Below are 57,671 nucleotides of genomic sequence, written 5' to 3'. Positions count from 1 at the left end.
TTCGACGGGCACCCCGACGTGCCGCGCACCTGGCCTCTCGACGCCAAGGAGATCGCGATCTTCGGCGTCGGCAACGTCGCCCTCGACGTCGCCCGCGTGCTCGCGAAGCACCCCAAGGACATCGCCGTCACGGAGATCCCCGACAACGTCCTCGAGGGGCTGTCGAGCTCGCCCGTGACCGACGTTCACGTCTTCGGCCGCCGCGGCCCCGCCCAGGTGAAGTTCTCGCCGCTCGAGCTCCGCGAGCTCGGCCACGTCCCCGATGTCGACGTGATCGTCTACCCCGAGGACTACGAGTTCGACGAGGCCTCGATCGACGCCGCTGAGAACAACAAGCAGACCAAGCAGGTCGTCAAGACGCTCACCGACTGGACGCTCAAGGAGCCGTCCGGGGCGTCGCGCCGCATCCACCTCCACTTCCTCCAGAGCCCGCACGAGGTGCTCGGCGAGGACGGCAAGGTCGTGGCCGTGCGCATGGAGCGCACCGAGCTGCAGGGCGACGGCAACGTCAAGGGCACCGGGGAGTTCATCGACTACCCCGTCCAGGCCGTGTACCGCGCCGTGGGCTACTACGGCACCGAGATCGAGGGCATCCCCTTCGACCAGTCCAAGGGCACCATCGCCAACGAGGGCGGCCGCGTGGTCGACGGCGGCGACGTGGTCCCCGGCTACTACACCACCGGCTGGATCAAGCGCGGCCCCGTGGGCCTCATCGGGCACACCAAGTCGGACGCGCAGGAGACCATCGCCAACCTCGTCGAGGACGCGCCGCGTCTGTACGCCGAGACCAAGGCCGGCGCCGAGCAGCTGAGCCCCGACAACCTCCTGCACCTGCTCAAGGAGCGCGGCGTCCCGGTCGTGCAGTGGCACGACTGGGAGCTGCTCGACGCGCACGAGCGCGCGCTCGGCGAGGCCGACGGCCGCGAGCGCATCAAGGTCGTGCCCCGCGAGGAGATGACCGACATCGCGCTGGGGCGCCTCAAGCAGCAGGCGTGACGGCGACGAAGGCCGGCGTCGGGAGAGATCCCGCGCCGGCCTTCGTGCTGTCCGCGGGTGTGCGGTGACCCGACCGCCCCGATCCGCGCACGTCCCGACTGATGTGGCGACGGTGGATCCGTGCGGAACGCCCGAGCGCGCGCTCCGCACTGACGGGGCGCGCACAGGTGAGTTCCGGCGAGACGCGTCACCGGGAACCGGCATGCCCGTCCACCCGTTTCTCATGAGCAAGAATGTCTCCCGGAGGGTGAGTTGGGAAAGCGCTATTTCAACGGTCTGAAGACCGGTGGCCTGTTCGTCGTGCTGTGGGTGGTCCTGCTCGGGATCGGCTCCGTGGTCGGCGGAGGGCAGTACATCTGGATCTTCGCCGGGCTCGGCCTGATCGGCACTGCCTACGGCTACTGGAACTCGGACAAGCTGGCGATCAAGGCGATGCACGCGCGCCCCGTCACCGAGGTCGAGCAGCCCGCGATGTACCGGATCGTGCGCGAGCTCTCCGCCGAAGCCAACCAGCCGATGCCGCGCCTCTATGTGTCCCCCACGCAGGCACCCAACGCCTTCGCCACCGGTCGCAACCCCAACAACGCGGCCGTGTGCTGCACCGAAGGCATCCTGCACCTGCTCGACGAGCGCGAGCTGCGCGGCGTGCTCGGCCACGAGCTCATGCACGTCTACAACCGCGACATCCTCATCGGCTCGGTCGCGGCAGCATTCGCCGGCATGATCACCGCGATCGCGCAGATGCTGTTCTGGTTCGGTGGTGGCGGCAACAGCCGCGACAACCCGCTGGGCGTCTTCGGCATGCTCGCCATGGTGCTGCTCGCGCCCATCGCCGCGTCGCTCATCCGCATGGCGATCTCTCGCACCCGTGAGTACGACGCCGACGAGGACGGCGCGTCGCTCACCGGCGACCCCCTCGCGCTCGCAAGCGCCCTGCGCAAGCTCGAGCGCGGCACGCAGGCGCGGCCGCTTCCCCAGGACGCGCCGCTCGAGAACGTGTCCCACATGATGATCGCCAACCCGTTCTCCGGGGCCGGCATGGCGAAGCTCTTCTCCACCCACCCGCCCATGGACGACCGCGTGAAGCGCCTCGAGGACATGGCCCGCGCGAACGGCCAGCACTTCTAGGCGGTCCTGCTCGGCGGCGCTGCCAGGCGGCGTCCCTCGCGTCCCGCGCACGCCCCCCGGTCCCGTCGTGGAATGCCACGGCCCCACCGAGGCGTTGCCACGAGGGTGAGGCCTGCCGTCGGGTTCCTCGGCAGGCGAGCATCGCCTGAGAGGAGACTGCTGATGCGCACCCAGGAGGTCGAGCACCTGCAAGAGCTCGAGCGTGACGGCTGGGAGGCCCTTACCTCGGGCCATGCCCGAGAGTTCTACGAGGACGTCCTCGCGAGCGAGGCCGTGATGGTGTTCCCGTTCGGCGTGATGGACCGCGATGACGCGATCGACGGGATGGCGGAGTCTCGTCGGTGGAAGGACTACTCGCTGAGCGACATGACGGTCCACGACCTCGGCGCAGGCATCGCCGTGGTGGCGTACCACGTGCATGCGGAGCGCGACGAGGAGGGTCCCTTCGACGCGATGCTCGCGAGCACCTACGTGCGTTCGCGCGGTGGCTGGCGAATGATGCTTCACCAGCAGTCGCCCTGAACCAACCGCACCCTCGAGCTGCGATAAGTGAACCGTGATTCACAAACCGTGCTAGCGTCAGGGCATGGCGACCCTCAAGGCCGAGCGTCGACAGGAGCTCGACGCACTCGACACCAGCGCGCTGCGCGAAGGCGTGAACTGGTTCATCACGCTGGCCGGCACGGCCAACGTCATCTGGCAGCTGTCGCTGCCCCCAGTCGGACACGGCGTGAAGGACAGCACGAGTCCCGGGGCGCTGTTCCATGACCCGAAGCGCCGCATGCGCACCACGGTGGGCTACATCGCCGTCACCATGCTGGGCTCGGCCGAGGATCGCGCGGCCTATCGCGCGGCGACCAACCGCTCCCACGCCCCGGTCCAGTCGAAGCCTGGAGAGGCCCCCGCGTATCGCGCGATGGACCCTCAGCTCCAGCTGTGGGTGGCGGCGTGCCTCTACCGCGGCGCCGAGGACGCGTACGAGCGGGTCCACGGCCCCCTCTCCGGCGCGTTTCGCGAGGAGTTCTACCGCCAGGGCATGGTGTTCGGCACCACCCTCCAGATGCGCGCTGAGGACTGGCCGGCCACACGCGACGCCTTCGGCTCATGGTGGGACTCGGCGCAGTCCCGCCTGGAGATGGACGACTCGGTCCGCGAGTACCTGTGGCGCGTGCTGCGCCTCGAGTACCTGGGCAGGGACGTGCCCGCGCGCCTGCTGGCGTGGCGCATCCGCATGACAGCGGGCTACATGGGGCCGCGCTTCCGCGAGCTCATGCACCTCGAGTGGGACGACGAACAGCAGCGCCGATTCGACCGGTTCAACCGGCGCATGGCGACGTTCCAGCGCGTCGCGCCTCGCGGCGTGCGTGAGGTGCTGCTGCGCCGCGAGCTGCGCGACATCCGCAAGAGACTGGCGGCAGGTCGGCCGTTGTTCTGAGCTGAACCGCTCCTCGACAGCCGGGCGTGGTGCTCATGGGTGATGAGACGGCCGCCACCTCACCCGTCAGGTTCCTCGTCGTCCTTGCCCGCGGTGGGGTCCGCCTCCGCGACGTCGCCGGGCCCCGCGGTCGGGAACATCGGAGTGTGGTTCCTCCACGTTGCGAGGTAGTTCCGCCAGGTGTTGGCGAATGACACGAGCGGGACGCTGACGGCAGCGATCGCCCCCACCGCCACGGCTCCGCCATTCGAGAGCCCGGCGACAGCGGCGATGCCGCCTCCGAGCAGACCGACCACGATGCCGTTCACCAAAATGATGAGCACCGCTGACGAGGCGAGCATCTGTGCGGCACCGCTACGTGGGCGCAAAAACGAGTAGGTGTGGCTCATCCCTGCCTCGTCGTCGTGGGGCGAGGTCATGAGGTACGGCCGGATCGACGGGTCGAGCTCGACGTAGGCGCCTCGGAGGCGATTCATGGCGACCACGTACATGAGGTCCTCCTCGGCGACCGCTTCCACGCGCAACTGCGTCAGCACGCCCACCACCGCGAGGGCACCCAGGATCGACAGCGCAGCCGTGGCGAACCAGCCCGCGAACTGCGATGCCTGTCCGAGGAGCCCGATGGTGACCAAGCCCGCAGACACGAGGGTGAGGAAGATCGTGATGCGCGTGAGGACCTCGCTCTGCGCGGTCCCGCGAGCCGCGAGAAGCGCCCAGTGCTCGGTCGAGAGCATCTGGACGCGCCTGGCCAACGCCGCGTCGTCGGGCGTTGTCGCGTGGCCCTCGGGCTCAGCGCTCACACGACATATTCTGGCCCCGCGGCCCTCGCTTTGCCATGGGGGAGAGCGATCGCTTCCACGGCTGGCGAGCTGGGCCCGCGCCCCCTCAGCGAAAGTTGACGAACTGCAGGTCGACGTCGACGTCGGCGCCCTTGAGGAGCTGGATGGTCTTCTGCAGGTCGTCGCGCGACTTCGAGGACACGCGCAGCTCGTCGCCCTGGATCTGCGACTTGACGGTCTTGGGGCCCTCCTCGCGGATCAGCTTGCCCAGCTTCTTCGCGATCTCCTGGGTGATGCCCTCCTTGAGGTCCGCGACCAGTCGGAACTCCTTGCCCGAGGCGACGGGCTCGCCGTACTCGAGCGACTTCATCGAGATGCCGCGCTTGGCGAGCTTCGCGATGAGGACGTCGAGGATGGCCTTGACGCGCTCGGGGGAGTTGGCCTTCATGAGGATCGCCTCGCCCGAGAACTCGATCGACGCGCCCACGCCGCGGAAGTCGTAGCGCTGGTTGATCTCCTTGTGCGCCTGGTTGAGCGCGTTGTCGACCTCCTGGCGGTCGATCTTGCTCACGACGTCGAAGGTGCTGTCGCCTGCCATGGGATCCTCCTGGGTTCGGGGCGCACAGAGCGCCGATGCGGTCGCCGCCCACGCGTCCAGGTGCCAGTTCGCGTCGGGGCCAGTTCTGTTGCTATCCTTCCATGCGCGCCAGGTTCGGTTCGAGCCGGGCGCATGGCAGGTTGCCCGAGCGGCCAAAGGGAGCTGACTGTAAATCAGCCGTCACTGACTTCGGGGGTTCGAATCCCTCACCTGCCACGCCGGGCCCGTCGCGATGCGACGGGCCTTTCGCGTTCCTCAGGGCCGGTGCCCGAACCCGACGCCCCGCACCTTGTCGCCCAGGCGGTGGCTGAGCGTCGCTTTGCGAGGTGCGGCGTCACCTGATGGTGGCTGGGTGTCGATCGCCGCGCCGCGCGGCATGGGCCGTGGACCGCGACCGTGCGGTCGCCCGCACGGAGGTCTTCCCGGTCGAGATCAGCGCGGACGGCGACCTTCGGACGTAGGCACCCGCGCGCGGTGCGCCCCAGTGGTGCCTGAGCGTCGGTCTGCGAGGTGCGGCGTCACCTGATGGTGGCTCAGTGTCGAAGCGGGCGCGGGGCGTCAGCGAGCGGCGCCGGGGTCGATCTCCTCCGCGGCCGCGCCGGCGGTCGAGCGCACGAACTTGCCGCGCTTGACGGCCACGTCCGCGCTCATCTCCTCGAGCTCCATGCCCTTGGTCTCGGGCACACGGAAGAACACGAAGAAGAAGGACAGCAGCGCCATCGAGGCGTAGAAGCCATACGCGAACACGAGGCCGATGGAGGCCATCTCGGGGAACGACATGGTGATCGCCCAGTTGGCGAGCCACTGCGCGGCGGCGGCCACGGCGAGCGCCGAGGCACGGATGCGGTTGGGGAACATCTCGCCGAGCAGCACCCACACCACCGGTCCCCAGGTGGCGCCGAAGAAGACGACGAACGCGTTCGCGCCGATGAGCGCCGTGGTCGCCCATGCGCCCTCGAGGCTCGCATTGCCCTCGGCGTCGACCACGGCGGTCGAGAACGCCACCGCCATGAGGCCCAGCGACGCGGTCATGCCCAGGGATCCGATGAGCAGCAGCAGGCGACGTCCGATGCGGTCGACGAGCACGATCGCGATGATGGTGACCACGATGTTGGTGATCGACGTGATGGTCGACGTGAGGAACGCGTCGGACTCGTCGAAGCCCACGGACTGCCACAGCGTGGTCGAGTAGTAGAAGATCACGTTGATGCCCACGAACTGCTGGAACACCGACAGCAGGATGCCCGTCCAGACGATGGGCTTGAGGCCGAGCGCCCGCCCCTTGAGGTCGCCCAGCGAGCGCTTCTCGTCGTCGCCAAGCGACTGGTGGATCTCGTCCACCTTGTGGTCGACGTCCTTCTCGCCCGTGAAGGTGCGCAGCACGGCCGCCGCCTCCTCGAGCCGATGCTTGCCGACCAGGTAGCGAGGCGACTCCGGCAGGCTCATCGCGGCGACGCCGTAGATCACCGCGGGCACCGCGCAGACCAGGAACATCCAGCGCCATGCCTCGAGGCCCCACCACAGGTCGTTTGACGCGCCGCCGGCGGTCTCCGCGAGCAGCTGGTCGCTCAGCAGCGCGGCGAAGATGCCGAGCACGATCGCCATCTGCTGGAGGGAGCCGAGGCGTCCACGGAACTTCGACGGAGCGACCTCCGCGATGTACGCGGGCGCGATCACCGAGGCCGCACCGATCGCGAGCCCGCCGACCACGCGCCACAGCATGAGGTCCCAGACGTTGAACGCGAGCGCGGAGCCGATGGCCGAGATGAGGAACAGCGTCGCCGAGATGACCATGACGCGGATGCGCCCGTACTTGTTGGCCAGGGTGCCCGCGAACCACGCGCCGACGGCGCAGCCGAGCAGCGCGGACGCGACCGCGAAGCCCGTGAACGCGTCGGACAGCTCGAACTCGCCCTGGATGGAGTCGACCGCGCCGTTGATGACGGAGGAGTCGAAGCCGAAGAGGAAGCCGCCAAGCGCCGCGCCGATGCTGATGGCGATGACCTTGCGGTTGAGCTTGGCGTCCGCCGGTGAGGCCGAGGCTGGGGTCGAGGTGCTCATCGAGCGCTCCTTCACGACGGGGTCGGGCGCGACGTCGCGCGCGGCGGTGCAGATGGCTTCACAGTATCGCCGCGTCGGGCATCCCGCCTGGTGGAACGCCGCGCGTGGCGAGCAGGGCGGGCGCGAGGTCTCCCCGCGGCTGCACCTCGATCGCGTCGAGCCCCAGCCAGGACGCCATCGTCGCGAGCTCGTCCGCGGCTGCCGCGGCGATGCGCTCATCCGACAGCCGGCGCGCTCCACGCGCGGTACCGGGCTCGCGCCACGACGACAGCACGCGCAGCACCCCCGCCTTGCGGTCCGCCTTGAGGTCCAGGCGCGTGGGGATCTGGTCGCCCACCAGGAGCGGCAGGCAGTAGTAGCCGTAGACGCGCTTGGGCTCGGGCGTGTAGATCTCGATCCGGTAGTCCATCCCGAACATCCGCGACAGGCGCGGGCGGAACCAGCACACGGGGTCGAACGGGCTCAGCAGCGCCGCGCCCGTCGCGCGGCCGGGGTCCGCGGCGACGCGGCGCCACGGCGCCTCAGCATCGGCCTCGCCGACGGCGAGCAGCGCGGGGTCCTTCCAGCCCTCGACGGCGACCCACCGCGCGATCCCGCGCTCGACGGCCGACGCGGCCCAGGCCTTGCCACCCGCGACGTCAGGGGTGCGCGCGCCCGCCTGGAACGGCAGGCGGAAGTGGTCGCAGAGGTCCTTCGCGGTGCCGATCCCGCACGCGGACAGCGCGCGGTCGAACAGCGCCTGGTGGGCCTGGGCGGCCGGGACGCCCCACGGGTGGGCGTCTTCGCCCGGGCCGACGGGCGCATCGGCCGGCACCGCGCCCCACGCACGCGAGCACGCGTCGTAGGTACGTGCGAAGTGGCGGCCGCGGGACGCGGCGACCGCCCCGGTGATGAAGAGCAGCTCGAGCGCGTCCTTGGTTTGGTTGTCGTCCCACCACGGGCCGCGCGGGCCCTCCCGGGGCGCGAGGTGCTCGACGTCGGCGCCCACGAGCGGGCCGCTGGTCTCGACCATCGCTCGCACCTGGTCGACGAGGCCTGGCCGCTCCCGCTCGAGCGACGCCCGGCGCCGTGCCTTCCAGGTGGTCGACTCCTGCATGCGGTGGTGCATGTGCGGCAGGACGTCGAACGGCATCACCGATGCCTCGTGGCCCCAGTGCTCGAAGGCGTGCGGCGAGTGGCCCTGCGGGTCGCCCCAGAGGAACTGGTCGAGCGCACCGGTCGAGTACGCGCCGTAGCGCGAGAACACCGGCAGGTAGTGGGCGCGCGCGAGGATGTTCACCGTGTCGAGCTGGAGCACGCCCTGCAGCTCGAGATAGGCCGCGAAGTCGCGCTCCCGCACCCGCCGGGAGGGGCGCCGTCGCGCCAGCCCCTGGGCGTTCAGGAAGATGCGCCGGGCCTGCGCCGCGCTCAGCGTCTCCGAGGGCTGCGCTTCGTGATGAGGGCTCACGTCCCTCACCCTAGACGCGGGCCCTGACAGCGCCGCGAGGGGTGGCGTCGGCCCGATTTCACAACGAGCGCTCGCGCCGTGTACTCTTGTCCGGCTGGCCCCGATAGCTCAGTCGGCAGAGCGTTTCCATGGTAAGGAAAAGGTCCAGGGTTCGATTCCCTGTCGGGGCTCCAAGGATGGCTCGCCGCCGCACCTCTCGCGAGGACGGCGGCGGTCCCATTCTCGCGGCGGGGTAGCTCAGTTGGTTAGAGCACACGACTCATAATCGTGGGGTCGCGGGTTCAAGTCCCGCCCTCGCTACGCTCCAGGCGTTCCGCCTGGATCACGCGCTTCGCGCGTCACCACAAGGCTGGGAGCCGACATGGCCAAGAACGACGTTCGTCCGAAGATCACTCTGGCATGCACCGAGTGCAAGGACCGCAACTACATCACCCGCAAGAACCGTCGCAACAACCCCGACCGCGTCGAGCTCTCGAAGTTCTGCCGGAAGTGCGGCAAGCACACCGCGCACCGTGAGACGCGCTGATCTGATCTGATCGCGAAGGCCCGCCCCTCCTCGGAGGTGGCGGGCCTTCTGCTTTCCGCGGCGCGGGTGCGAGACTCTCGCCATGACAGTTCGGGGGGCCGATGCGCGCGCCGGGTCGCGCCTGGCCGTGGCCTTCGGCTGGGTGGCGGTGGTGCCGGCGGCGACGGCGGTCGCCGCCCGTGCGGCCGGGTTCGAGAGGGGACCGTTCGCGCTGCTGGTCGCGCTCAGCCCGTGGGCGCTCGTCGTGGGCGCCATCGCGCTGGCGCTCGCGGTCATCGGCAGGTCGGCGGCGCTCGGCCTGGTCGCGGTCGTGACGGCGGTCCCGGTCGTCCTGTGGAACGCCCCGCTCTGGACGTCCGTCGCAGCGCCTGAGGAGGACCCCGCGCTGACGGTCGCGAGCGTGTCCCTCACCTTTGGCCGGGCCGATGCGGACGAGGTCGTCGCGCTCGTACGCGAGCACCACGTGGACGTGCTGGCCGTGCAGGAGCTCACGCCGGAGGCCGCCGAAGCGCTCGTCGCGGCGGGCCTCGAGGCGGAACTGCCTCATGCCGCGGCCTTCCCCGAGCCGGGGTTCGTCGGCACGGGCCTGTGGTCGCGCTCGTCGCTGGCGGACATCGCATCGATCGACGGCTTCGTCTCCCGCACCGTGAGCGCGCAGGTCGACACGGCGAGCGGCCCGCTCACGGTGATCGCGCCGCACCCGGCGGCGCCGGGAGCGCTGTCGCACGAGGCGTGGACATCCGACACGGAGGCGCTGACCACCGTGCTGACCGGCGTCGAGGGGCCGGCGCTCGTGCTGGGCGATCTCAACCTGACCCGCGACCACGCCGCGTTCCGCGACCTCCTCGCGCTGGGCTACGCGGACGCTGCCGACCAGGCCGGCTCGGGCCTGACGCTGACCTTCCCGCAGGGCAGGGCGCCGTTCCCGCTCGTCGCGATCGACCACGCGCTCGTGCGCGAGGCCCCGCTGGTCGCGACGGCGGTCACCACCACAGCCGTCAGGGGCGCGGACCACCGCGCCCTCGTCGTCACCTACTCCCACGGCTGAGCGGGACCCAGCGAGCGCATCGGCGCTGCAGCCTTCGCTAGGCTGGCGTCGTGCCAGTGAACCCAGATGCAGCGGGCCGCAGCTACGGCCCCTTCGAGCCGTACGAGGTGACGCGGGTCAAGATCCGCGAGTTCGCCGACGCCGTCGACGCCTGGTCCGGCGCCCACCGGGATGTCGCGATCGCGCAGGCCGAGGGCTTCCAGGACCTCGTCGCCCCGACCACCTTCGCCGTGGTCATCGCCCAGCGCGCGGAGTTCCACGTGGTCACCGACCCCGAGGTGGGCGTCGACTTCTCGATGGTCGTGCACGGCGAGGAGCGCTTCACGCACGTCCGCCCGCTCGTGGCCGGCGACGTCATCACCACCACGGTCCACGTCGACGAGATCAAGCAGCGCGCCGGCATCTCGATGGTGACCACCCGCGCCGAGCTCGTCGACGCCGACGGCGCCCCCGTCTCCACGGTGACCAGCACGCTCGCGGTGAGGGAGGCGGCATGACCGAGTCGACCAGCCCCAGCTTCGCGGGGCTCGAGGTGGGCCAGGTGGTCGCCGAGCGCGAGATCGCGTTCACCCGCGACATGCTCGTGCGCTACGCGGGCGCCTCGGGCGACTTCAACCCCATCCACTACAACGACGTCATCGCGGAGGAGGTCGGGCTGCCCGGCGTCATCGCGCACGGCATGCTCACCATGGGCGTGGGCGCCTCCGTGGTCGAGGAGTGGGCCGGAGCCGGCAACGTCTCCGACTACCAGGTGCGCTTCACCCGCCCCATCCCCGTCCCCAACCCGGGCGAGGCGGTCGTGACGGTGAGCGCGCGCATCGGCGCGTTGGACGAGGAGCGCCGCACGGCGCGCGTCGACCTCACGGTCGCGCACGGCGAGACCAAGGTGCTGGGCAAGGCCCAGGCGCTCGTCGACTGCGAGTAGCCGCTCAGCGCTCCGGGTTCACGTGCGCGGTCGAGGTGCCCGCGCGGAACTCGAGCTCCATCCAGATCCGCGACGGCGTCTCGCCGCTCAGCAGCTCCTGGACCTCGCTCGCGAGCGCCTCGCCCTTCGCGACGCCGTCCTGGAACACGGTGGTGAGCTCGAGCGGCGAGATCCACGGCACGTCGATCCCGTCGAAGCCCGTGATCGACACGTCGTGCGGGACGGTGAGGTCCAGCTCGCGCGCCGCAAGGATCGCGCCGCCGGCGAGGATGTCGGACTGCGCGACGATCGCGGTGGGACGGGACTCGTGCGTCAGCGCGATGTGGCCGGCCGCGATGCCCTCGGCGACCATCGTCTCCCGCGCTTCGACCACGACGCACGGCTCGACGCCCGCGAGCCGGAACGCCTCGAGGCGGTTATGCATCGGGTGCCACGCGGACTCCGGCATGTAGTCGGCAGGCCGCAGGCCCGTCTCGACACCAGGGCCGTGGGGGAGGGTGATGGTGCCGATGCGCTCGTGCCCGAGCGACTGCAGGTGCTCGATGATCTGCACGGTCGCCGTGGTGTCGTCGATCGACACCTGGCCCGCGCCTGGGGGAGCGTCGCCGTCCATCACGACGAACGGCAGCGACCGCTTGCGCAGCTTCTCGACGGCAGGCTCGTCGTGGTCGCGCACGCGGAACACGACGGCGGCGTCCATCGGCGCGGTGTCCAGCAGCGACTTCTCGTCGGACTCCTCGCGCGGGTTGGGGATCAGGAGGACGCCCAGCCCCATGTCGCCGAGCTTCGAGATCAGCCCGTCCATGACGTTGAGGATGTAGGGGGAGCGGAACGCGAGGGTGAAGGTGTCGTGGATGACGACGCCGACCACGTGCGAGCGGCCCGAGCGCAGGGCCCGGGCCTGGGCGGACGGGCCGGCGTAGTCGAGCTCCTCGGCCGCGCGCTCGACGCGGGCCTTCATCTCGGGCGAGATGGGGCCGGCGCCCGAGTACGCGAGCGACACCGTCGACAGGGACACGCCCGCCTTCGCGGCGACGTCTGCCATCGTCGGCCTTCTCCTGGCGGCCACGGCGCCCCCTCTCTCGCGTTTTGACGCTGCCCTCAGCGTAGCCGCACAATGTGCGGGCGGGGACGCACGCTGCGGCATGCGCCCTGGTGCGCCCGGGTGGGGCGCCCGCCGCCGAGCCTTGGCGGCGCGCACGAGCGACGGGAAGTCATGCCCCTCATCTACGGCTACCGGCCGACGACCACGCCCTCGGCCGCGCGCGTGCGCTCAGCGCGCTGGGGCGTGCTCGGGCTGTTCGCGCTCATGGGCGCGATGCTGTCGACGTTCCTGTCGCGCATGCCCTCGGTGCGTGACCTCCTCGACGTCTCCGTGTCGGGCCTCGCGAACCTCATCGTGTTCGGCTCGGTGGGCGCCCTCGCCGGGCTGATGGTCACCGGCTGGGCCGCGGCTCGCTTCGGCACCCGCTCGCTGCTGCTGTGGTCGACGCTCGGGCACTTCGCCGCGTTCACCGTCGTCGCGCTGTCGACGGTCCTCGAGAGCCGGCCGCTGTTCGCGGCGGGCCACTTCTTCGTGAGCTTCTCGTTCGCGTTCACCAACGTCGCGATGAACGCCGAGGCCGCCAACGTGGAGCGGCGGATGGGCCGGGCGATCATGCCGCAGTTCCATGCGGCGTTCTCGGTGGGCATGGCCGGGGCGCTGGGCCTCGGAGCGCTGCTGTCGCACGCCGGCGTCCCGCCCGTCACGCACTTCATCGCGGCCGCCGCGGTGGCGACCGCGGCCCGCCTGGCGATCATCCCGGTCGCCGCGATGGACGGCATGCCGGACCCGGACTCCGCCGGCGCCTCCCTGGGTGGCCCGTTCGCGACCGCGCGCGCCGAGTACACCGAGCGGCGCGTGGTCCTCATCGGCCTGATCGTGTTCGCGGCCTCGATGACGGAGATGACCGCGGCGCAGTGGATGTCGATCGCGGTGGTGGACGAGTTCGGCCGCACCGAGTCGGTGGGCGACCTCATCTACTGGGTGTTCGTCGTGTCGATGGTGACCGTGCGGTGGTTCGGCGCCCCCATCATCGGCCGGCTCGGTCGCGTGGTGTCCCTGCGCGCGAGCGCCGTGTCCGTGGTGACGGGGCTGCTGCTGTTCGCCTTCGCTCCGGCGTTCTGGGTGGTGCCCCTCGCGGCCATGCTGTGGGGCGTCGGCGCTGCTCTGGGCGTGCCGATCTCCTTCTCGGCGGCGGCCGACGAGCCCAAGCGGGCCGCGGCGCGCGTCGCCGCCGTCGCCTCCTTCTCGACCGTCGCGGGACTCATGGTCCCGCCCCTCATCGGCAATCTGGGCGAGCTCGTGCCCATGAACGTCGCGCTGCTCGTCGTGTGCCTCGCGTCGATCACCTCGTTCGCCCTCGCCCGCGCGGTCCGCACGGACGGCCGCCTGCGGGGCAGCCGGCGCGCGGCCGAGCGCCAGGTCGGCTCCGCGCGCCTCGCCCTCGCCGACAAGGACGAGCCCGTCGTGGCGCTCGGCGCGGACGCGGCCTCGGGCGCCCCCGACGTCCCGGTGCGGGGCGAGTGACCGACAGTCACTAGCCTGAAGCCATGACCCGCCTGTCCGAGCTCACCACCCTGCGCGTGGGCGGTCCGGTGCGCACCCTCGTCGAGACCTCGGGGGAGCGCGACCTCATCGACGCCGTGCGTGACGCGGACGCCGCCGGCGTACCCCTGCTCGTGCTGGGCGGCGGCTCGAACCTGCTCGCGTCGGACGAGCCCTTCGACGGCGTCGTCGTGCGGGATCGTCGCGCGGACATCAGCGTGCAGGACGACGGGATGTGCGGCGGGGTGTCGGTGACCGTCACGGCCGGCGCGCGCTGGGACGACGTCGTGGCACGGGCGTGCGCGGAGGGCTGGGTGGGCATCGAGGCCCTCAGCGGCATCCCCGGGTCCGCGGGGGCGACGCCCGTGCAGAACGTGGGCGCCTACGGCGCCGAGGTCGCCGACGTCGTCGCGCTGGTGCGGGTGTGGGACCGGCTCGAGGGCCGGGTGCGCTCGTTGCCGCGCGTCGACTGCGGCTTCGCGTACCGAGATTCGCTCCTGAAGCGATCGATGCGCGGCGAGGCCCCCGATGCGGGGGTGTGGGCTCCCTCGCCGCGCTACGTGGTGCTGGACTTCACCGTGCAGATGCGCCAGGGCACCCTGTCGGCACCCATCCGGTACGCCCAGCTCGCGGGCGCGCTCGATGTGGCCGAGGGCGAGCGGGCACCCCTCGAGGACGTGCGCGCGGCCGTCCTCGACGTCCGCGGCCGCAAGGGCATGGTGCTCGACGACGCGGACCGCGACACGTGGAGCGCGGGGTCGTTCTTCACCAACCCGATCCTGTCCGCATCGGACGCCGCGGCTCTTCCCGAGGACGCGCCGCGCTTCGCCGCGGGCGACGGCCGGGTCAAGTCCTCCGCCGCGTGGCTCATCGAGCGCGCCGGCTTCTCGCGCGGCTTCGCCGTGAGCGCCGGCGCGCCCGCGTCCCTGTCGACCAAGCACACCCTGGCGCTGACGAACCGTGGGCAGGCGAGCGCCGAAGACCTGGTCGTGCTCGCCCGCACGGTGCGCGACGGCGTGCGCGAGCGGTTCGGCGTGACGCTCGTGCCCGAGCCGGTGCTCCTCGGCTTGACGCTCTAGGAGCCCTCGCCTCACCACGAGAGTGGGCCCACTTTCGTCGTCCTGGGGCGCGAGACGAGGAAAGTGGGCCCACTTTCGTGGTGAGAGGGGACGGGCGAGGAGGGGCCGATGCGCGCTCGGGTGAGCGCGCATCGGCCCCTCGGTCGGTGGGTCGGCGGGGCTACCCGTCGGTCGCGATGGCCTTGAGGATGTCGAGCCGCGACGCTCTCCACGCGGGCCACAGCGCCGCGAGCACGCCCGCGATGGCGGCGAGCACGGTGTAGACCCCGAGCCACAGCCACGGCACGGTGGCGCCGTCGAACCCGAAGTCCTCGAGCGCGAGCACGAGCGCCACGCCCAGGCCCACGCCCAGGATCATGCCGAGGATCGTGCCGAACACGGCCATGACCATCGATTCCACGGTGATCATGCGCCACACCGAGGACCGCTTGAGGCCCACGGCGCGCAGCAACCCGATCTCGCGGGTGCGCTCGGTCACCGACAGCAGCAGCGTGTTCGCCACGCCGAGGATGGCGATGACGAGCGCGCTCGCGAGCAGCGCCGAGATGACGCCCAGCAGCAGGTCGATGAACTGGTTGGCGAACTGCTCGAGCTGGCTGGGCTGCTGGAGCACCACGAGCGGGAAGTCCGCCGCCAGCGCGTCCTGGATCGCCGTCTGCGCTTCCTGGGTGTCGACGCCGTCCTCGAGGACGATGAGCGACTGGAAGACCTCGACGTCGCCGAGCAGCGACTCGCCCGTGGGCCAGTCGACCATGAGGTTCGCGTCGCCGTCGAGCAGGATCTCGCCGGTGACCTCGAGCGTCTCGGTGCCCTCGGGCCCCTCGAGCGTGAGCTCGTCGCCCACCTCGACGCCGGCCTCCTTGAGCGGGGGAGCGATGTAGACGCCGCCGTCGATCTCGGCGAGCGGCGGCTCGGCGTCGTAGTCGAACGCCTCGCCGATGGTGTCCGCCTCGACCACGCCCAGCGAGCGGGTGACGCCGTCCACCACGACGCTGCCGACGCCGATGCTGGTGACGAGCTCGACGCCCTCGACCTCCGACATGATGTCGATGGCCTCGGGCGGCATGGTGCCCTGCCCGGAGAAGGCGAAGAAGTCCGCGCTGGTCTGCGAGAACTGCGCCGTCACGACCGTCTTGAGCGACTCGGTGAAGGTCGCGACGAGCGCGAGCAGCATGACGCCGATCATGAGCGCCGCCGCCGTGTTCGCGCTGCGACGGGGCTCGCGACGGATGTTGTTCGCAGCCAGCTTGCCGTCGACCTTGAACATCCGCGTCAGCAGCGTGCGCAGGCCGTACGCCATGGGCACGAGCACCTGGGCGGCGAGCAGGGTCACGCCGATCACCAGCATCGCGGCGCCGGCACCCACCCAGATGTACGGCCGCTCGAAGTCGGCGTACAGCCCGATGCCCACGAGCAGCGCTCCCAGGAGCGCGAGCGCGCCGCCGACGATGTTGCGGGTCGTGAGCGGCTTCTTGCCGCTCGTCGCGGACTCGCGCAGGGCCTCCATCGGGGCGATCTGCGACGCATGGATCGCGGGAAGCAGGGCGGACACGAGCGTGACCAACGCGCCGAGCCCGTAGGCCCACAGGATCGCGTCGAGTGGCAGGGTCATCGACCCGAAGATGTCCCCGACGAAGATGCTCACGAGCCAGGACGCGGCGAGCGCCAGCAGGTAGCCGGCGATGATGCCGAGCGTCGAGGCGATGACCGCGACCACGAGCGCCTCGAGCAGGATCATCGATCGCACCTGGCGGCCGGTCACGCCGATCGCGCGCATGAGCCCGAACTCGCGGGTCCGCTGGGTGACGATGATGCGGAACGTATTGACGATGATGTACGCGCCCACGAAGAGCGAGATCAGCGCGAACGTGATCGCGAAGATGTCGACGTAGCCGAGGACGTCGTCGAGGGCCTCGGTCTGCTCCGCCACCTTGTCCTCGCCGGTGATGGCGCGCGTGCCCTCGGGGAGCACCTCCTGGATGTCCGCGGCGACGGCGGACGCATCGGCGCCCTCCTCGACGAGCACGTTGACGCCCTGGTAGTCGGGGCTGCCGGCGAGCTCGATCGCCTGGGACTCCGCCATGTAGCCGAGCGTGGCCCCCTGAAGGCTGTTGGACTCGCCGAACTGCACGGTGCCGACGAGCTCGAGCTCGGTGACGCCGGACTCCGTCGCGACGCGCACCATGTCGCCCAGCGCGTAGCCGAGCCGCTCGGGTGAGTCGATGTCGAGCACGATCTCGCCGTCGGCCTCGGGTCCGCGGCCGTCGACGAGCGTCGACTGGTCGATCTCGGGGATGCCGGCCCAGTTGAACAGCTGGCTCGGCGGACCGCCGGCGCCGCCGAACGGATCGGAGCTGTCCTCGTCGGTGGCGGGAGGCAGCACGGAGCCGGCGACCTGGATGCCGCCCACCGCCACGTCGACGCCGTCCACGGCCTCGATGGCCGCCACGTCGTCCGCGGTGAACAGCGCCTCGACGGCGGCGAACGGGTCGCCCTCGGCGTCGTCGCTGGCCTCGGGGTCCTCCTCGACGATGATGTCGGTGCCCGCGTAGATCTCCGAGAACAGCCCGGAGAAGCCGCTCGAGAGCGCGTTGGTGAAGGTGTGCGACGCGGCCACCAGCGAGACGCCGAGCGCCACCGCGATCGCGGTGAGGATCAGCCTCTTCGGGTTGTGCCTGACGGACTTGACTGCAAGCCGGAACATCGCGACTAGTGCCCCATCTGCTTCATGCGGTCGAGGACGCGGTCCGCGGTGGGCTCACGCATCTCGTCGACGATCTTCCCGTCCTCGAGGAACAGGATGCGGTCCGCGTAGGAGGCGGCCGTCGGGTCGTGGGTCACCATCACGATGGTCTGGCCGAACTCCTTGACGGCACGGCGCATGAACCCCAGCAGCTCGGCGCCGGAGCGCGAGTCGAGGTTGCCCGAGGGCTCGTCAGCGAAGATGATCTCCGGCCGCGACACGAGAGCGCGGGCGACGGCGACGCGCTGCTGCTGGCCGCCGGACAGCTCCGCGGGAAGGTGCGTGAGGCGGTCCTTGAGGCCGAGGATGCCGATGATCTCGTCGAACCAGGCCTGGTCGACGTCCGCTCCCGAGATGTCCAGCGGCAGCGTGATGTTCTCCTTCGCGGACAGCGAGGGGATCAGGTTGAAGGACTGGAACACGAAGCCGATGAACTTGCGGCGGACCTCGGTGATCTGCGCCTCGGACAGGCTCGTGATGGTCGTGTCCGCGATGGTCGAGGAGCCGGCGGTGAGGCGGTCGAGCCCGGCGAGCGTGTGGAGCAGCGTCGACTTGCCGGAGCCGGAGGGGCCCATGATCGCGGTGAACTCGCTGCGGGCGATGTCGACGTTGATGCCGTCGAGGGCGCGCACCGCGGCCTCGCCGTGCCCGTAGTCCTTGTATCCGTCTCGCATCGTCGCGGCGAGCGCGGGTGCTGCCGTGGTGGTCATGGCGGGGCCTTTCGTCAGTGGTCCGAACGGGGACCAGTCTGCCAAGGCCGGGCGAGCGCCGGGAATCCCTCCTCAGGACGGTTCGACGGCCTCGTCCTCAGGGATGACCCTGGGGTGGCGTGAGGTGCCGGCGGTCATCCGCGCGGCAGCACGATCCCCGAGTCGTAGGCCTCGACGACCGCCTGCACGCGGTCGCGCACGCCGAGCTTGGTGAGGATGTGGCTCACGTGCGTCTTGACCGTGGTCGACGACACCCACAGCTCCTGGGCGATCTCCTGGTTGGACATGCCCCGCGCCATGAGCTGGAGCACCTCGACCTCTCGCTCGGACAGGTCGCCGATCGCCTCGGGCGGCGGGACGTAGTCGGCCGCGTCCACCGGGGCGGCCTCGCCGGGCTCGGAGGGCCGATGCGCGGAGAAGCGCTCGATGACCCGCCGGGTGACCTCTGGGGCGAGCAGCGCCTCGCCGGCGGCGACGACGCGCACGGCGTTGACGAGGGTGTCGCCGTCCGCGCTCTTGAGCAGGAAGCCCGAGGCGCCGACGCGCAACGCCTCGTACACGTACTCGTCGTCGTCGAACGTCGTGAGGATGACCACGCGGGTCTCGGGGTGCGCGGCGAGCACCTGCTCGGTGGCCGCGAGCCCGTCGACGCCGGGCATGCGGATGTCCATGAGCACCACGTCGGGGGCGTTGTCACGCACGAGCGCCACGGCATCGGCCCCGTCGGCTGCCTCGCCCACGATCTCGATGTCCGCCTCGGCATCGAGGATCATCCTCAGACCCACCCTCACCATCGCCTGGTCGTCGACCAGCGCCACTCGGATCACGCGCTCGCTCCTTCCGTCGCCGGCGCGGGGCCGGCCACCTGATCGTCTCCTGAGGGCAGCACCGTGTGCACCTGGAACCCGCCGCCGCGGCGCGGGCCGTGCGACAGCGCGCCGCCGAGCGCCTGGACGCGCTCGGCCATGCCGGCGAGGCCGTGGCCGCCGGGCAGGCGGGTGCCCTCGGCGGCTCCGCGGCCATCGTCGACGACGGTGATGTGCACGGCGTCGACGGTGCGCTTGACCGTGACCTCGGCGCTCGCGCCGGGCCCCGCGTGCTTGAGCGCGTTCGTCAGCGCCTCCTGGACGATGCGGTACGCGCTCACCTCGACGCCGGCCGGCACGTGCGCGTTGCCCGAGATCTCGAGGGTGACGGGAAGCCCGGAGTCCTGGACGTGGCGCACCAGGCCTGGCAGCGCCGCGAGGGACGGCATCGGCGACAGCCCGTCGAGCCCCGAGGCGCGGGACGGGGCGTAGCCGGCCGCGAGGGCACGGTCCACGTCGGCGCGCTCGTTGGCCTCCTGTTCGGATGCGCGCAGCACGCCGATCATCCGCTGCATCTCCTCAAGCCCCTTGCGGCCGGACGAGGCGATGGTGCCGAGGGTCTCCTGCAGCTCCGGGTCGTCGCCCGCCAAGCGCCGGCGCGCGCCCTCCGCCTGCAGCGTCATCACCGTGATCTCGTGCGCGACCACGTCGTGCAGCTCGCGCGCGATGCGGGCACGCTCGGCGCGCACCGCGTCCGTCGCGGCCTCGAAGCCGGCCTGCTCGCGGCGCACGGTGGCGATCTCGAGCTCGGTCACGCGGGCGCGCCGACGCTTGTCGGTCACCCCGAGCGCGAACGGGATCAGGATGCCGATGGGGACGGCGACGAGAGCGGACCAGGGGATCGAGTCGTAGGTGGTCACCCCGACGGCCGTCCACGCCATCATGAGCCCCAGCAGCACCGCGCCGTGGCGGATCGCGGTCCAGCGCGGCGCGTAGGACGCGAGCCCGTAGATCGCGACGAAGATCGCGAGCATCGCCGGCCCCGCCTCGTAGCCCAGCCCAGCCGTCACGAACCACACCGCGCTCGTGATCCATAGGACCGCGCGGGGGAAGCGTTGCCTCCAGATGAGCGGGATCACCTGGCTGACGAGCAGCGTGTACCCCAGCGCGTCCATCTCGCGCGAAGCGGCGAGGATCTCCGCGGAGTCGAGTGAGGCGGCCCAGATGACGCCGAGCAGCAACAGCCCAGCTGCGATCAGCGCATCGTTCCACCGTGGGGGCCTGACGTCCATGGCCCCCCAGCGTAGGCCCGGCCGCCCACGCCCGCATCGGCCGGTCGGCCGATGCGCTCAGCCGACGAAGCGGTACCCGACCCCGCGCACGGTCTCGATGGCGTCGGGTCCGAGGTGAGCACGCAGGTAGCGGATGTAGACGTCCAGCACGTTGTCCTTCGCCGCGCCTCCCCAGACCTCCTCGAGCGCCTCGGCGCGCGCGATGACCTCGCCCGGGCGGGACATCAGCAGCTGCGCGAGTTGGAACTCGCGCGGGCTGAGCGGGATCTCGACGCCGTCGCACACGAGCGTGCGCTCGACGGGGTCGAGCTCGCATCGGCCCACCGTGAGGGTGCGCGAGTCGGTGGCGGCCACCTCGTCGGCGACCCGCGCGCGCAGGCGGATGCGCGCCACCAGCTCGTCGAACGAGAACGGCTTGGGCATGTAGTCGTCCGCGCCGCGCTCCAGTCCGCGCACGGTGTCCTCGGCGCTCGAGCGTGCCGTGAGGATGATGACGGGCAGGTCGGAGCCGGCCGCACGGAGCTTGCGCAGCACCGTGAAGCCCTCCTGGTCGGGCAGCCCGATGTCGAGGACCATGATGTCGAAGCCGTCCTCGAGGGCCATGCGCAGACCGTCGCGGCCGGTGCGTGCGCTCGCGACGTCGATGTCCGCGGTGCGCAGCCCCTTCGTGAGCGTCGCGATGAGGCGATCCTCGTCCTCGACGAGCAGCATGCGAATCACGGGGCCTCTCCCTTCCTTGGGATGATGAGCGCGAAGGCGGAGCCCTCGCCGAGCGTCGAGTCGACCGCGATTCTCCCACCATGCGCCGTCGCGATGGCGGAGGCGATCGGAAGCCCGAGCCCCGCGCCCTCGGCCTCGGGGTTGACCCGGCTGAAGCGCTCGAGGATGCGCGCCTGGTCCTCGGGCGCGATGCCGATCCCCTCGTCGCGCACCCACAGGTGCACCTCGCGACCCTCGACGGCGGTCCCGAGCGCCACCACGGACCCTGGCTCCGAGAACTTGACCGCGTTCGCCGCGAGCTGGAGCCAGGCCTGCGTGATGCGCTGCGCGTCGACGATGACCGGGCCACGCCCGACCGACTCGAGGCGCCAGTCGCGGTTGCCCAGCGCCTGAGCGCGCGTGAAGGTCTGCAGCGTCAGCTCACCCAGGTCAACCTGCTCGCGCATGACGAACTCGGGGCGGTCGGACTTCGCCAGCGTCACCAGGTCGTCGACGAGGCGCGACATCATGCCGACCTCCTCGAGCAGGTCGCGCTGCGTGCGTTGCACCTCGTCGGGATCGCGCGGCTCGATGAGCTCGAGGTTGGTGCGCATGATCGCGAGCGGGGTGCGCAGCTCGTGGGACGCGTCGTCGAGCAGCTGGCGCTGGTCCGCGAAGGCCCGCTCGAGCCGGTCGAGCATGCCGTTGACCGTGCGCGTCAGCAGCGCGAGGTCGTCGTGACCGGTGACGGGGATGCGCTCGGCGAGCCCGTGCTCGTTGATGTGCCGGGCCTTCTCCTGGAGCACGGTGATGGGTCGCAGCATGCGCCCCACGGTGGTCCACGCCACCACGCCGATCATCGCGAGCGCGAGGACCGCGACGAGCGCGTAGACGGTGAACGTCTCCTGGAGGCTCGACATCTGAGCCCCGCGGTCCGTCGCGATGGTGAAGACGCCCACGACCTCGCCGTCGGGCTCGACGATGGGCACCGCCGCGTATCGATAGTCGGCCATGTCCGTGCCGGCGGAGCGGACGCGCACCACCTCCGTCGCGTTCTCGGCGGCGATGGCCAGGAACTCGGCGTCGTCCTCGAGGCGCAGGCGGTTGGGGTTGGACGGGACGAAGCGCGCGATGGTTCCGGTGTGCGCGACGGCGCTCTCCGTGGGCGTCGCGACCACGCGGATCATCGCCTCGCGCATGAGGTCGTCCGAGGAGGCGTACGGCTCGCCCGTGGTCGGGTCCGGCTCCTGCGCGAGCTCGATGAAGGCCTGGGTGCGCAGGCTGATCCCCTCGGTGATCGAGGCGTCGATCCTGGTCCGCTCGATGACGTAGGCGGTGACGCCGGCGACGGTCAGCGCGAGCGCGGTGAGGCCCACCAGGTACGCGAGCACGCGCGCCCTGACCGACATCCCTCGGGCGGGGCGCGTGAGCGTGCGGAGCAGCTGCGCGATGGGACCCTCCTCGCCCGTCACGCTACCGCGCCGGCTCCCGCTGGAGCGTGAGGGCTCAGCGGCGGCGGTCGCCGGACTCCGCGCGGGTGCCGCGGTCGCCATCGCCCCAGCCATCGCGGTCGCGCCAGCGGTCGCGGTCGCCCGAGCGGTCGCCGTCACCGCGTCCGTCGCGGCTGCGCTCGACCGATCGGTCCCGCGACTCGTCGCGGTCCTTCGACCACCATCCACGCTCGTCGTCCGACGTGGCGCGCTCGGACGTGTCGGAGCGCGACCATTCGCCGCTCTCGCGGTCCTTGCGGCAGCTCTCGAAGTCCTTCCAGGCGGACTCGCCCAACAGCGCGCGCCACTCGGAGCGGTCGAGGTCGCAGGCCTCGGCGGCAGCCTTGACGTCGTCGAACCACGCGTGCAGCTGCGACTTCCAGCCCTCCCAGTCCCCGTCAGAGGGCTTCGTCGGGCGCTCGGGCAGGGTGCACTCGACCTCGGGCTCGGCTGCTGCGACCTTCGCGACGGGGGTGGCGGGCTCGTCCTTGGGGGCCTGCGCCGAGGTCTGCTCGGCGGGGGCCGCGGCCGCGGGCTTCGGGCCGCACGAGCCGTCGTCGGTGCACTCGATCGGCTCGAGGCCGACCTCGACGGGCTCCGCGGGGACGGCGGCGGCGACGTCGGCTGCGGGCGTCTCGACCGTCACGGCGTTGGCGATCGGCTCGTCGGGCGTGTCGACGGTCATGGCGGTCGCGGCTCCCGCGACGATCATGCTGACGCCGAGGAACCCGGCAGCCACCGCCACGGTACGGATGCTCGGTGCGCTCATGCGCCACAGTCTCCCGCGCTCGTGCTGAGCCTGCTCTCAGAAAGCCGCACGCGCATCGGCCCTACCGGTCCTCCGGTCGCTGCCACCGGAAGGTGCGCACGGCGACCACCAGGCCGATCACCGCCCAGACCACGAGGATCACGGCCGTGAGGCCGTGCTGCCAGCTGCCGGCAGCCTCCTGCGCCTCGAACGACTCAGGCAGGAACACGGACCGCATGCCCTGGGCGAGCCACTTGAGGGGGAACACGGACGCGACGTTCTGGAGCCACAGCGGCAGCTGCGTGAAGACGAAGAACACTCCCGACGTGAACTGCAGGAACAGCACGATGGGTGTGAGGATCGCGGAGGCCGCCTTGGCGTTGCGCAGCAGCGAGCTGGTCGCGATGCCAAGCGTGGTCGCGGCGGCCGTGCCGAGCGCGAACACCCACGCGAACGTGCCCCACTGAGCTGCGGACGGCAGCTGGACGTCGTACAGCAGCACGCCCATCGCGACGAGGATGGCGACCTGCACCGCGGACACGATGAGGATCTGCGCGATCTTGCCCGCGAAGAACGCCGTGGCCGGCAGCGGGGTCGCGTGGATGCGCTTGAGGACGTCCTCGTCGCGGTCGATCGCGATGGAGATCGCGAGGGACTGGAAGCCCGTGTTGAGGATGCCCGACGCGACCATGCCGGCCATGAGGTACTGCGAGAAGGTCACCCCGGTGTCGCCCAGCGTCTGGCCGCCGAAGATCGCCCCGAACATCGCGAGCAGCAGCATCGGGAACGCGAAGATGAAGATCATCTGCTCGCGCGACCGGGTGAAGTCCTTGAGGTCGACCACGAGGCGGTCGAGCGCGAGGCTGACCCAGCTGGGGGACGTGACGGTGGCGGTCATGCGGTGGCCTCCTCGGCGTCGGCCGGCGCAGCGCCGGTCGACTCGCTCGTGGCCACGCCGCCCAGCCCGACGAGGTCGAGGTACACGTCCTCGAGCGACGGGTGGCGCACCTCGAGCCGTTCGACCTCGCCGTCGTGGCGCGCGAGCAGGTCGCGCAGGAAGGCGCTGGGCTCGCTCGTGGCGTGCTCCCGGGCCTCGCCGCCTTCGAGCCAGGTGACGTGGGCGGCCTTGGCGCGTGCGCGCAGGCCCGCCGGGGTGTCGAGCGCGACCAGGGAGCCGCGGGCGATGATGCCGATGCGGTGCGCCAGGTAGTCGGCCTCGTCGAGGTAGTGCGTCGTCAGCACGATCGTGGTCCCGCCCTCGGTGAGGGACTCGATGAGCCGCCAGAACTGCCGCCGGGCCTCGGGGTCGAAGCCGGTGGTGGGCTCGTCGAGGAAGATCAGCTCGGGGCGGCCGATCACCGCGAGGGCGACGTCGAGGCGCCGGCGCTGGCCCCCCGACAGCAGCTGCGGCTTGACGTTGGCCTTCTCCTCGAGGCCCACCGCGGCCAGGGTCTCGTCGACGTCCCGGGGCCGGGGGTAGAGCTTCGCGGCGTGGTGCAGGGACTCGCGCGCCGTGAGGAAGGAGCGGCCCGACGTGTTCTGGAGCATGACGCCGATGCGCTCGCGGAAGCGCCGGTCCGCCCGCTGCGGGTCCTGGCCGAGCACCTCGACCTCTCCCGCCGTGCGCTTGCGGAACCCCTCGAGGATCTCGACGGTGGTGGACTTGCCGGCGCCGTTGGGGCCCAGGAGAGCGAAGACCTCGCCGCGGCGGATCTCGAGGTCGAGGCCGTCGACGGCGTGTACCTCGCCGTAGGTCTTGCGCAGGCCGGAGACGGAGATCGCTGCGTCGTTCATGGTCCCGAGGCTAGCCCGCGTGCCTGGGTGCCGCGTCGCCCGGACGGCCGATGCGGTGGTCGCCGAGCGGCCGAGATCTCGCCTCGGTCGCGTCGTCCGTCAGGACGATGCGCACAGTCCCTCCTCGGCGACCCCTCCCCACGGTGAGGAGGGGCGGGGACCCAGCCCGCGCATCGGCGCTGCGGCGGCGCTACTCCGCGAGGAGCGCCTGGATGCGGCCGACGCCCTCCGCGAGGTCGTCGTCGCCCAGGGCGTACGACAGGCGCGCGTAGCCCGACGGGCCGAAGGCCTCACCGGGCACGATCGCGACCTCGGCCTCCTCGAGGATGATCGTCGCGAGCTCTGCGGAGGTGCTCGCCACCTTGCCGCGGATCTCGCGGCCGAGCACGCCCTCGACCGACGGGTACGCGTAGAAGGCACCGGTCGGGGTCGGCACCTCGAAGCCGTCGATCGCGCGCAGCATGTCGACCATGGTCCGGCGGCGGCGGTCGAAGGCCTCGCGCATCTGCTCGACCTCCTCCAGGCCGCCCTGCAGCGCGGCGATGGCGGCGCGCTGCGAGACGTTGGCGACGTTGCTCGTGAGGTGGCTCTGGAAGTTGGTCGCGGCCTTGATGACGTCGGTCGGTCCCACCATCCAACCCACGCGCCAACCGGTCATCGCGTAGGTCTTGGCGACGCCGTTGAGGACGATGCAGGTGTCGGCGAGGTCCGGGACCACGGACAGCATCGGCGTGAACCGGGCGCCGTCGTAGAGCAGGTGCTCGTAGATCTCGTCGGTGATGACCCAGATGCCGTGCTCGAGCGCCCACTCGCCGATGGCCTTGGTCTGCTCGGGGGAGTAGACGGCGCCCGTGGGGTTCGAGGGGCTGCAGAACAGCAGCGCCTTGGTCGCGTCGGTGCGGGCGGCCTCGAGCTGCTCGACCGTGACGAGGTAGTCCTGGTCCGCGCCGGCGAACACCTCGACCGGGGTCGCGCCCGTGAGCGAGATGGCCTCGGGATAGGTGGTCCAGTACGGCGCGGGCAGGATGACCTCGTCGCCCGGGTCGAGGATCGCCGCGAAGGCCTGGAAGACGGCCTGCTTGCCGCCGTTGGACACCAGCGTGGTCGCGGGGTCGATCTCGTAGCCGGAGTCGCGCAGGGTCTTGTCCGCGATCGCCTGGCGCAGCTCGGGCAGCCCCGAGGCGGGCGTGTAGCGGTGGTTCTTCGGGTCCTTGGCGGCCTCGACGGCGGCGTCCACGATGAACTGCGGCGTCGGGAAGTCCGGCTCTCCCGCGCCGAACCCGATGACCGGGCGGCCGGCGGCCTTGAGGGCCTTGGCCTTGGCATCGACGGCAAGGGTGGCGGACGGCGCGATGGCGCCGAGGCGGGCGGAGACGCGGTTCTTGGAGGTCACGGCTGCGATTCTTCCATGTCGAGCGCGCTCGGGCACCCGTCCGACGCACGGCCCACGCGCCAGCGGGAGATTCCCGCATCGTCCCGTCACAACACGCGGCGCGCCACGCGTCCACGGGACATTTCGCGAAGATCCCGTTCCTCCCTCGGCTGTGGACGACGCGAGGCCGGTTACCCGTTGTCCACAGGTGTCACCACGCTCGCCCACGCTCGGCTCGTATGCGGCAGGGTCGACCCATGGATGCCGTCGGAGCCCTGGCCGCTCGCGGCGGTGCCGCCCGGACCGCGACCTTGCGAGCGGCTGGCGTCACCCGCGAGTCGCTCGAGGATTCGGTCGCCACCGGCGCTGTGGTGCGGGCGCGCAGGGGCGTCTACTGCCTCCCGGGCGCGGATCGGGATGTCCTAGCAGCGGTGAACCTCCACGGGTCCATCTCCTGCGTGAGCGCGCTCGCTCGGCACGGGGTGGCGTTGCGGAGACGGTACCGGGAGCCGCACGTCACCGTGCCGCACTCCTTCTCGCGCCAGGGTCGCGACCTGAGGGCGATGACGCTCCACCACGTGAACGCCGTGCAGCCGGGGCAAGGGCTGGTGCCGTGCGAACCCGTCGAGCGGGCGCTGGACGTCGCAGGCCGCTGTCTCAGCGCACGCGATCACCTGATCGCGGTCGACTCGGCGCTTCACCAGGGGCTGGTGCGCCCCAATCAGATCGCGGCCTTCACCGCGAGCTCTCGGGAGCGTCGAGGGTGGCTGCTGGCCCACATGGATGGGCGTGCGGAGTCGCCTGGCGAGACGCTCGCACGGCTTGACTGCGCTGAACGGGGCCTCGCGGTCCACCCCCAACGGTTCATCGCCGGGGTGGGGCGGGTGGACCTCGTGGTGGAGGGCCGCGTCGTCGTCGAGGTGGATGGGCGTGCCTTCCACAGCGACCCCGAGCAGTTCAAGCGGGACCGCAGACGGGACCGGCGCGTCACGCGATCCGGGATGCCGGTGCTCCGGTTCGCGGCGACCGAGCTGTTGGGCGAGGGCGCGGTGCACGTCGGCGACTCCGTGCTCGAGCACCTTCACGAGTAGCGGGACGATGAAGGATCGTCCCGTCAGCGCGCGCCCGAGGGCGCGTCGCCACGGGAGTACCGTGAGAGGTGCCTGAGATACGCGTGTGCGGCTCGGCTCGGCGGCCGATGCGCGGGCTGGGTTCGCTTTCCTGGCCAGGAACCCGTACCATTGCAGTTCGGCGATTGACGGTCGTCATGATGACTCGCGCCCCGGCACGGGTCATCGGATCGCCGATGGGAGTCCCAACGCTCCCGAAGGGCAGTGGCGCAATTGGTAGCGCATCGGTCTCCAAAACCGACGGTTGGGGGTTCGAGTCCCTCCTGCCCTGCTGAGCGCGGCGCGTCCGCGCCCGCAAACGAAACCCCCAAGCGAAGGACTTCCCGGTGAGCGAATCTGCCGTGACGGATTCCGGAGAGAAGGACCCGCGGCACGAGAGCCGTGAAGGTCGCGGCTTCTTCGGACGGATCGCGCTGTTCGTGCGCCAGGTGATCTCCGAGCTGAAGCGAGTGGTCACCCCCACCCGCGAGGAGCTGATCCGCTACATCTGGATCGTGCTGGCCTTCGTCGCGGTGATGATGCTCATCGTGTTCGGCCTGGACTTCGTGTTCAACTGGGCCTCTGCCTGGGTCTTCGGCGGATAGCCGCCTCGAGAAGGAAGTGATGACGAGTGAGTGACGACAAGCTCGACGCCGCCGGCGACAAGCTGGACGAGCTCGTGGCTGACATCGCCGACGCCACAGAGCGCGCCCAGGAGGCCGCCGAGGGTTCGGACGACGAGACCACGCCCGCCGTCGACGAGGCGACCTTCAGCGACGCCCCCGAGGACGCCGTCATCGAGGGCGATGACGACACCGTCCCCGGCGACCCGACCGAGGACGTGATCGAGGCCGAGACCGCTGAGGCGATCGCCGTCGAGGACGCTCCCGTCGACCCCGCCGAGGACTTCCGTCTCGAGCTGCGCATGCAGGAGGGCGACTGGTACGTCGTCCACAGCTACTCGGGACACGAGAAGCGCGTGAAGCAGGCCATCGAGCACCGCCGCGAGTCGCTCCACATGGAGGACTTCATCTTCCAGGTCGAGGTCCCCATGGAGGACGTCGCCGAGGTGAAGAACGGCCAGCGCAAGATCGTCACCCGCGTCCGGATGCCCGGATACGTCCTGGTGCGCATGCACCTCACCGACGAGTCCTGGGGCACCGTCCGCAACACGCCCGGCGTCACCGGCTTCGTCGGCCACGCCCAGCAGCCCGTGCCGCTCACGCTCGACGAGGTCTACGGCATGCTCGCTCCCTCGCAGCCCCAGTCGGCCGCGTCCGAGCCCGAGCAGGCCGCCAAGGCCAAGCCCGTCGAGGTGGACTTCGAGGTCGGCGAGTCGATCACCGTCATCGACGGCCCGTTCGCGACCCTGCCCGGCACCATCTCCGAGATCAGCGTGGAGTCCCAGAAGCTCCACGTCCTCGTTTCCATCTTCGGCCGGGAGACCCCGGTCGAGCTGGGGTTCACCCAGGTCACCAAGATCTAGGCCTCCCAGCACACCAGGCGGCAACCGCCGCCATCACAACACAGAAGGACCCGAACAATCATGGCAGCACCGAAGAAGAAGGTCGCTGGTCTGATCAAGCTCCAGATCCAGGCCGGCGCCGCCAACCCTGCGCCGCCCGTGGGCCCCGCCCTCGGTCAGCACGGCGTCAACATCATGGAGTTCTGCAAGGCCTACAACGCGGCTACCGAGTCGCAGCGCGGCAATGTGATCCCCGTGGAGATCACGGTCTACGAGGACCGCTCCTTCACGTTCATCACGAAGACCCCGCCGGCCGCAGAGCTCATCAAGAAGGCCGCTGGCGTCGCCAAGGGCTCCGGCGTTCCGCACACCGACAAGGTGGGCTCGCTCACCGAGGCTCAGGTGCGTGAGATCGCCGAGCAGAAGATGGCCGACCTCAACGCCAATGACATCGACGCCGCCGCGAAGATCATCGCGGGCACCGCGCGCTCGATGGGCATCACCGTCAACTAAGTACCACCAGTGGGAGGGGGCGCGCTGCCCCGCACCACGACTGCGAGAAAGAGAAAAGCAGATGACCAAGCGCTCCAAGGCTTTCAAGGATGCGGCGCAGCTCGTCGACCGCACCCAGCTGTACACCCCGCTCGAGGCCGTGCGCCTCGCGCAGAAGACGTCCTCGAAGAACACCGACTCGACCATCGACGTCGTGTTCAAGCTCGGCGTCGACCCCCGTCACGCGGACCAGGCTGTTCGCTCCACCGTCATCCTGCCTCACGGCACCGGCAAGACCGCTCGGGTCCTGGTCTTCGCCAACGGTGACAAGGCAGACGCCGCTCGCGAGGCGGGCGCGGACATCGTCGGTGGCGACGAGCTGATCGAGGAGGTCGTCGGCGGCCGTCAGGACTTCGACGCCGTCGTCGCCACCCCGGACCTCATGGGCAAGGTCGGCCGCCTCGGCCGCGTGCTCGGTCCCCGTGGCCTGATGCCGAACCCCAAGACCGGCACCGTGACGATGGACGTGGCGAAGGCCGTGTCCGACATCAAGGGCGGAAAGATCGAGTTCCGCGTCGACAAGCACGCCAACCTGCACACCGTGCTGGGCAAGGCGTCGTTCGGCGACGAGAAGCTGCTCGAGAACTTCCAGGCCGTGCTGGACGAGGTCCAGCGCGTCAAGCCCTCCGCCTCGAAGGGCCGCTACATCATCAAGGCCTCGATCTCCGCGACGCAGGGCCCCGGCATTCCGGTGGACGCGCTCGCCAAGCCCGAGAAGTAGCCCCAGCAGACGCGCTCGCGTGAGGCCCGGCGATCCCGGGACCGCACGTCCGAGAGCACGTGCCGCACGGCGCGCCGCGACCCGGCCGCCCCGTGGCACCTGGCCCGGCTCCCCCCAGGGGAGCCGGGCCTTCTGCTGTCCTGGCGCGCGCATCGGCGCTTCTCCTGTGCGGAGGGCCGATGCGCTCGTCGCCGACTCTTCACCTTTCGGACAGGTTCTGCTCACCTGGGATTCCTAGCCTTCACGTAGGCGGGCGCGTGCTCGCAGGAGGAGGCAGGCCATGGCCGAGACGACGCCGATCGTGTGCTCGTTCCACACGCCGGATGACTACTACCGGGAGCACGGCGAGCGCCTGCGGCGATCGCTCGACCGCCTGGGCGTCGAGCACGAGATCCGCGAGATCGCGAAGGCTCCCGGCCAGGACTGGGCCGACATCTGCCGCAAGAAGATCGCGTTCCTCGCCGAGGTGTGCGAGGCGAACCCAGGCCGCCGCGTGTTCTGGATCGACGTCGACTGCAACCTGCTCTCGCTGCCCGACTGGGTGCGCGACTTCAGCGCCGACCTGCTGGGGTTCCAGCGCGGCTTCGGCAGCCCGCTCACCATCGGCTACGACCGGCGCACGCGCTTCTGGGAGCCGTGCTTCTTCGGGATCTCGCCGTCGCCTCAGGGTCGCAAGTTCATCGCGGACGCTGCGCGGCTCGAGCGCGTCGCGACGGTGAAGGCCACGGACGATTACTTCTTCGAGGAGGCGTGGCGCGCGAACGCCGCGCAGATGTCGTTCCAGGTGATCCCGTCGACGTCGGTGGTGTCGCGCCAGGACGTCGGCGCGAGCGGCGCGCGGCCGTTCTTCTCGTTCGGGTCGTCGGGCAACGTCGCCGCGTTCAAGGGCAAGGTCGTGCAGCACGATCGCGCGGGCGAGGCGCGTCGCGGCTCGCTCACGACGCGGGTGCGGCGCGCGGGCCTCGCGAGCGCCAAGCGCGCCGAGCGGGCCCTTCCCGAGGGCGCGAAGCGCTCCCTGCGCCGCGCGGCTGACTCGATGGGCCTGACGGCGCTGCTCACCGGCGGGGCCTTCGGGGGGCAGGTCGGCGACGCCGGAGCGACCTCACCGGCGCGTCAGGCGCTGGTGTCGTCCATGATCGCGCGGGCGCAGCGCGGCGAGGTCGAGGCGTTCGGCGAGGCACGCGCCGCGCTCGAGGGGAAGGCCGTTCCCACGCACAAGGAGCAGGCGGCGATCGAGGCCGCGGAGTCGTTCCTCCACCACGCCACCCGCGGCGCGGGCGCGCCGCTCCCGCTCGCGTGGTGGCCACGCCCGTTCCCCGGCAACTTCGGCGACTGGCTGAGCCCGCTCATCGTCGGCCACGCGTCGGGCCGCCCGGTGACGTTCCAGCCGCCGACGTCGAAGAAGCCCACCCCGCACCTCGTCGGCCTCGGGTCGATCGGACGCTTCGTCGAGCGCACCTCCACGGTCGTCGGCACGGGGGTGTCCTCGCTCGAGGTCGAGCTCGCGGCGCGGGCGTCGTGGGTGTCCGTGCGCGGCCCGCTGACGGCCCAGGCGCTGCGCGCCTCGGGCGGCCCCGATGTCGAGCGCTTCGGGGATCCGGGGGTGCTGCTGCGCCGCGCGGTGCCGCTCGAGCGCGGCGAGACGAACGGCCGCGTCGCGCTGGTGCGCCACTACACGCACCTGCCGCTGCCGGTCGAGCTGCCGGACGGCATGGACGAGGTCAGCCTGCTGGTCAGCCACCCGCACCGGATCGAGGCCCTGCTCGCGCAGCTGGTGCGGTACGACCGCGTGGTGACGAGCGCGATGCACGTGATGATCGCGTGCCACAGCTATGGCATCCCGTGCGCGCTGGTGACCTTCGAGGGCCTCGAGGACGCCGTGCACGGCAGCGGCATCAAGTACGAGGACTACGCGCTGGGCGTCGGCATCCACGGGCTCCGCGACCCTCACGTGATCGGCACCGACCTCACGCGGCTCGACCTCGATCCGCTGACGCTGGAGGTGCGCCTGAGCGACGCGGTGCTCGACGACGCGGCGGCCGCGATCCGCGACGGCGTCGCCTCGCTCGACGGGCGCCTCGTCGCCTAGGACGGGTCGGCCAGCGGTGCCCCAGCAGTAGGGGATGATGGGGTCACCATGAGCACCCCGGACCTCAGCGATGTCACCATCGGCTACTCGAGCCTGGCGGACAGGCTTGCGTCCATCCCGCTCGCGGCCGAGCTGGGCGGGGCGGAGCAGGTGGTCGTGGTCCAGACCGGCGTCGAGGGCGGGGAGCTCCCCGCGGGCGCGGGAGCAGAGATCGCACGCCTGGAGGCCGGCGGCGCGACCGTGGTCGTGCTGCGCTCCCGCGGCGTCGCGAAGAGCCGCAACGAGGCGCTGCGCCGGGCGTCGCGGCGCTACCTGCTGTTCTGCGACGATGACGTGACCGTGGACCTCGACGGCGTGGGGGAGGCGGTGGCGCACCTGCGCGACTCCGGAGCGGCGCTCGCGTTGTGCCGCGCCGTCGACGAGACGGGCGCGTTCCGCAAGAGCTACCCCGAGCGCGTCACCCCGCTGACCCTGCGCAACAGCGGCAAGGCCGCGACCTACGAGATGATCGCCGACGTCGAGCAGGCGCGGGCGGCCGGCGTGGCCTACGACGAGCGCTTCGGCGCGGGGGCCGAGCTGTACCTCGGCGACGAGTACATCCTCATCGCGGACATGCTTCGCGCGGGGCTCGCGGCTGACGCGGTGCCGGCGACCGTCGCGATGCACCCCACCGAGAGCTCGGGTTCGCGGTGGGGCACCGACGCGGACATCGACGCGAGGTCGGCGGCGCTCAGTCGTGCCGTCGGCGGATGGGCGTGGTTGCTCAAGCCCGCCTTCGCGCTGCGGCACGTGCGGACCATCGGCGTGCGGGGTGCGCTGAGGTTCCTGCGCCCTGCCAACTACTGACGAGGCGGCCGGCTTGCGCAGGGAGCGCCCGGTCGCGTATCCTGTCTGGGCCCAAGACCGCCGGTCGTCAGGGTGGAGAGATCCAGCCAGACCGAAGTCCCGCAGCAGCGGAGGCCAGCGCAGGTGAACTGAGAAGGACCACGTCACGACGTGCGTCCGGCCCAGCCCCGCCTGCGCGGGGCTTTTCTGTTGTCCGGGGTGGGCCGTCTCCGCGAGGAGGCGCCGACGGTCACCTGAAGGAAGGACAACTATGGCGACGCCAGACAAGGTGGCTGCAGTCCAGGAGCTGACGGACGCGTTCCGTGAGTCCACGGCTGTCGTGATCACCGAGTACCGCGGCCTGTCGGTTCCGCAGCTCGCTGAGCTGCGCGGCAAGCTCCGCGGCGCCGCGACCTACACGGTCGCGAAGAACACTCTGACGGCGCTCGCGGCCAAGGAGGCCGGTGTCGAGGGTCTTGACGACCTCTTCGTCGGTCCTACGGCCATTGCATTCGTCACCGGTGACCCGGTGGAGGCTGCAAAGGGTCTGAAGGCTTTCGCCAAGGAGAACGACAAGCTCGTCATCAAGGGCGGCGTTCTCGAGGGCAATGTGCTCTCCGCTGAGGAGATCAACAAGCTCGCAGACCTCGAGTCCCGTGAGGTCCTGCTCGCCAAGGCAGCCGGCGCCATGAAGGCGTCGCTGTTCAGCGCGGCATACCTGTTCCAGGCACCGCTCGCTCAGGCTGCGCGTGCCGTCGACGCCCTGCGTGTCAAGCAGGAAGAAGCGGCCTGAGGGCCGCGAACCCCAACGCAAAACCTGCTTCCACGCAGCTGAAAGATAAGGAAACACATCATGGCTAAGCTCTCCACCGAGGAGCTCATCGAGCAGTTCAAGGAGCTCTCGCTCATCGAGCTCTCGGAGTTCGTCAAGGCGTTCGAGGAGACCTTCGAGGTCACCGCCGCCGCCCCCGCCGCCGTTGCCGTCGCCGCCCCCGCGGGTGGTGGCGAGGCCGCCGCCGAGGCCGAGGAGAAGGACGAGTTCGACGTCGTCCTGACCGCCGTTGGCGACAAGAAGATCCAGGTCATCAAGGAGGTGCGCGCGCTCACGTCGCTCGGCCTCGGTGAGGCCAAGGCGCTCGTCGACGAGGCCCCCAAGACGGTCCTCGAGGGTGCCAAGAAGGAGGACGCCGAGAAGGCCAAGGAGCAGCTCGAGGCTGCCGGCGCCACCGTCGAGCTCAAGTAAGCTCGCCGCTTTCGGCTCGAACGCCGGGTCGCCCCTTCGGGGGCGGCCCGGCGTTCTGCTGTGTGGAGGGGGTACGCTAGGTGTCGCACACGTGCTCAGCAGGGCCGATGCGCTGGCTGGGTCACGATCCGGCGACAAGCCGGTGCGCCTCCCTTGACGGGGCGGCGACTCCGGTGGACAATCGCGCGCCCAGCGGCTATCGTTGGTAGTTGCGCTGTCTATGCCCTGCCCTCATATGCCTACCTGGCGTGCGTCCGCTCTGAGAGTGGCTTCGCCCCGGGATCCGGTGGAGCCGTGGTCCGACACGCGCGTCACGCACGCTATCAAAAGGGAAGGACCACCCCTTGGCTGCCTCGCGCACCCCCTCGGCAACCGCCATCGCCAACCGCTCCGCATCCCCCCGCATCTCCTTCGCTCAGATCTCTGAGCCCATCGAGGTGCCCAACCTTCTGGGCATCCAGACCGAGAGCTTCGACTGGCTCGTCGGCAACGCCGCCTGGCAGGCCCGCGTGGCCGCCGCCAAGAAGGACGGCCGCGACGACGTCCCGGAGATCGCCGGCCTCCAGGAGATCTTCGAGGAGATCTCCCCCATCGAGGACTTCGGCCAGACCATGTCGCTGAGCTTCTCGGACCCGTACTTCGAGGAGCCGCGCCACACTCCTGAGGAGTGCAAGGAGAAGGACTTCACCTACGCCGCCCAGCTGTTCGTGACCGCCGAGTTCATGAACAACACCACCGGCGAGATCAAGTCGCAGACCGTCTTCATGGGCGACTTCCCGCTCATGACCCCCAAGGGCACGTTCATCGTGAACGGCACCGAGCGCGTCGTCGTGTCGCAGCTGGTCCGTTCGCCCGGCGTGTACTTCGAGCGCACCGCCGACAAGACGTCCGACAAGGACATCTTCACCGCGAAGGTCATCCCCTCGCGCGGCGCCTGGCTCGAGTTCGAGATCGACAAGCGCGACGCCGTCGGCGTGCGCGTCGACCGCAAGCGCAAGCAGCCCGTCACCCTGTTCCTCAAGGCGCTGGGCATGTCGGACGAGCAGATCGCCGACGAGTTCAAGGACTTCCCCGCGATCCTCGAGACCCTCGAGAAGGACACGGTCCACTCGACCGAGGACGCCCTCGTCGACCTGTACCGCAAGCTGCGCCCGGGCGAGCCGCCCACGGTCGAGGCCGGTCAGAACCTGCTCGACAACTTCTACTTCAACGCCAAGCGCTACGACCTCGCGAAGGTCGGCCGCTTCAAGCTGAACAAGAAGCTCAAGGTCGGCAAGGCCCTGGGCGACTCGGTGCTCACGCTCGACGACATCGTCGCGACCGTGAAGTACGTCGCCGCTGCTCACGCCGGTCACGCGACCTTCGAGTCCCTCGCGGGCACCGTCGAGGTCGAGACCGACGACATCGACCACTTCGGCAACCGCCGCATCCGCGCGGTGGGCGAGCTGGTCCAGAACCAGATCCGCACGGGCCTGTCGCGCATGGAGCGCGTGGTCCGTGAGCGCATGACGACCCAGGACGTCGAGGCGATCACGCCCCAGACCCTGATCAACACGCGCCCCGTGGTCGCCGCGATCCGCGAGTTCTTCGGAACCTCGCAGCTGTCGCAGTTCATGGACCAGAACAACCCGCTCGCGGGCCTCACCAACAAGCGCCGCCTGTCGGCGCTGGGCCCCGGCGGCCTCTCGCGCGACCGCGCGGGCATGGAGGTCCGTGACGTCCACCCGTCGCACTACGGCCGCATGTGCCCGATCGAGACCCCTGAGGGTCCGAACATCGGCCTCATCGGCGCTCTCGCGACCTACGGCCGCGTGAACCCGCTGGGCTTCGTCGAGACCCCGTACCGCAAGGTCATCAAGGGCAAGGTCTCGGACAAGGTCGACTACCTGACCGCGGACGACGAGGACCACTTCGTCATCGCGCAGGCCAACGCCGAGCTCAACGACGACGGCTCGTTCGCCGAGGAGCGCGTGCTGGTCCGTTCGAAGGGCGGCGAGGTCGAGTTCGTGCCTCGCGAGGCCGTGGACTACATGGACGTCTCGCCGCGCCAGATGGTGTCGGTCGCGACGGCCCTGATCCCGTTCCTCGAGCACGACGACGCCAACCGCGCGCTCATGGGCGCGAACATGCAGCGCCAGGCGGTGCCGCTGGTTCGCTCCGAGGCGCCGCTGGTCGGCACCGGCATGGAGCGCCGCGCGGCGATCGACGCCGGCGACGTGGTCGTGGCCACCAAGCCCGGCGTCGTCACCGAGGTCAGCTCCGACCTGGTCACGGTCGCGAACGACGACGGCACGACCGGCTCGTACCGCATCGCGAAGTTCGAGCGCTCGAACCAGGGCACCAGCTACAACCAGCGGGTGCTCGTGGACGAGGGCGACGCCCTCGTCGAGGGCTCGGTCATCGCGGATGGCCCGGCCACCGACAACGGCGAGCTCGCGCTCGGACGCAACCTGCTGGTCGCGTTCATGTGCTGGGAGGGCCACAACTACGAGGACGCGATCATCCTGTCGCAGCGCCTCGTGGAGGACGACGTGCTGTCGTCGATCCACATCGAGGAGCACGAGGTCGACGCCCGCGACACCAAGCTGGGCCCCGAGGAGATCACCCGGGACATCCCCAACGCCTCCGAGGAGGTCCTCGCTGACCTCGACGAGCGCGGCATCGTGCGCATCGGCGCCGAGGTCCGCGCCGGCGACATCCTCGTCGGCAAGGTGACGCCCAAGGGCGAGACCGAGCTCACCCCGGAGGAGCGCCTCCTGCGCGCCATCTTCGGCGAGAAGGCCCGCGAGGTGCGCGACACCTCGCTCAAGGTCCCTCACGGCGAGTCCGGCACCGTCATCGGCGTGCGCGTGTTCACCGAGGAGGACGGCGACGACCTCCCGGCCGGCGTCAACGAGCTGGTCCGCGTCTACATCGCGCAGCGCCGCAAGATCCAGGAGGGCGACAAGCTCGCCGGCCGCCACGGCAACAAGGGCGTCATCTCGACGATCCTGCCGCAGGAGGACATGCCGTTCCTCGAGGACGGCACCCCGGTCGACGTCATCCTCAACCCGCTGGGTGTGCCCGGCCGCATGAACGTCGGTCAGGTCCTCGAGACCCACACCGGCTGGGTGGCCAAGCACGGCTGGGACGCGACGGACGTCAAGGACGCCTGGGCGAAGAAGCTGCCCGCGGCGGCCAAGTTCTCGGAGCCCGGCACCCCGGTGGCGACTCCGGTGTTCGACGGCCTGCAGGAGGACACGCTGATCAACCTGCGCTCGACGATCAACCCCAACCGCGACGGCGACCGCCTCGTGAACGACGACGGCAAGGCGCGTCTCTTCGACGGCCGCACCGGCGAGCCGTTCCCGGAGCCCGTGGCCGTGGGCTACAAGTACATCCTCAAGCTCCACCACCTCGTGGACGACAAGATCCACGCCCGCTCGACGGGTCCGTACTCGATGATCACGCAGCAGCCGCTGGGCGGTAAGGCCCAGTTCGGCGGCCAGCGCTTCGGCGAGATGGAGGTGTGGGCACTCGAGGCGTACGGCGCCGCCTACGCGCTCCAGGAGCTGCTGACCATCAAGTCGGACGACGTCGTCGGCCGCGTGAAGGTCTACGAGGCCATCGTCAAGGGTCAGAACATCCCTGACCCCGGTCTGCCGGAGTCCTTCCGGGTGCTCATGAAGGAGATGCAGTCGCTGTGCCTGAACGTCGAGGTCCTCAACTCCGAGGGCCACGTCGTCGAGATGCGCGAGTCCGAGGACGACGCGTACCAGGCCGCCGAGTCGCTCGGCATCTCCCTGTCCAGCCGCCCGGACGCCTCCAGCGTCGACGAGATCTAAGAAGAGGGATTCGAACGAATGCTTGACGTCAACGAGTTCGGCGACCTGCGCATCGGCCTGGCGACCGCGGAGGAGATCCGCGGCTGGTCCCACGGCGAGGTGAAGAAGCCCGAGACCATCAACTACCGCACCCTGAAGCCGGAGAAGGACGGACTCTTCTGCGAGAAGATCTTCGGCCCCACCCGTGACTGGGAGTGCGGCTGCGGCAAGTACAAGCGCGTGCGCTACCGCGGCATCGTCTGCGAGCGCTGCGGCGTCGAGGTGACCCGCTCACGCGTCCGCCGTGAGCGCATGGGCCACATCGAGCTCGCCGCTCCTGTCACCCACATCTGGTACTTCAAGGGAGTCCCGTCGCGACTGGGCTACCTGCTGGACCTGGCCCCCAAGGACCTCGAGAAGGTCATCTACTTCGCCGCCTACATGGTGACCGAGGTGGACGAGGACGGCCGCCACGAGGACCTTCCGAAGCTCCGCAACGAGATCGAGAAGGAGAAGAAGGCCATCGCGAGCCAGCGCGACGCGGACATCAACACCCGCGCCGTCAAGCTCGAGAAGGACATCGCCGAGCTCGAGGCCGAGGGCGCGAAGGCTGACGCCAAGCGCAAGGTCAAGGACGGCGCCGAGCGCGAGATGGCGAACCTGCGCAAGCGCGCCGACGCCGAGATCGACCGCCTCGACCAGGTCTTCGACCGCTTCGCGAACCTCAAGGTCCAGGACCTCGAGGGCGACGAGCTGCTCTACCGCGAGCTGTCGCGCCGCTACGGCTCCTACTTCAAGGGCTCGATGGGTGCGGAGGCGATCCAGAAGCGCCTCCAGACCTTCGACCTCGAGGCCGAGGCGGAGTCGCTGCGCGACACCATCGCCAACGGCAAGGGACAGCGCAAGACCCGCGCGCTCAAGCGCCTCAAGGTGGTCAACGCGTTCCTCACGACCACCAACTCGCCCACCGGCATGGTGCTCGACGCGATCCCGGTGATCCCGCCGGACCTGCGTCCGATGGTCCAGCTGGACGGTGGCCGCTTCGCGACCTCCGACCTCAACGACCTGTACCGCCGCGTCATCAACCGCAACAACCGCCTCAAGCGCCTGCTCGACCTCGGTGCCCCCGAGATCATCGTGAACAACGAGAAGCGCATGCTGCAGGAGGCCGTCGACGCGCTGTTCGACAACGGCCGTCGCGGACGTCCGGTGACCGGACCCGGCAACCGCCCCCTCAAGTCCATCTCGGACATGCTGAAGGGCAAGCAGGGCCGCTTCCGTCAGAACCTGCTCGGCAAGCGCGTCGACTACTCGGGCCGTTCGGTCATCGTGGTCGGCCCGCAGCTCAAGCTGCACCAGTGCGGTCTGCCCAAGCAGATGGCGCTCGAGCTGTTCAAGCCGTTCGTGATGAAGCGCCTCGTGGAGCTCAACCACGCGCAGAACATCAAGTCGGCCAAGCGCATGGTCGAGCGCTCGCGCGGCGAGGTCTGGGACGTGCTCGAGGAGGTCATCACCGAGCACCCCGTCCTGCTGAACCGTGCGCCCACCCTGCACCGTCTGGGCATCCAGGCGTTCGAGCCCCAGCTGGTCGAGGGCAAGGCCATCCACCTGCACCCGCTCGTCTGCGGCGCGTTCAACGCCGACTTCGACGGTGACCAGATGGCCGTGCACCTGCCGCTGTCCGCTGAGGCGCAGGCCGAGGCCCGCGTGCTGATGCTCTCGAGCAACAACATCCTCAAGCCGTCGGACGGCCGCCCGGTGACCATGCCTTCGCAGGACATGATCATCGGCCTCTACCACCTCTCCCTCCACAAGGAGGGCGAGAAGGGCGAGGGCCGCTCGTTCACCTCGGCTGCCGAGGCACGCATGGCGTTCGACGCCGGCGACATCTCGCTGAACGCCGAGATCCAGCTCCGCGTGGACGGCGACACCGTCCCGCCGCTGGGTGTCGAGCTGGGCGAGGACCACGTGGAGGGCCAGGAGTTCATCCTCACCACCACGCTGGGCCGCGCGCTGTTCAACGAGCTGCTGCCCGTGTCCTTCCCCTACGTCAACCGCGACGTGGACAAGAAGGTCCTCGGCAACATCGTCAACGAGCTCGCCGAGCGCTACCCGAAGGTCGAGGTCGCTGCCTCGCTGGACGCGCTCAAGTCGGCCGGCTTCCACTGGGCCACCCGCTCGGGCGTCACCATCGGTATCGGTGACGTCGCGACTCCCGCGAACAAGCAGGAGATCCTCGAGCGCTACGAGGCTCAGGCCGTCAAGGTCCAGGAGCAGTTCGAGACCGGTCTGATCACCGACGACGAGCGCCGTCAGGAGCTCATCGAGATCTGGACCCAGGCCACGAACGAGGTCGACCGGTCCATGCGGGAGTCCTTCCCCAAGCACAACACCGTTCACACGATGGTCGGCTCGGGTGCTCGAGGCAACTGGATGCAGGTCCGTCAGATCGCCGGTATGCGCGGCCTGGTGGCGAACCCGAAGGGCGAGATCATCCCGCGTCCGATCAAGTCGAACTACCGCGAGGGCCTGTCCGTCCTCGAGTACTTCATCGCGACGCACGGTGCCCGCAAGGGTCTGGCGGACACCGCTCTGCGTACCGCCGACTCGGGCTACCTGACCCGTCGTCTGGTGGACGTGTCGCAGGACGTCATCGTCCGCGAGGCCGACTGCGGCACCGAGCGCGGCCTGCCCATGCCGATCGTGGAGACCACGGCCGGTGGCGAGAAGGTCAAGCACGAGCGCGTGGAGACCTCGGTCTTCGCCCGCACGCTCGCGACGGACGTGACCGACGCCTCCGGCGACGTGGTCGCCAAGGCCGGCGCGGACATCGGCGACGTGCTGATCGACTCGCTGATCGAGCAGGGCGTCGAGGAGGTCAAGGTCCGTTCGGTCCTGACCTGCGAGTCCGCGGTGGGCACGTGCGCCAAGTGCTACGGACGCTCGCTCGCGACCCGTGAGCTCGTGGACATCGGCGAGGCCGTCGGCATCGTCGCGGCCCAGTCGATCGGTGAGCCCGGCACGCAGCTGACCATGCGTACGTTCCACACCGGTGGTGTGGCGTCCGCGGACGACATCACGCAGGGTCTGCCGCGTGTCCAGGAGCTCTTCGAGGCCCGTACCCCCAAGGGTGAGGCCCCGATCTCCGAGGTCGCCGGAACCCTGAAGGTCGACGACTCGGAGGCCACCCGCCGCCTGGTCATCACCCCCGACAACGGCGACGAGGTCATCGAGTACCCCGTCACCAAGCGTTCGCGCCTGCTCGTGCAGGACGGCGAGCACGTCGAGGTGGGCCAGCAGCTGGTCGCCGGTGCCGTGGACCCGAAGTCCGTGCTCCGCATCCTCGGCCCCCGCGCCACCCAGAAGCACCTGGTGGACGAGGTCCAGGAGGTCTACCGCTCGCAGGGCGTGGAGATCCACGACAAGCACATCGAGGTCATCGTGCGCCAGATGCTGCGCCGCGTGACGATCCTCGAGGCGGGCGACGCTCCGCTGCTGCCGGGTGAGCTCGTGGAGCGCGCGCGCTTCGAGAACGCCAACCGCGAGACCGTCACCAAGGGCGGCAAGCCCGCGTCGGCGCGTCCCGAGCTCATGGGCATCACCAAGGCCTCGCTCGCGACCGAGTCGTGGCTGTCGGCGGCGTCGTTCCAGGAGACCACCCGCGTCCTCACCGAGGCGGCCATGTCGGGCCGTTCCGACCCGTTGGTCGGCCTCAAGGAGAACGTCATCCTCGGAAAGCTCATCCCGGCGGGCACTGGCCTGCAGCAGTACCGCACTGCGACGGTCGAGCCCACCGAGGAGGCGAAGGCCAACCTGTTCCCGACCTTCGGGTACGAGGAGTGGGAGGGCCAGTACTTCTCGGAGGGCACCGGCGAGGCCGTGCCGCTCGAGGAGTTCGATCTCCCGCGCGAGTAGTCGCCATCACGCATCGAGGCCCGGCCCCGCAGCAGCGGGGCCGGGCCTTCGTGCGTCCTGAGCCGCCTGAGTGCAGTCGCGACTGACGGATGGCCGAGGGATGGGTACTGGCGGCCCCTGGGGGCCGTCGCGACTGACGGTCCGCGGGTACGTCCGTGTTGACGGGCCGCTTGAGCGCCACCCGGTGAAGCGCCGATGCGCGGGCTGGCTGGCGTGCCACCGCGCCACCCGGTGTAGCGCCGATGCGCGGGCTGGCTGGCGTGCCACCGCGACTGACAGATGGCCGACGGATGGGTGCTGGTGGCCCCTGGGGGCCGTCACGACTGTCAGTTCTCGGGAACGTCAGCGCTGAAGGAACGTGACAGCGCCTCGCCGGAGCGTCTCAGAGCCAGATCACGACGAGGGCCACCGCGGCGCCCGCCGCGAGGGCGCACGACACCGTGAAGACGGCGAGGGTGCGCCGCGCGCCTCGGCGCGAGCGCGCGGCCTCCGACGGCAACGACTGCGCGGACCGCGTGGGCGCCGGTCCGTCCTCCACCGCTTCCGGTGCAGGTGGCGGAGGCGGGATCTCGCGCGGGGGATAGGAGGCGATGACCCGGGACGGCACGGCTCCGTCGGCCGGCGGTGCGAAGCTGTCGACGACCAGCGCGTCCTGACGGGTCCTCCCGTGGCCCGAGCCTGGCAGGGTGAGCGCGTGCTTGCCTGCCCGCCGGGCGGAGACCAGGGTGAGGTCTCGCGTATCGCCGCCGGTGCCACCCGCAGTGTCCGTGCCACCCGAGGTGTCGGTGGCCTCGGCCGCACCGCTCGGGGCTACGCCGTCGCGAGAGACCACACGCGTCCGGTCGTCATCCTCCGCCGACTCCGGGGTGGCGGCCGCCTCGGGACGAGGCGACACCCGTGTCGCGTCGTCGTCCATCTCGTGCTCGGCGTCTGCCGTCCCGGAGCCCTTGTCGTCGGTCATACGCGCCTCACACCGTCAGCGTGTCGTCGTCGAGGATCATCGCGTGGGCCTCGGTGGTGCCGGCTCCCACGACTGTCGCGCCGCCAGCGACCACGTCGATCACGATCACGGTGATGTTGTCGCGGCCGCCGTGCTCGTTGGCGCGGTCGACGAGCACCCTGGCTGCCGACTCGGGGTGCCCGCTCATCGTCAGCACCGCGCGGATGTCCTCGTCGCCCAGCTCCCCGTGGAGGCCATCGGAGCACAGCAGGAGTCGCTCGCCGGTGACGACCGGCACGATCCAGCTGTCCGCGAGCGAGTCCACTGCGCCGATCGCGCGGGTGATCATGTGACGGTCGGGGAAGCTGGCGAGGTCCTCGGCGCGCAGCTGCCCCGAGTCCACGAGCTCCTGCCCCAGAGAGTGATCGCGCGTGACCTGCTCGAGCTCGGTTCCGAGGTGCCGGTAGACCCGCGAGTCCCCGACGTTGAACACGAGCCAGTGAGGCCTGCCGTCATGCTCGATGAGGACCACGCCGGTGGCGGTGCTTCCGGCTCCCCGCGTGGTGGAGGCGGCGACGGTCTCGACCCGATCGTCTGCGTCCAGCAGGGCGCCGTGCACGGCGTCGAACGACCCGCGCTCGAGCCCGGAGAGGTGCTGGTCGAACGCCGCGACCACCGCAGCGCTGGCGAGGTCTCCGCACTCGTACCCACCCATGCCGTCGGCGACGACGAAGGCCGGGCCCGTCGTCAGCATCGCGTCCTCGTTCGCGGCGCGCCGGAGTCCGCGATCGGTGACGGCGCCGATGCTCAGGGTGATCCCTGCCAGGTCGACGATGCTCATGACGCCCCCGACTCGTAGGTGATGTTCATCCCGACCTTGCCGAGCAGGAACCGTCCGGCCAGCGCTACCGACTCGCCGGGCTCGATGGCCGTCTCCTCGCCGCCGGCCCCGACGAGCAGCACCCCGTTGGTGGAGTCGAGGTCGGTGATGGTCCAGGCGCCGTCGGCGAGGTCGAGCCGCGCGTGAGCCTTCGACAGCGTCCGCGTGGTGTCGGGGATGGCGAGCGCCTGGATGCCGGGCGCGGTGGGTGCAGGCCGTCGGCCCAGGATCACGCTGTCCTCCGTGAGCGCGAGGGGGCCGACGTCGTCGACCACCAGGCGCCAGACGACCTGCGGGCGGCGGTCCACGACGACGGTCTCGCCGTCCTCGTCCGAGGGCGCGGCCGCGGTGGTGCCGGCGGCCGTCGTCGAGGTGTCCGCGCCACCGTCGAGCACGGAGTACCCGCCGCTCGCACCGTCCACGGCGCCCTCGACCGCGTCGAGCCAGGCGGGAAGGGCGATCGCGGAGCGGGCCGGCGTGCGGTCGCGTCCTGACTTGGGCGTCGAGCCCGCTGGCGGGCGCGACCACGGGTTGTGCACCTCGATAGGGTCGACGTCGCGGCGCCGGAGGACCGTGCCCGGTTCGACGCCGGTGTCGCCTGCGCTGCCGTCGCCGTCGGTGGCGTCGATCTGCGCGGCGCGCGCCGCGTCGCCGGGAGCGGCCTCGGCGCTCGCCTCGATCCCCTCCACGGGGGCCGGCGGCCTCGACGGGGGCTCAGCCCCACCTTGGCGCTGGCGCTCCGGGGTGGGCCCGGGAGGGGGTGTCGCGGGCAGCTGGGGCTGCCCGAGGCCACCCGCGACCTCGCGGTGACCCGCCACGGCGACGAGGCGCTCCTCGGCGACCCCCGCATCGGCCCTCGAGCCGAAGGCGAGCAGCGTCGCCCAGACAGGCGGCACCAGGACGGCGAGGACCCCGAAGCCGGACCCGCGTCCCCACGGACGGCCGATGCGCGACGCGGCGCCGAACCGCAGGTAGAGCGCGTAGAGGTTGACGACGGGGATGAAGTACAGCAGCACCTTCCAGGTCGCGACGCCGCCCCGCTCGAACAGCGTCATCTCGTTGATGATCGGCACCCAACCGCGCCAGCCGTCGGCGTCGATCTGCGGGAACAGGCGCGACAGCGCCCAGGCGTACCAGACGTAGCAGATGGCGCCGACGACGAGACATCCGATCACGAGCTCAGACCCTGGCATTCGCGTCCCTCCGTGACTGCTGGTCGACGCGCCGCAGCGTCGCCGCCTCGGAGGCGTCGCGGGGTCGGGTCATCCGCGTGAAGGAGGTGAGGCTCAGAGCAGCGCCGATGCGCTTGCCGAGCGGGAGCTCCTCGCGCAGGGACGCTCGTTCGGCGTCGAGGACCTTCCACACGGCGTCGCTGTCGGCGCGGGTGGCGGGATGCTCCGCGAAGACCGCGCCGTCCACCGCGGTGGCGACGGACGCGGCGGCGGGACGGTCGATCACATCCGCGAGCTCGGCGCGCGTCAGGCCGCTCGGCACCTCGACGCCGGCGTCGACGTAGCGGTCGACGAGCTCGGCCCAGGCGCCCACCAGCGCGACCTCGGGACTCGCTGCCCGGCGCCGGCGTCGCCGCCGGATCGCCTTGGCGAGCGGCAGCACCGCGAGCGGCAGCAGCAGCAGCGCGATCCCCACGACGGTGCTCGCGATGGCGACCAGCAGGGGCGCGAACGTCTGCAGCCACGGCTCATCCTCCACGGAGGTCTCCGGCGTCGACTCCCCGACGGACTCGCTGAGGATGGTGGGGGGGTCGATGACGTCCGCCTCGACCTGCTCGGGCTCGGTGGGGTTCTCGGGCGGAGTCTGGCCCTCCTCGATGAGGCTCGGCGGCGTCGTGAACTGGGGCGTGGCATCGAGCGGCGCCCACGTACCGCCGAGAGGCCGTGCCTCGGCCCACGCCGTGACGTTCGACCCCGTGCACACCTCGTCGCACGGCGGAACGGCCGCATCGGCCTCGGTGCCCTGGAGCCGTACACCGATGACGACGCGAGACTCGAACCCGAGGTGCCGAGCGAGCAGCGCGGCCGCCGTGGCGAACTGCTCGTCGTCGCCCACGGCGGCCACGAGAAGGTCGGCGTCGAGCGCGGCGCCTGCCCGCTCCTCCTGCTCGAGGAGCGCGTCGAACAGCTCTTCCGTGCGCGCGGTCGAGTGGCCGGATCGGCTGCCGTGGAACACGTACGGCGAGCGCGCCGCGAGCGCCTCCATCCAGGCGTTCGCGTCCGCATCCGCGCGCGAGGCGTGGCTCACGTAGCCGCGCTCGCGCAGCAGGTCGATGAGGCCGAGGAGCGCCTCGCCGCTGCGCTCGGACGCGTGCGCGTCCGCCCACGCCACGAGGGCGGGATGCGCGTCCTCGTCCAGCAGCGAGCTGCCGCCGCTGGACGCGGCGAACGCCTCCAGGTCAGCTTGGGGCGCGGCCTCGATCGCGTACGAGTCGCCCGCGCGCAGCCCCTCGACGGACTGTACGTCCTGGCCCTCGACGACCACGCCGGCGCTGAGATCTGCGGCCGCGTAGTAGGAGTCGGCCAGCGCTGCCGCGCGCTCGCCACGGAACGCCGGAGCCCCGGCCTCGGCGGTGGCGAGGGGCACCCACACTCCCTCGTAGCCGGCCTCGATCGTGACGTCGATGTCCGGCGACTGGGTCTGGGGCTGTCGGCGGAAGTCCGCCGCGTCCTCTCCGGCGCTCACGTGGAAGGTCGAGCCGTCGTAGGCGTCGAGGGTCGCGATCCTGAGCCGGTCGACGGTGGCCTCGGTCGAGACGGAGAAGAGCGGCTCGTCGAAGCGCCCCGTCCGGAACCACTCGCGGTACGACGACAGCGGGCTCGGCTGCTGCTGGAGGACGACCAGCGGGTCGATGGTCTCGCGCGGGACCTCGCGGGCGCCGAACGCGCCGGCGAGCGGAGCCGCGGCGAGCGCGATGCCGACCGTGACGATCACGATGCTCGCGGACACGGCGTGCCGGCGCAGCGCGACCGCGCGGCTGGCGCCGCTCTGACGTGTCGCGGTCGCGCCGCGGGCCTGGCGCAGCGCCTCGGCTCGCGCGAGGCGCGGCCGGGCGAGCAGCCACCCGGCGCAGACCGCGACCGCCGCGCTGGCGAGGGCGACGTGGGCGGGAGAGGGAACGGTGAAGGGGCCTACCTCAGCGTCGGGGCGGGTGGCCGCGGTGCCGAGCACCGCGCCGAACAGCGCCATGGCGAGGAGGGGCACGACGGCGAGCGACGCCGCTCTCCCGCCGCGCGTCACGAGCACCGTGGCGACCAGCGTGCAGACCACCACCGTGAGGAAGAACGGCACGAGGACAGCCTGGTAGTCGCCGGCGGGCACCTCGATCGTCAGGAGGCGCTTCCAGCCCGCCACGATGTCGATCACGCCGGTGCCGATGCCTTCCAGCACGCGCGCGGGACTCGTCATCATCGACGGGATGGCGGCCGGGACCACGCACGCGAGGTACAGCGCGGCGGCGGCCAGCGCCGTCTGCCACCACCGCCACGCGAGGGACCACGACAGGATCGCGGTGCCGCAGCCGATCGCCGTGCCGACTGCGGCGGCGACGACGACCTGCGCCGAGCCGTAGATAGGCCAGGCCGTCGCGACCGCGATCGCGACCATCGTGACGACGGTCGCCAACCCCGTCAGCAGCTGCTGGGGCGAGAGGGGGCGCCGGCGGGCCATCAGGCCGGCCCCCGCAGCATGAGGTGGCTGAGGTCATGCAGCATCCCCACGGTGAGGACGCGGAGCTCGCGCGCCGAGCGCACGGTCGGCTGGGCCCCGGTCTCGCTGCGCACTCCGACGACGGAGACGTCGGCGGAGAACGCCACGGCCGCCTGTCGGAGCCTCGCGACGGGAAGCTCGGACCCGGTGACGAGGAAGACCATCGACAGGTGGTGCGCCTCCTGCGAGGTCATCCCCGCGACGAGCGGGAGCGGCATGACGAGGTCGCTCGCGTCGACGCCGCTCATCGCATCCAGCAGGCCCGTGGGCGTGAGGGTGGGAAGCGTCGTCATGGAGTGGACGCGCTCCGCCGCGTGGCGTGGGATGGCGCCGCTGGTGGTGATCACCACCTCGCGACCGGAGCGGACGGCCTGGACGCCGAGGGACGCCGCGACGGAGACGGCCATCTCGAACTCGTCCTCCGACGCGTACTGGCTGATGTCGAGGTCGAGAGCGATCGCGATCCGCGACCTGCGCGTCTCCTCGTACTGGCGCACCATCAGCTGCCCGGTCTTGGCGGTCGACCGCCAGTGCACGTGGCGCCGCGAGTCACCCGGCAGATAGTCGCGGATCGCGTGGAAGGCGAGGTCGGAGTCTACGGTGGTCGACGTGACGAGGCCCTCGAGGTCGCGCAGCAGGCCAGCGGACGACGACGGGATGGGCACCGTGGCGGGGTGCACGTAGACGTGCTGGACGTCGGGCCACGTGTGGTCGCGCTGCAGCACGCCGAGGGGGTCTCCGCGGCTGATCGTCATGGGCCCGACCGCGATGACCCCGCGGCGGGGCGCCGCGATCGTGAGCGTCTCGCGGTGCTCGGCGCCGGCGCGCAGGAGCGGGATGTGCGCCTCGATGAGGCCGTCGCCGACCGGGATGTCGAGCAGCGCGGGCAGCGAGGCCCGCGCCCCGGCGTTGCGCACCACGAGCTCCGCCGTGAACTCGGAGCCAGCGACCACCCGGTCGCGTTCGAACTCGAGCGTCACGGCGTAGGAGTGCCGGCCGAGCAGGAAGGGCGTGCACAGCGCGAGCATCACGAGCGAGGCGAACGCGACGAACCACGCCTCCGACCAGCCCCATGCGACGGCGACGAGGAGACCTCCTGCCGCGCACGCGAGCAGCAGCCACCCTGCGCCGTTGATAGCCTCGGTGGTCGCCGTCCAGCCGCGCTGCAGCGCGCCGGCCAGCCGAGCGACGACGCTGCGTCCCGCGTCGACGCGCGCCGACACGCCGCGGCTGTCCGTCGCGTACCGCGTCACCGTCGCCCCGCGCGTGCGGGTGCCGGTCACGGTGTGACCGTACGGTGGCTCGGTGGGCTCGGGCATGCGTCAGGCCTGGCCGTTCTCCGTGGGCGCGACGACGTCGAGCAGCACCTGGCCGACGACGTCGACCTGGGTGACGCCGTCGAACTCGGCCTCGGGTTCGAGGATGAGCCGATGCGCGAGCGCGGGCACCGCGAGATCGCGGACGTCGTCGGGGGTCACGTAGGTCCGGCCGCGCGCGGCCGCCCAGGTCGTGACGAGGCGGGTGAGCGCGATCGCGCCGCGCACGGACACGCCGAGCCGAGCCTCGGACGCTCGCCTGGTCGCGTCGACGATCCGCATGATGTAGTCCGCGATGATCGGGTTGACGTAGACCGTGCGCGACAGCTCCATGAGCTGCACCAGCGTGTCGGGAGTCACGATCGCGGGGACCTCGGGAGCGGGCTCGATGGCGCCCTGCAGGATGCGCAGCGTCGAGGCCTCGTCCGGGTAGCCGATCGACGTGCGGATCATGAAGCGGTCGAGCTGCGCCTCGGGGAGGCGATAGGTGCCGGCCTGCTCCACGGGGTTCTGCGTCGCGATGACGAGAAACGGCCTGCCGACGTCGCGCGAGACGCCGTCGACGGTCACGTGACCCTCCTCCATCACCTCGAGGAGCGCGGACTGGGTCTTCGGGCTCGCGCGGTTGATCTCGTCGGCGAGCACGATGTTCGCGAACACGGGCCCGGCGTGGAACTCGAACTCGCCCTTCTTCTGGTCGTAGATGGTGACGCCGGTGACGTCGCCTGGCAGGAGATCCGGGGTGAACTGGATGCGCGACGAGGTGCACTCGACGGTCCGCGCGAGCGTGCGCGCGAGCGCCGTCTTGCCTGTTCCGGGGACATCCTCCAGCAGGACGTGGCCTCCGGTGAGCGCCGTGGCCAGCACCAGCTCGACGACGTGGCGCTTGCCGAGGATCGCCCTCTCGACGTTGTCCGCGAGCGCGGCGAACGTCTCGGCGTACCAGCTGGCCTGTTCAGACGAGATCGTCATGGGCGTCCTCTCGGGGGGTTGTCCTGGGGGTGATCATGGCGTGTCCGACGGCTCTGCGGACGGAGTGGGGTCCGGCACGTCCGGAGGCGGATCGCACACGGTGAAGGCGTGGCGCAGCTGCGGCAGGTCGGCGAACGCACCGGTCCAGTCGACCACGAACTCGGTGCCCTCGATGATCACCGTCGCCGCGCCGCGCGCCGCGGCCGTGACGGAGACGGCGCTCGCGTCCGCCGTGCCTTCGGGGAAGCATCCGGCCTGGCTCGAGCCGTCCGGATGGGTCACTCCCGGCGCTGCGGGGAACGTGACCGTCACCGGAGCGGGCGGAGAGCCAGGAGCGGGGGCGATGGTGCGGGGCGCGCCGCACAGGTCCGGCAGGACCCTCGAGCACGCCGCCGCCGTGATGGTCTGGACGAGGTCCGCACGCAGCTGGAAGGTGGAGGACTTGCCCGCGCCGTCGTACCAGTAGGCAATCGAGAACCCTGCGGGAGCCGTCAGCGTCGGGCCGGACTCCAAGGCGACGGCGTAGGCGCGCGTGCCCTGCGCCTGCCACGCCGTGGCCACGCGGTAGGTCGCGTCGCCGTCAGGAGAGGTCGGGGCGATCCAGGTGTAGGCCGTGACATCGTTGCTGGTGGCGCGGCCGTAGCCGTTGGACCCGCACACCGCGACGTTGTACGTCGTGTTGGCCTGCAGGCCCGTGATCACCGCCGTCGAGGAGGCGACGTGATCGGCGCCCGTGACCGCGGCGCGCCCCGAATCGTCCATCGAGCAGGTCGGACGCGCTCCGGTCCAGGCGTACCAGATCTGGGTGGTGGGCAGCGCCGAGGAGTTGGCCTGGAACGCGCCGCCTGACACGGTGATCCGGGTGCCGTCGGCGACTGCGGAGATGCTCGACGTGTAGGACGGGCTACCCGCCACGGTCACCGGCGCGCTCGTCGCCTGGCCACGGTTGTCGCCGGTCAAGGGCGGGGCGAACTCGCTGATCGGCGTGACCTGGAGGTTCTGGGGACCCACCGGAAGCACCGTCTCGAAGGTCGTGGTCGGTCCGGTGCGCGGGAACGTCTGATCGGTGCCGGAGACCGCGAACGCGCGAGTGTCGGCGCTCGCCTCGATGGTCACCGAGACGACGCCTTGGGTGCTGGTGGTCCCCGGGCTGCGGTGCACCGGCGAGGCCGTGACCGACGCGATGACCGGCGCCTCGTAGGCCCAGGTGGTGTGCGCCGACGAGTCGAGGGACTCGCCGATCGCGTTGACGGCTCGCGCGGTGAACGAGGCGCGCTCGCCGTTCACGAGCCCGGCGACGACGCAGCGGTACGTCGAGGCGCTCGCCGCAGAGCAGTCCGCGGCGACCGGCGAGCCGGAGCGATGGATGACGACGGACGAGACGCGCGGCTGGGCCTGCGCCGCCGGCCCGAGGGCGACGTCGAGCGTCACGGACGTGCCGGTGTAGGCCACGGTCGTGACGCTCGCCGGGGGCTTCGGATAGCCCCTGACGTCGAGGGTCAGGGTGCCGGGACCGGTCCGGCCCTGGGCGTCCGCCACGGTGAACGGCACCGTGCACTCGCCGCCCTCGGGGCGCTGCCCCGCGGGCCACGTCGCGACGATCTGGGTCGCGTTCGCCTGCGTCACGGTGGCGGCGGGGCACGTCACGGTGCCTTCGCCGCCGACGCGGGTGAGGGTGAGCCCGCCGCCCTCCGCTCCGGCGAAGGGGTCGTACTCGCCCCCCACGCCGACGACCGAGATGGTGCACCGGGGGCCGGCGCTGACGTCGCACGACTGGCTGAACGTCGCGCCGCGTGGCGCGTCGACCGGCGCGCTGCCCACCACGAGCGTGATGGTGGTCGTGAGACCTCCGAACGCCGCGGATCGCACGCGCACCACCTCGCGCGTTCCCGGCACCGCATCGGCTCGGGCCGTGGCGGTGAGCGTGCCGCCGGCGCTCGTGATGTCGAAGGCGGCACCGTCGTACGCGGTCGTCAACGCGAGCGCGGACACGTCTCCGACGCGGTCGCCCTCCCAGCTGACGAGCTCACCCACGAGGTCGACGGAGTCCGACTCGGCGGGCCGGATGGTGCGGCTGAGCGGCCCCAGGATCGCCTGGGGCTCCTGCGGCACGATCGAGATCGGGAAGGCGACGACGCTCCAGGTGTCCTGGCTCGACAGTCTGACGGCCACCGAGCAGGTGTCGGCCCACGGCGCCTCGCGGCCCGCGCTGTACCGCACGCGGTCGCCTCCGGCGGGAGCGCACGCTGCGGCGGAGCGCTGGACCGCGAAGGACGGATCCTGGCGAACGTCGATGCGGTCGGCGGGTGTGAGGTCGAGGAGGTCGTGCACGTCGAACTCGACGGACTCGTCCTCGTCGACGACCACGGGGGCAAGGTCGAGAGCTGGCTGCAGGCGCATCTCGTCGAGCGCCGGGATCCGCAGGAAGCCGTAGCTCGTGACGGTCGCGCCGGTGGCGTCGAGCCCGGTGAGCGAGAACGGCACGATGGTGCGCTGACGCGGAAGGTCGCCCGAGATCGTCCAGCCCTGCACGGTGAACCCGGCGGGCGCATCGTCCCACAGCTCGAGCGCGAGGCCGCTCACGTCGCCGCCGCCGGGCCACTGGACCTTGCCGGTGACGACGTCGATCCCGGCCGCGAGGTCGTGGCGGGTGCGTGCCGTCACGACGGTGTCCTGGATGCGCAACGTCGGCGGGTTGGCGGCCTCCGAGACGTCGACGACGATGCGCCCCTCGGCCGTGGACAGCGAGACCGGGGACTCGACGGTGTAGAGGTACGAGTGGGTCCCCGCCACGTCGCCTGGCTCCAGCAGCACCGTGCCGTCCGCGTCGAAGGCCCCGCGGTCGATGAGGGAGTCAAGCCGGTCGTACTCGGCGGACCCCGGCTCTGCGGCTGGTCGGATGTCGATGAGCGAGAGCTCGCCCTGGAGCGGGTCGGTGTCGTTCAGCAGCGGCTCGACCGGGAGCGCGTCCGGGGACCCGAGCTGCGCGCTCAGGTAGTCGCTGTACGTCACGGGCGCCACATCGGACACGTCGGTGTCGAGCACGCCGATGCGCACGGTGCCCGTCGCCGGCTCGCCCTGCTCGTCGATCACCGAGTAGGTGAAGGCGACCTGCCCGCCGGGCACCGCCATCAACGGCGCGCGATACAGGATCGCCGCTCCGGACGCGGAGACCTGAGCGGTGCCGAGCGCGGGGCCGGGCTGGCTGACGTCGACGAGCGAGACGGCGTCGCCGTCCGGGTCGACTCCCGCGCCGGTGAACGGGATCCGCACGACCTGGCCCTTGAGCACGCGCGCGGTGAGCGTGGGCGGCTCGGGCGCGCGGTTGGAGCCTGCCGGCAGCACCGTGATCGTCACCGAGGACGTGTCGGTGCGAGACGCGTCGGACTCGATGAAGGTGCTGTAGCGCAGCGTGTAGGTCCCCGGCGTGGTCGGGGCCAGGTAGCGCAGGAGCTTGCCCGAGCCGAAGGCGAGCTCGTCGGGGTCGCCCGACCCCTCGACGGCGGGATCGAGCATGAGCCGCTCGCCGCGAGGACCGGTGTCGTTCGCGAGGACGGGGATGTCGACCTGGCTTCCTGCGCGAACCGTGACGGCGTCGGGCATCGCGATCGGCCCCAGACCCTGGGCCGGTGGCAGGAGGAAGACCGTGAGCTGGGTCGAGGCCGTGTTGCCTGCGCCGTCGGCGACGGTGACGTCGGCCGTGCCGACGAGGCCCGGGTCGCCGCTCGCGGTGGAACCGCTCACGCGCACGAAGGACGTGCCGACGACGCTGACGCTCAGCTGAGGCTCGGCGCTCGTGGCCGCGGCGACCATGAGCACGCGTCCCGAGCTGTCCTGCGCCGTCGCGAGCACGTCGACGGTGGCGTCCTCCTGCGCTCGGACGAAGGTGGTGAGCGGCGGCAGCGACAGAGGCCGAGGGGTCTCGGCGACGCTGTAGCGAAGCGTCGCCGAGGACTGCGCTCGAGTCACGGTGTCCTCGACGGTGAACGTCGCGGCGTAGCGTCCGGCCGCGAGCGCGCTGAGCTCGATCGTGCCGTTCGCGGCGAGCGGCGTCACCAGCACGTCGTCGCCGCCCTGCGACACGACCGCGTCGACGAGCCGATACGAGCCTGACCCGCCCCTGACGTGGTCCGCGATCGCGACGCGCGTGGTCTGGTCGAGGCCGCCGGTGACGGCGACGGGGCGAACCTCGAGCGCGGGGGCGCTCGTCACCTGCAGCCGCAGGGCGCGGGTGGCCTGCTCGCCGTGGGCGTCGGTCACCGTCACGGTCAGCGGGATCACGCCCTCGGATCCGTTGGGATCGTGGTGGCGGATCGCGACGGTGCCGGCCTCGGTCGGGATCACGGTGAGCGGCGCATCGGGGTCATCGGCATGGGCGTCCGTCAGTGCCAAGGCATCGCCGTCGGGGTCGACCCACCCCGCGAGGACGTCGACCTCGGCGAAGCCGCCCGGAGCCACCTGGGGGCTGGGCCACTCCTGCGTGCAGGCCTCCACGCCGCACCACACAGGTGCCTCGTTCGACTCGTCGGGGATCACCGTCAGCGTGACGGTCGCCGGCTCGGACAGGCCGTAGCCGTCGGTGACCGCGTACGTGAACGTGCTCGTGCCGGATGTGGCGGCCACCGAGATCACCGCGGACTGGTCCTCGCTCACGAGGCTCACCGCGCCGAATGCCGGGTCCGCCACCGCGGACACGGACGCGGGATCGATGGACAGCACGTCGGCGGCGTTGGGATCGTGGTCGTTGTAGAGCAGCGGGAGAGACACGACCGACCCCGCGCGCACCCCGAAGGCGTCGTCCACCGCGACCGGTGGCTCCTGCTCGATGACGTCGTCGACGCTCACCTCACCGAGCACCTCGTCGGTGTCCTCGACGGGATCCCAGTCCGCGCTCGGCAGCAGCAGGCCGTCGGGCACCGTCCACAGGGACCCGGTCGCGGTCTCGGTCAGCACCGCACGGTCGCCGTTGGTGCGGAACACCGGGCTCGGCGACTGCACGTCGTCGAACGCGCCCGCCTCGACCTCGAGGGCGACGGTCTCCTCGCGCTCGCCATCCCACAGGGACCCGCCGGCGCCGGTCACCCAGGCGGCGTGAGCGCGGCCGTCCACGACGACGGGAGCTGCGGGGACCCCCGAGGTCGTGACCACGCGGTCGGGTTGCCCCGTGGCGGTGTCGACGCTCACGAGTCCGCTCGCGTCGGCGACCAGGACGGCGTCGAGGTCCGACGACGTGGCCTGCAGGGCGGGGTCGTCGCCCAGCTGCAGAACCGTGGGCTCGTCGAGGCCCTCGACCCACAGGCGGCTCGACTCCGCGTCGAGCAGCGCCCATCGGCCGCCGGCGAGAGTGAGGGACGGCTCGCTGTCGGCGCCGGGCGGCGAGGGGACGGGCGTGGGCTCCTCCTCGAAGCTGCCCGAGGCGAGGTCGTACCGCCAGACGGCTCCCTCGGCGAGCGACAGCATCGCGACGGTGCCGGCGTCGTCGATCGCGACCGCGTCGGCCGCGAACGTCTCCTGCTGGTCCTCGTCGTCCTCGACGACTCCCGCAGAGGGGTCGAGGGTGCGGGGCGCGGCCATGGGCTCGCCGGGCTCGGGGTAGGAGGTGACGGAGACCTCGCCCACGCTGGTCAGGTAGACGACGGCTCCCGCCCCGGTCAGCACCTGCTCGGTCCCCGTCGGCGTCGTCCCCGCGACCAGCGCCGCGCCGGACGCGGCGCCGTCGTCGCCCGACGTCAGGTCGAGGGGCGCCGCCGGATCGATGGGCCATGCCTGGGCGTAGCCCTGGGTGAAGACCACCGAGCTCGGCCCCGACTGCACCACGCCTGCCGGCTCCGCGACGGCGCGCACCGTGTCGATCTCGCCGAGCTCGGTGTTGACGCGCGCGTAGCGTCCGTCGTCGCGCGTGACCCAGACGGACTCCTCGACACGCGGCACCTCCTGCTCGTCGTAGCCGTCCGCGAGCACCGCGCCCGTCACGGCGGTGGTCGCGACGAGCGCGCCGGCCGTCCACCAGAGCGCCGGGCGTCGCCGGCGGGCCTCGGGCTGAGCCTGAGCCATCTAGAGCACTCCGGTGGCGAACAGCACCGCCACGACCACTCCCACGGTCGCGGCACCGGCGATGGCGCCGATGACTCCGGCCCGCGTCGAGGATCGCTGAGGGGTCGACTCGGCCGCGCGCTGCTCGCGCAGGCGCTGGGAGGACGCGAGCGCCTTCGCGCGCTCGGCACGACGCGAGTCCTGCTGCACCGTCGAGATCACCGGGCCACGGGAGGTGTCCTGCTCGAAGTCGACGGGCGCCGAGGCGCTCGCCCAGGACGCGTCGACCACGTCGAACGCGGTGGGGGACTGGCCGAGCTCGTACTGGGCCCAGCGCAGCTCCTGCGCAAGCTCGGCCATCGACGAGAACCGGTCCTCGGGGCGCTTGAGCATGGTGCGCGCGAGCGCCACCTGCAGGCGGTCGCCCAGGTCGTCGCGCTCGGGCGGCGCGTAGGGGGCGGCGATGATCCGGCGCTGCAGCTTCTCTCGGGGAAGTCGCTCCCCGGAGTCAGGCTCGAAGGGCGCGCGACCCGCCAGCAGCGTGTGGAGCGTCGCGCCGAGACTCCACACCTCCGAGGGGATGGAGCCCGTGAGTTCTCCCTGCAGCACCTCCGGCGAGCTCCACGGCACCGACATCGCGAACACCTCGGGGGTGTCGTCGGCGCGCGCCATCGCGGCGGCGATCCCGAAGTCCGCGAGCGCCGGCGCTCCCATCGTGGTCAGCAGCACGTTCGACGGCTTGATGTCCCGGTGGAGGACGCCGCTGCGGTGCGCGGTCTCGAGCGCGGCGGCGACGCGCACGCCGGCGTCGAGCACCTGCGCCACGTCGAGCGGGCGCTTCTTGTAGCGCGCGCTCATGTTGTCGGGGCAGTACTCCATGACGAAGTACGGGCGCCCGTCGGCCGAGATGCTGGCCTGGTGGATGGTCACGATCGACGGGTGCGCGCTGAGGCGCGCCAGGATGTCGGTCTCCGCGTTGAAGGTCCGCAGCACCGCGGGGTTGACCGCGTCGTCAGCGAGGACCTTCACGGCGACGACGCGCCGCGGCATGTCCTGCTCGTACAGGAACACGTCTGCGAAACCGCCCGATCCGAGCGGCCTGATGTAGCTGTAGCCAGGCAGAACAGGCGGCTGAGCCGTCGCGCGTCGTGGCACTGCTTCCGAACCCCCTTGATCAAACTCGACCGGAGGGCCATTCTGCACAAATCCGGACGTCCAGCACAGACCCGTGTGACTAACTCCCTGGCCGCGCTCCCACCACGATACGGAAGCCTTCGCCGAGGTCGAGGACGTCGCCCACGTCGAGTCGTGTCGAGTTGCCGTCGCGCAGGAGCCGCGGCGGGCGGTTGGGGGACTCGACGACGGTGCCGTTGGTGGACCCGAGGTCGCGCGCGCTGAGCTGGCCGCCGGACACGGTGAACTCGACGTGCTTGCTCGAGATCTGCCGGTGCGGAGAGGGTGCCTTGACGTAGTACGTCTGGGTCTCGTCGGGGCTCGAGCGCCAGGGCCGCCTGCCGACGACGATCTGGGGCGCGGCGTAGAGCTCGTTGCCGTCGGGAAGCGTCAGCGTCCACAGCCGCGGCGGGGAGGACGCCATGAGCGACGCGAGGTCCACCGGCCGCGGCCGAGCGTCGACGGCGTCCGGCGCAGGTGCCTGCTCGATGTCGGGGCTCGCAGCCTCAGCGGAGGCGGCCGCGCCGTCCGGGAGGGCCGATGCGCTTGCTGGGCTGGCATCTCCACGGGCCGCCGAGCGTGGCGGCGCTGCCTGCGGCGGCGCAGCGGCAGCAGGTGGCGTGCTCGAGGGCGCTGCGCCGGGGGAGTCGGC

At 71.1% G+C, this 57,671-nt stretch carries 45 protein-coding genes and 4 tRNA genes (2 of these 49 cut by a window edge); 25 read left to right on the top strand and 24 right to left on the bottom strand.

What is annotated here, in order from left to right; all coding sequences use genetic code 11:
• The 4 genes from B7K25_RS07680 to B7K25_RS07665 all read left to right on the top strand — a co-directional run.
• On the top strand, positions 1-996 hold the 3' portion of the coding sequence (locus B7K25_RS07680; protein ID WP_234988119.1) for an FAD-dependent oxidoreductase. It extends 387 nt beyond the left edge of the window; the window shows 996 of its 1,383 coding nt (coding positions 388-1,383); its start codon lies off the left edge, out of view; its stop codon occupies positions 994-996.
• Positions 997-1,248: 252 nt separating this feature from the next.
• Positions 1,249-2,124: a zinc metalloprotease HtpX gene (gene htpX, locus B7K25_RS07675; RefSeq protein ID WP_084105137.1), complete on the top strand. Its 876-nt coding sequence runs from the start codon at positions 1,249-1,251 to the stop codon at positions 2,122-2,124.
• 162 nt (positions 2,125-2,286) lie between these two features.
• Complete coding sequence (locus B7K25_RS07670; RefSeq protein WP_159450158.1) at positions 2,287-2,646, top strand: nuclear transport factor 2 family protein; 360 nt, start codon at positions 2,287-2,289, stop codon at positions 2,644-2,646.
• A 64-nt stretch (positions 2,647-2,710) separates the two neighbouring features.
• A complete protein-coding gene (locus tag B7K25_RS07665) occupies positions 2,711-3,559 on the top strand; it encodes an oxygenase MpaB family protein (RefSeq protein WP_084105135.1) in 849 nt (282 codons plus the stop codon).
• Between the two features lie 59 nt (positions 3,560-3,618).
• Here B7K25_RS07665 and B7K25_RS07660 read toward each other — a convergent pair whose 3' ends face one another.
• Both B7K25_RS07660 and B7K25_RS07655 read right to left on the bottom strand, forming a co-directional pair.
• Complete coding sequence (locus B7K25_RS07660) at positions 3,619-4,359, bottom strand: hypothetical protein (protein ID WP_144018923.1); 741 nt, start codon at positions 4,357-4,359, stop codon at positions 3,619-3,621.
• Positions 4,360-4,444: 85 nt separating this feature from the next.
• Positions 4,445-4,936: a YajQ family cyclic di-GMP-binding protein gene (locus B7K25_RS07655; RefSeq protein ID WP_084105134.1), complete on the bottom strand. Its 492-nt coding sequence runs from the start codon at positions 4,934-4,936 to the stop codon at positions 4,445-4,447.
• A gap of 134 nt (positions 4,937-5,070) precedes the next feature.
• Here B7K25_RS07655 and B7K25_RS07650 point away from each other — a divergent pair.
• Positions 5,071-5,152: transfer RNA gene (locus B7K25_RS07650), tRNA-Tyr, on the top strand.
• A gap of 342 nt (positions 5,153-5,494) precedes the next feature.
• On the opposite strand, the gene B7K25_RS07645 is transcribed toward B7K25_RS07650, so the two are convergent.
• On the bottom strand, positions 5,495-6,997 hold the full coding sequence (locus B7K25_RS07645; protein ID WP_084105133.1) for a sugar porter family MFS transporter: 1,503 nt from the start codon (positions 6,995-6,997) through the stop codon (positions 5,495-5,497).
• 58 nt (positions 6,998-7,055) lie between these two features.
• Positions 7,056-8,444, bottom strand: a complete 1,389-nt coding sequence (locus B7K25_RS07640; protein ID WP_159450157.1) for a winged helix-turn-helix domain-containing protein — start codon at positions 8,442-8,444, stop codon at positions 7,056-7,058.
• 97 nt (positions 8,445-8,541) lie between these two features.
• Here B7K25_RS07640 and B7K25_RS07635 point away from each other — a divergent pair.
• From B7K25_RS07635 to B7K25_RS07610, 6 genes are all read left to right on the top strand, one after another.
• Positions 8,542-8,617: transfer RNA gene (locus B7K25_RS07635), tRNA-Thr, on the top strand.
• Positions 8,618-8,670: 53 nt separating this feature from the next.
• A tRNA-Met gene (locus B7K25_RS07630) sits at positions 8,671-8,744 on the top strand.
• A gap of 61 nt (positions 8,745-8,805) precedes the next feature.
• Positions 8,806-8,970, top strand: coding sequence for a 50S ribosomal protein L33 (rpmG, locus tag B7K25_RS07625; protein ID WP_042213233.1), 165 nt, complete (start codon positions 8,806-8,808; stop codon positions 8,968-8,970).
• An 82-nt stretch (positions 8,971-9,052) separates the two neighbouring features.
• On the top strand, positions 9,053-10,018 hold the full coding sequence (locus tag B7K25_RS07620) for an endonuclease/exonuclease/phosphatase family protein (RefSeq protein ID WP_144018922.1): 966 nt from the start codon (positions 9,053-9,055) through the stop codon (positions 10,016-10,018).
• Positions 10,019-10,068: 50 nt separating this feature from the next.
• The gene (locus tag B7K25_RS07615; protein ID WP_084105130.1) at positions 10,069-10,515 is read left to right on the top strand and encodes a MaoC family dehydratase N-terminal domain-containing protein; all 447 of its coding nucleotides are present in this window, start codon (positions 10,069-10,071) and stop codon (positions 10,513-10,515) included.
• Positions 10,512-10,943: a MaoC family dehydratase gene (locus tag B7K25_RS07610; protein WP_084105129.1), complete on the top strand. Its 432-nt coding sequence runs from the start codon at positions 10,512-10,514 to the stop codon at positions 10,941-10,943. The genes B7K25_RS07615 and B7K25_RS07610 overlap by 4 nt, the downstream gene beginning before the upstream one ends.
• A 4-nt stretch (positions 10,944-10,947) precedes the next feature.
• Here B7K25_RS07610 and B7K25_RS07605 read toward each other — a convergent pair whose 3' ends face one another.
• Entirely contained in the window at positions 10,948-11,988 is a 1,041-nt protein-coding gene (locus tag B7K25_RS07605; protein ID WP_159450156.1) for a LacI family DNA-binding transcriptional regulator, read from the bottom strand.
• A gap of 171 nt (positions 11,989-12,159) precedes the next feature.
• Between B7K25_RS07605 and B7K25_RS07600 the strand changes: the two genes are divergently transcribed.
• Together B7K25_RS07600 and B7K25_RS07595 are read left to right on the top strand one after the other, a co-directional pair.
• Positions 12,160-13,512, top strand: a complete 1,353-nt coding sequence (locus tag B7K25_RS07600; RefSeq protein WP_084105127.1) for an MFS transporter — start codon at positions 12,160-12,162, stop codon at positions 13,510-13,512.
• A gap of 23 nt (positions 13,513-13,535) precedes the next feature.
• Positions 13,536-14,609 (top strand): UDP-N-acetylmuramate dehydrogenase, encoded by a 1,074-nt coding sequence (locus B7K25_RS07595; protein ID WP_084105126.1) that lies wholly within the window; start codon positions 13,536-13,538, stop codon positions 14,607-14,609.
• A 160-nt stretch (positions 14,610-14,769) separates the two neighbouring features.
• On the opposite strand, the gene B7K25_RS07590 is transcribed toward B7K25_RS07595, so the two are convergent.
• The 10 genes from B7K25_RS07590 to B7K25_RS07545 form a co-directional block, all read right to left on the bottom strand.
• Complete coding sequence (locus B7K25_RS07590; RefSeq protein WP_084105125.1) at positions 14,770-17,313, bottom strand: ABC transporter permease; 2,544 nt, start codon at positions 17,311-17,313, stop codon at positions 14,770-14,772.
• A gap of 5 nt (positions 17,314-17,318) precedes the next feature.
• On the bottom strand, positions 17,319-18,062 hold the full coding sequence (locus tag B7K25_RS07585) for an ABC transporter ATP-binding protein (RefSeq protein ID WP_084105124.1): 744 nt from the start codon (positions 18,060-18,062) through the stop codon (positions 17,319-17,321).
• 134 nt (positions 18,063-18,196) lie between these two features.
• On the bottom strand, positions 18,197-18,889 hold the full coding sequence (locus B7K25_RS07580; RefSeq protein WP_200807880.1) for a response regulator transcription factor: 693 nt from the start codon (positions 18,887-18,889) through the stop codon (positions 18,197-18,199).
• A complete protein-coding gene (locus B7K25_RS07575) occupies positions 18,886-20,160 on the bottom strand; it encodes a sensor histidine kinase (protein WP_084105123.1) in 1,275 nt (424 codons plus the stop codon). Before B7K25_RS07575 ends, B7K25_RS07580 begins: the two co-directional genes overlap by 4 nt.
• 57 nt (positions 20,161-20,217) lie before the next feature.
• Positions 20,218-20,871 (bottom strand): response regulator transcription factor, encoded by a 654-nt coding sequence (locus tag B7K25_RS07570; protein ID WP_084105122.1) that lies wholly within the window; start codon positions 20,869-20,871, stop codon positions 20,218-20,220.
• A gap of 5 nt (positions 20,872-20,876) precedes the next feature.
• The gene (locus B7K25_RS07565; protein WP_159450155.1) at positions 20,877-22,331 is read right to left on the bottom strand and encodes a cell wall metabolism sensor histidine kinase WalK; all 1,455 of its coding nucleotides are present in this window, start codon (positions 22,329-22,331) and stop codon (positions 20,877-20,879) included.
• A 34-nt stretch (positions 22,332-22,365) separates the two neighbouring features.
• Positions 22,366-23,118 (bottom strand): hypothetical protein, encoded by a 753-nt coding sequence (locus tag B7K25_RS07560; protein ID WP_084105120.1) that lies wholly within the window; start codon positions 23,116-23,118, stop codon positions 22,366-22,368.
• Between the two features lie 61 nt (positions 23,119-23,179).
• Positions 23,180-23,995 carry an ABC transporter permease gene (locus tag B7K25_RS07555; protein ID WP_084105119.1) on the bottom strand — a complete coding sequence of 272 codons (816 nt, stop codon included), beginning with the start codon at positions 23,993-23,995 and terminating at the stop codon, positions 23,180-23,182.
• Positions 23,992-24,891, bottom strand: coding sequence for an ABC transporter ATP-binding protein (locus B7K25_RS07550; RefSeq protein ID WP_084105118.1), 900 nt, complete (start codon positions 24,889-24,891; stop codon positions 23,992-23,994). The genes B7K25_RS07555 and B7K25_RS07550 overlap by 4 nt, the downstream gene beginning before the upstream one ends.
• A gap of 190 nt (positions 24,892-25,081) precedes the next feature.
• A complete protein-coding gene (locus B7K25_RS07545; RefSeq protein ID WP_371328292.1) occupies positions 25,082-26,284 on the bottom strand; it encodes a pyridoxal phosphate-dependent aminotransferase in 1,203 nt (400 codons plus the stop codon).
• Positions 26,285-26,520: 236 nt separating this feature from the next.
• On the opposite strand from B7K25_RS07545, the gene B7K25_RS07540 reads away from it, so the two are divergent.
• From B7K25_RS07540 to B7K25_RS07485, 12 genes are all read left to right on the top strand, one after another.
• Positions 26,521-27,354: a type IV toxin-antitoxin system AbiEi family antitoxin domain-containing protein gene (locus B7K25_RS07540; RefSeq protein ID WP_084105117.1), complete on the top strand. Its 834-nt coding sequence runs from the start codon at positions 26,521-26,523 to the stop codon at positions 27,352-27,354.
• 237 nt (positions 27,355-27,591) lie between these two features.
• Positions 27,592-27,664, top strand: a tRNA-Trp gene (locus B7K25_RS07535).
• 55 nt (positions 27,665-27,719) lie between these two features.
• Complete coding sequence (secE, locus tag B7K25_RS07530) at positions 27,720-27,977, top strand: preprotein translocase subunit SecE (RefSeq protein WP_084105116.1); 258 nt, start codon at positions 27,720-27,722, stop codon at positions 27,975-27,977.
• A 26-nt stretch (positions 27,978-28,003) separates the two neighbouring features.
• Positions 28,004-28,858, top strand: a complete 855-nt coding sequence (nusG, locus tag B7K25_RS07525; RefSeq protein ID WP_084105115.1) for a transcription termination/antitermination protein NusG — start codon at positions 28,004-28,006, stop codon at positions 28,856-28,858.
• Between the two features lie 60 nt (positions 28,859-28,918).
• The gene (rplK, locus tag B7K25_RS07520) at positions 28,919-29,350 is read left to right on the top strand and encodes a 50S ribosomal protein L11 (protein ID WP_084105114.1); all 432 of its coding nucleotides are present in this window, start codon (positions 28,919-28,921) and stop codon (positions 29,348-29,350) included.
• Between the two features lie 61 nt (positions 29,351-29,411).
• Positions 29,412-30,110: a 50S ribosomal protein L1 gene (gene rplA / locus B7K25_RS07515; RefSeq protein ID WP_084105113.1), complete on the top strand. Its 699-nt coding sequence runs from the start codon at positions 29,412-29,414 to the stop codon at positions 30,108-30,110.
• Positions 30,111-30,390: 280 nt separating this feature from the next.
• Positions 30,391-32,199 carry a polysaccharide pyruvyl transferase family protein gene (locus B7K25_RS07510; RefSeq protein ID WP_084105112.1) on the top strand — a complete coding sequence of 603 codons (1,809 nt, stop codon included), beginning with the start codon at positions 30,391-30,393 and terminating at the stop codon, positions 32,197-32,199.
• A gap of 48 nt (positions 32,200-32,247) precedes the next feature.
• Positions 32,248-33,045 carry a glycosyltransferase gene (locus B7K25_RS07505; protein WP_084105111.1) on the top strand — a complete coding sequence of 266 codons (798 nt, stop codon included), beginning with the start codon at positions 32,248-32,250 and terminating at the stop codon, positions 33,043-33,045.
• 250 nt (positions 33,046-33,295) lie between these two features.
• On the top strand, positions 33,296-33,817 hold the full coding sequence (gene rplJ / locus B7K25_RS07500) for a 50S ribosomal protein L10 (RefSeq protein ID WP_084105110.1): 522 nt from the start codon (positions 33,296-33,298) through the stop codon (positions 33,815-33,817).
• 60 nt (positions 33,818-33,877) lie between these two features.
• On the top strand, positions 33,878-34,267 hold the full coding sequence (rplL, locus tag B7K25_RS07495) for a 50S ribosomal protein L7/L12 (protein ID WP_084105109.1): 390 nt from the start codon (positions 33,878-33,880) through the stop codon (positions 34,265-34,267).
• Positions 34,268-34,611: 344 nt separating this feature from the next.
• On the top strand, positions 34,612-38,091 hold the full coding sequence (gene rpoB / locus B7K25_RS07490; protein ID WP_084105108.1) for a DNA-directed RNA polymerase subunit beta: 3,480 nt from the start codon (positions 34,612-34,614) through the stop codon (positions 38,089-38,091).
• Between the two features lie 18 nt (positions 38,092-38,109).
• Positions 38,110-41,985, top strand: a complete 3,876-nt coding sequence (locus B7K25_RS07485; protein WP_084105107.1) for a DNA-directed RNA polymerase subunit beta' — start codon at positions 38,110-38,112, stop codon at positions 41,983-41,985.
• 382 nt (positions 41,986-42,367) lie between these two features.
• On the opposite strand, the gene B7K25_RS07480 is transcribed toward B7K25_RS07485, so the two are convergent.
• The 9 genes from B7K25_RS07480 to B7K25_RS07440 all read right to left on the bottom strand — a co-directional run.
• Positions 42,368-42,946, bottom strand: coding sequence for a hypothetical protein (locus B7K25_RS07480; RefSeq protein ID WP_084105106.1), 579 nt, complete (start codon positions 42,944-42,946; stop codon positions 42,368-42,370).
• Between the two features lie 7 nt (positions 42,947-42,953).
• A complete protein-coding gene (locus tag B7K25_RS07475) occupies positions 42,954-43,766 on the bottom strand; it encodes a PP2C family serine/threonine-protein phosphatase (protein WP_084105105.1) in 813 nt (270 codons plus the stop codon).
• A complete protein-coding gene (locus B7K25_RS07470; protein WP_084105104.1) occupies positions 43,763-44,998 on the bottom strand; it encodes a DUF5684 domain-containing protein in 1,236 nt (411 codons plus the stop codon). The genes B7K25_RS07475 and B7K25_RS07470 overlap by 4 nt, the downstream gene beginning before the upstream one ends.
• Positions 44,985-47,486 carry a transglutaminase-like domain-containing protein gene (locus B7K25_RS07465; protein WP_084105103.1) on the bottom strand — a complete coding sequence of 834 codons (2,502 nt, stop codon included), beginning with the start codon at positions 47,484-47,486 and terminating at the stop codon, positions 44,985-44,987. Before B7K25_RS07465 ends, B7K25_RS07470 begins: the two co-directional genes overlap by 14 nt.
• Positions 47,486-48,808 carry a DUF58 domain-containing protein gene (locus B7K25_RS07460; RefSeq protein WP_234988118.1) on the bottom strand — a complete coding sequence of 441 codons (1,323 nt, stop codon included), beginning with the start codon at positions 48,806-48,808 and terminating at the stop codon, positions 47,486-47,488. The genes B7K25_RS07465 and B7K25_RS07460 overlap by 1 nt, the downstream gene beginning before the upstream one ends.
• A gap of 39 nt (positions 48,809-48,847) precedes the next feature.
• Complete coding sequence (locus B7K25_RS07455) at positions 48,848-49,813, bottom strand: MoxR family ATPase (RefSeq protein WP_084105101.1); 966 nt, start codon at positions 49,811-49,813, stop codon at positions 48,848-48,850.
• Positions 49,814-49,846: 33 nt separating this feature from the next.
• Positions 49,847-55,867, bottom strand: coding sequence for an Ig-like domain-containing protein (locus B7K25_RS07450; protein WP_084105100.1), 6,021 nt, complete (start codon positions 55,865-55,867; stop codon positions 49,847-49,849).
• A complete protein-coding gene (locus B7K25_RS07445) occupies positions 55,868-57,001 on the bottom strand; it encodes a serine/threonine-protein kinase (RefSeq protein WP_084105099.1) in 1,134 nt (377 codons plus the stop codon).
• A 79-nt stretch (positions 57,002-57,080) separates the two neighbouring features.
• Positions 57,081-57,671 carry the 3' portion of an FHA domain-containing protein gene (locus tag B7K25_RS07440; RefSeq protein WP_084105098.1) on the bottom strand. The gene runs 618 nt beyond the window's last position, so only the last 591 of its 1,209 coding nucleotides appear in the window; its start codon lies beyond the right edge, outside the window; the stop codon is at positions 57,081-57,083.

Source organism: Demequina sp. NBRC 110056, from assembly GCF_002090155.1.
In the GTDB taxonomy this organism is placed as follows: domain Bacteria; phylum Actinomycetota; class Actinomycetes; order Actinomycetales; family Demequinaceae; genus Demequina.
This window is presented reverse-complemented; position numbering and strand designations above follow the sequence as displayed.

Excerpts from the sequence above, each read along its gene's own strand:
- B7K25_RS07670 (WP_159450158.1), top strand. The coding sequence starts at position 2,287 with ATGCGCACCCAGGAGGTCGAGCACCTGCAAGAGCTCGAGCGTGACGGC.
- B7K25_RS07665 (WP_084105135.1), top strand. The coding sequence starts at position 2,711 with ATGGCGACCCTCAAGGCCGAGCGTCGACAGGAGCTCGACGCACTCGAC.
- B7K25_RS07655 (WP_084105134.1), bottom strand. The coding sequence starts at position 4,936 with ATGGCAGGCGACAGCACCTTCGACGTCGTGAGCAAGATCGACCGCCAG.
- B7K25_RS07645 (WP_084105133.1), bottom strand. The coding sequence starts at position 6,997 with ATGAGCACCTCGACCCCAGCCTCGGCCTCACCGGCGGACGCCAAGCTC.
- rpmG (WP_042213233.1), top strand. The coding sequence starts at position 8,806 with ATGGCCAAGAACGACGTTCGTCCGAAGATCACTCTGGCATGCACCGAG.
- B7K25_RS07620 (WP_144018922.1), top strand. The coding sequence starts at position 9,053 with ATGACAGTTCGGGGGGCCGATGCGCGCGCCGGGTCGCGCCTGGCCGTG.
- B7K25_RS07610 (WP_084105129.1), top strand. The coding sequence starts at position 10,512 with ATGACCGAGTCGACCAGCCCCAGCTTCGCGGGGCTCGAGGTGGGCCAG.
- B7K25_RS07605 (WP_159450156.1), bottom strand. The coding sequence starts at position 11,988 with ATGGCAGACGTCGCCGCGAAGGCGGGCGTGTCCCTGTCGACGGTGTCG.
- B7K25_RS07600 (WP_084105127.1), top strand. The coding sequence starts at position 12,160 with ATGCCCCTCATCTACGGCTACCGGCCGACGACCACGCCCTCGGCCGCG.
- B7K25_RS07595 (WP_084105126.1), top strand. The coding sequence starts at position 13,536 with ATGACCCGCCTGTCCGAGCTCACCACCCTGCGCGTGGGCGGTCCGGTG.
- B7K25_RS07590 (WP_084105125.1), bottom strand. The coding sequence starts at position 17,313 with ATGTTCCGGCTTGCAGTCAAGTCCGTCAGGCACAACCCGAAGAGGCTG.
- B7K25_RS07585 (WP_084105124.1), bottom strand. The coding sequence starts at position 18,062 with ATGACCACCACGGCAGCACCCGCGCTCGCCGCGACGATGCGAGACGGA.
- B7K25_RS07575 (WP_084105123.1), bottom strand. The coding sequence starts at position 20,160 with ATGGACGTCAGGCCCCCACGGTGGAACGATGCGCTGATCGCAGCTGGG.
- B7K25_RS07570 (WP_084105122.1), bottom strand. The coding sequence starts at position 20,871 with ATGCTGCTCGTCGAGGACGAGGATCGCCTCATCGCGACGCTCACGAAG.
- B7K25_RS07560 (WP_084105120.1), bottom strand. The coding sequence starts at position 23,118 with ATGAGCGCACCGAGCATCCGTACCGTGGCGGTGGCTGCCGGGTTCCTC.
- B7K25_RS07555 (WP_084105119.1), bottom strand. The coding sequence starts at position 23,995 with ATGACCGCCACCGTCACGTCCCCCAGCTGGGTCAGCCTCGCGCTCGAC.
- B7K25_RS07550 (WP_084105118.1), bottom strand. The coding sequence starts at position 24,891 with ATGAACGACGCAGCGATCTCCGTCTCCGGCCTGCGCAAGACCTACGGC.
- B7K25_RS07540 (WP_084105117.1), top strand. The coding sequence starts at position 26,521 with ATGGATGCCGTCGGAGCCCTGGCCGCTCGCGGCGGTGCCGCCCGGACC.
- rplK (WP_084105114.1), top strand. The coding sequence starts at position 28,919 with ATGGCAGCACCGAAGAAGAAGGTCGCTGGTCTGATCAAGCTCCAGATC.
- rplA (WP_084105113.1), top strand. The coding sequence starts at position 29,412 with ATGACCAAGCGCTCCAAGGCTTTCAAGGATGCGGCGCAGCTCGTCGAC.
- B7K25_RS07510 (WP_084105112.1), top strand. The coding sequence starts at position 30,391 with ATGGCCGAGACGACGCCGATCGTGTGCTCGTTCCACACGCCGGATGAC.
- B7K25_RS07505 (WP_084105111.1), top strand. The coding sequence starts at position 32,248 with ATGAGCACCCCGGACCTCAGCGATGTCACCATCGGCTACTCGAGCCTG.
- rplJ (WP_084105110.1), top strand. The coding sequence starts at position 33,296 with ATGGCGACGCCAGACAAGGTGGCTGCAGTCCAGGAGCTGACGGACGCG.
- rplL (WP_084105109.1), top strand. The coding sequence starts at position 33,878 with ATGGCTAAGCTCTCCACCGAGGAGCTCATCGAGCAGTTCAAGGAGCTC.
- B7K25_RS07485 (WP_084105107.1), top strand. The coding sequence starts at position 38,110 with ATGCTTGACGTCAACGAGTTCGGCGACCTGCGCATCGGCCTGGCGACC.
- B7K25_RS07480 (WP_084105106.1), bottom strand. The coding sequence starts at position 42,946 with ATGACCGACGACAAGGGCTCCGGGACGGCAGACGCCGAGCACGAGATG.
- B7K25_RS07475 (WP_084105105.1), bottom strand. The coding sequence starts at position 43,766 with ATGAGCATCGTCGACCTGGCAGGGATCACCCTGAGCATCGGCGCCGTC.
- B7K25_RS07470 (WP_084105104.1), bottom strand. The coding sequence starts at position 44,998 with ATGCCAGGGTCTGAGCTCGTGATCGGATGTCTCGTCGTCGGCGCCATC.
- B7K25_RS07465 (WP_084105103.1), bottom strand. The coding sequence starts at position 47,486 with ATGGCCCGCCGGCGCCCCCTCTCGCCCCAGCAGCTGCTGACGGGGTTG.
- B7K25_RS07455 (WP_084105101.1), bottom strand. The coding sequence starts at position 49,813 with ATGACGATCTCGTCTGAACAGGCCAGCTGGTACGCCGAGACGTTCGCC.
- B7K25_RS07450 (WP_084105100.1), bottom strand. The coding sequence starts at position 55,867 with ATGGCTCAGGCTCAGCCCGAGGCCCGCCGGCGACGCCCGGCGCTCTGG.